At 33.0% G+C, this 57,671-nt stretch carries 46 protein-coding genes and 3 pseudogenes (2 of these 49 only partly in view); 17 read left to right on the plus strand and 32 right to left on the minus strand.

Translation table 11 applies throughout. The features are described 5' to 3' along the window. The 27 genes and pseudogenes from SJY24_RS02165 to SJY24_RS02295 form a co-directional block, all read right to left on the minus strand. Nucleotides 1–591: the 5' portion of a restriction endonuclease gene (locus tag SJY24_RS02165; RefSeq protein WP_377863589.1), read on the minus strand. It extends 72 nt beyond the left edge of the window; the window shows 591 of its 663 coding nt (coding positions 1–591); the start codon lies at nt 589–591; the stop codon falls past the left edge of the window. Further along, complete coding sequence (locus tag SJY24_RS02170) at nt 584–1,561, minus strand: DUF3991 domain-containing protein (protein ID WP_377863590.1); 978 nt, start codon at nt 1,559–1,561, stop codon at nt 584–586. Before SJY24_RS02170 ends, SJY24_RS02165 begins: the two co-directional genes overlap by 8 nt. Before the next feature lie 351 nt (nt 1,562–1,912). After that, a complete protein-coding gene (locus SJY24_RS02175) occupies nt 1,913–4,423 on the minus strand; it encodes an LPD25 domain-containing protein (protein ID WP_377863591.1) in 2,511 nt (836 codons plus the stop codon). Beyond that, nucleotides 4,416–4,691, minus strand: a complete 276-nt coding sequence (locus tag SJY24_RS02180) for a hypothetical protein (protein ID WP_016093911.1) — start codon at nt 4,689–4,691, stop codon at nt 4,416–4,418. The genes SJY24_RS02175 and SJY24_RS02180 overlap by 8 nt, the downstream gene beginning before the upstream one ends. Before the next feature lie 42 nt (nt 4,692–4,733). Next, complete coding sequence (locus tag SJY24_RS02185) at nt 4,734–5,165, minus strand: hypothetical protein (RefSeq protein ID WP_377863592.1); 432 nt, start codon at nt 5,163–5,165, stop codon at nt 4,734–4,736. Beyond that, nucleotides 5,166–6,359 carry a MobP2 family relaxase gene (gene mobP2 / locus SJY24_RS02190; protein ID WP_377863593.1) on the minus strand — a complete coding sequence of 398 codons (1,194 nt, stop codon included), beginning with the start codon at nt 6,357–6,359 and terminating at the stop codon, nt 5,166–5,168. It lies immediately after the preceding gene. Continuing rightward, nucleotides 6,352–6,612: a hypothetical protein gene (locus tag SJY24_RS02195; protein WP_377863594.1), complete on the minus strand. Its 261-nt coding sequence runs from the start codon at nt 6,610–6,612 to the stop codon at nt 6,352–6,354. The genes mobP2 and SJY24_RS02195 overlap by 8 nt, the downstream gene beginning before the upstream one ends. Nucleotides 6,613–6,872: 260 nt before the next feature. Next, nucleotides 6,873–7,769: a hypothetical protein gene (locus SJY24_RS02200; protein ID WP_377863595.1), complete on the minus strand. Its 897-nt coding sequence runs from the start codon at nt 7,767–7,769 to the stop codon at nt 6,873–6,875. Between the two features lie 22 nt (nt 7,770–7,791). After that, on the minus strand, nt 7,792–8,370 hold the full coding sequence (locus SJY24_RS02205) for a MerR family transcriptional regulator (protein WP_377863596.1): 579 nt from the start codon (nt 8,368–8,370) through the stop codon (nt 7,792–7,794). A gap of 27 nt (nt 8,371–8,397) precedes the next feature. After that, a complete protein-coding gene (locus SJY24_RS02210; protein WP_377863597.1) occupies nt 8,398–9,525 on the minus strand; it encodes a bifunctional lytic transglycosylase/C40 family peptidase in 1,128 nt (375 codons plus the stop codon). Between the two features lie 4 nt (nt 9,526–9,529). After that, on the minus strand, nt 9,530–11,467 hold the full coding sequence (locus SJY24_RS02215) for a VirB4 family type IV secretion system protein (RefSeq protein ID WP_377863598.1): 1,938 nt from the start codon (nt 11,465–11,467) through the stop codon (nt 9,530–9,532). A gap of 15 nt (nt 11,468–11,482) precedes the next feature. Further along, nucleotides 11,483–12,292: a hypothetical protein gene (locus SJY24_RS02220; RefSeq protein WP_377863599.1), complete on the minus strand. Its 810-nt coding sequence runs from the start codon at nt 12,290–12,292 to the stop codon at nt 11,483–11,485. Nucleotides 12,293–12,306: 14 nt separating this feature from the next. Next, the gene (locus tag SJY24_RS02225) at nt 12,307–12,594 is read right to left on the minus strand and encodes a DUF5592 family protein (RefSeq protein ID WP_002130425.1); all 288 of its coding nucleotides are present in this window, start codon (nt 12,592–12,594) and stop codon (nt 12,307–12,309) included. Between the two features lie 47 nt (nt 12,595–12,641). Further along, the gene (locus tag SJY24_RS02230) at nt 12,642–15,278 is read right to left on the minus strand and encodes a pLS20_p028 family conjugation system transmembrane protein (RefSeq protein WP_377863600.1); all 2,637 of its coding nucleotides are present in this window, start codon (nt 15,276–15,278) and stop codon (nt 12,642–12,644) included. A 23-nt stretch (nt 15,279–15,301) separates the two neighbouring features. Beyond that, nucleotides 15,302–15,511, minus strand: coding sequence for a hypothetical protein (locus tag SJY24_RS02235; protein WP_377863601.1), 210 nt, complete (start codon nt 15,509–15,511; stop codon nt 15,302–15,304). 57 nt (nt 15,512–15,568) lie between these two features. Next, nucleotides 15,569–18,151: a VirD4-like conjugal transfer protein, CD1115 family gene (locus SJY24_RS02240; protein ID WP_377863636.1), complete on the minus strand. Its 2,583-nt coding sequence runs from the start codon at nt 18,149–18,151 to the stop codon at nt 15,569–15,571. 18 nt (nt 18,152–18,169) lie between these two features. Continuing rightward, the gene (locus tag SJY24_RS02245; RefSeq protein WP_377863602.1) at nt 18,170–19,507 is read right to left on the minus strand and encodes a hypothetical protein; all 1,338 of its coding nucleotides are present in this window, start codon (nt 19,505–19,507) and stop codon (nt 18,170–18,172) included. A gap of 15 nt (nt 19,508–19,522) precedes the next feature. Then, on the minus strand, nt 19,523–20,608 hold the full coding sequence (locus tag SJY24_RS02250) for a hypothetical protein (protein ID WP_377863603.1): 1,086 nt from the start codon (nt 20,606–20,608) through the stop codon (nt 19,523–19,525). A 73-nt stretch (nt 20,609–20,681) separates the two neighbouring features. After that, nucleotides 20,682–21,164 carry a hypothetical protein gene (locus SJY24_RS02255; RefSeq protein ID WP_377863604.1) on the minus strand — a complete coding sequence of 161 codons (483 nt, stop codon included), beginning with the start codon at nt 21,162–21,164 and terminating at the stop codon, nt 20,682–20,684. Between the two features lie 122 nt (nt 21,165–21,286). Then, the gene (locus tag SJY24_RS02260; protein ID WP_377863605.1) at nt 21,287–21,595 is read right to left on the minus strand and encodes a hypothetical protein; all 309 of its coding nucleotides are present in this window, start codon (nt 21,593–21,595) and stop codon (nt 21,287–21,289) included. A 31-nt stretch (nt 21,596–21,626) separates the two neighbouring features. Continuing rightward, nucleotides 21,627–21,851, minus strand: coding sequence for a hypothetical protein (locus SJY24_RS02265; protein WP_377863606.1), 225 nt, complete (start codon nt 21,849–21,851; stop codon nt 21,627–21,629). Nucleotides 21,852–21,880: 29 nt separating this feature from the next. After that, entirely contained in the window at nt 21,881–22,324 is a 444-nt protein-coding gene (locus SJY24_RS02270) for a hypothetical protein (protein ID WP_377863607.1), read from the minus strand. A gap of 554 nt (nt 22,325–22,878) precedes the next feature. Next, nucleotides 22,879–23,127 (minus strand): hypothetical protein, encoded by a 249-nt coding sequence (locus SJY24_RS02275; RefSeq protein WP_098605879.1) that lies wholly within the window; start codon nt 23,125–23,127, stop codon nt 22,879–22,881. Nucleotides 23,128–23,230: 103 nt separating this feature from the next. Next, nucleotides 23,231–23,806 (minus strand): TraM recognition domain-containing protein, encoded by a 576-nt coding sequence (locus tag SJY24_RS02280; RefSeq protein WP_377863608.1) that lies wholly within the window; start codon nt 23,804–23,806, stop codon nt 23,231–23,233. 40 nt (nt 23,807–23,846) lie between these two features. Continuing rightward, nucleotides 23,847–24,305: pseudogene (locus SJY24_RS02285) on the minus strand (TRAG family protein). A gap of 106 nt (nt 24,306–24,411) precedes the next feature. Beyond that, nucleotides 24,412–24,758 (minus strand): annotated as a pseudogene (locus tag SJY24_RS02290) (MSCRAMM family protein); the annotation flags it as partial. 244 nt (nt 24,759–25,002) lie between these two features. After that, complete coding sequence (locus SJY24_RS02295) at nt 25,003–25,212, minus strand: helix-turn-helix transcriptional regulator (RefSeq protein ID WP_090978805.1); 210 nt, start codon at nt 25,210–25,212, stop codon at nt 25,003–25,005. Nucleotides 25,213–25,358: 146 nt separating this feature from the next. On the opposite strand from SJY24_RS02295, the gene SJY24_RS02300 reads away from it, so the two are divergent. Next, nucleotides 25,359–25,751, plus strand: coding sequence for a helix-turn-helix transcriptional regulator (locus tag SJY24_RS02300; RefSeq protein WP_090978803.1), 393 nt, complete (start codon nt 25,359–25,361; stop codon nt 25,749–25,751). Nucleotides 25,752–26,002: 251 nt separating this feature from the next. Here the strand turns inward: SJY24_RS02300 and SJY24_RS02305 are convergent, their stop codons facing one another. Continuing rightward, nucleotides 26,003–26,149 carry a hypothetical protein gene (locus SJY24_RS02305; RefSeq protein ID WP_179862568.1) on the minus strand — a complete coding sequence of 49 codons (147 nt, stop codon included), beginning with the start codon at nt 26,147–26,149 and terminating at the stop codon, nt 26,003–26,005. Then, nucleotides 26,142–27,272 (minus strand): AimR family lysis-lysogeny pheromone receptor, encoded by a 1,131-nt coding sequence (locus SJY24_RS02310; RefSeq protein WP_377863637.1) that lies wholly within the window; start codon nt 27,270–27,272, stop codon nt 26,142–26,144. Before SJY24_RS02310 ends, SJY24_RS02305 begins: the two co-directional genes overlap by 8 nt. 666 nt (nt 27,273–27,938) lie before the next feature. Here SJY24_RS02310 and SJY24_RS02315 point away from each other — a divergent pair. From SJY24_RS02315 to SJY24_RS02335, 5 genes and pseudogenes are all read left to right on the plus strand, one after another. After that, nucleotides 27,939–28,907, plus strand: a complete 969-nt coding sequence (locus SJY24_RS02315; protein ID WP_377863609.1) for a Replicase RepFR55 — start codon at nt 27,939–27,941, stop codon at nt 28,905–28,907. A gap of 1,653 nt (nt 28,908–30,560) precedes the next feature. Further along, entirely contained in the window at nt 30,561–31,115 is a 555-nt protein-coding gene (locus tag SJY24_RS02320; RefSeq protein ID WP_377863610.1) for a MerR family transcriptional regulator, read from the plus strand. 304 nt (nt 31,116–31,419) lie between these two features. Then, nucleotides 31,420–32,525, plus strand: a pseudogene (gene tnpB, locus SJY24_RS02325) (IS200/IS605 family element RNA-guided endonuclease TnpB). A 4,916-nt stretch (nt 32,526–37,441) separates the two neighbouring features. Continuing rightward, nucleotides 37,442–38,629 (plus strand): ParM/StbA family protein, encoded by a 1,188-nt coding sequence (locus SJY24_RS02330; RefSeq protein WP_000157615.1) that lies wholly within the window; start codon nt 37,442–37,444, stop codon nt 38,627–38,629. A 1-nt stretch (nt 38,630) separates the two neighbouring features. Beyond that, on the plus strand, nt 38,631–39,068 hold the full coding sequence (locus SJY24_RS02335) for a hypothetical protein (protein WP_377863611.1): 438 nt from the start codon (nt 38,631–38,633) through the stop codon (nt 39,066–39,068). A gap of 70 nt (nt 39,069–39,138) precedes the next feature. On the opposite strand, the gene SJY24_RS02340 is transcribed toward SJY24_RS02335, so the two are convergent. Continuing rightward, nucleotides 39,139–40,806, minus strand: a complete 1,668-nt coding sequence (locus tag SJY24_RS02340) for a helix-turn-helix domain-containing protein (protein ID WP_377863613.1) — start codon at nt 40,804–40,806, stop codon at nt 39,139–39,141. Nucleotides 40,807–41,908: 1,102 nt separating this feature from the next. On the opposite strand from SJY24_RS02340, the gene SJY24_RS02345 reads away from it, so the two are divergent. From SJY24_RS02345 to SJY24_RS02365, 5 genes are all read left to right on the plus strand, one after another. Then, nucleotides 41,909–43,600 (plus strand): hypothetical protein, encoded by a 1,692-nt coding sequence (locus SJY24_RS02345; RefSeq protein ID WP_377863614.1) that lies wholly within the window; start codon nt 41,909–41,911, stop codon nt 43,598–43,600. Nucleotides 43,601–44,719: 1,119 nt separating this feature from the next. Continuing rightward, nucleotides 44,720–45,028 (plus strand): hypothetical protein, encoded by a 309-nt coding sequence (locus SJY24_RS02350; protein ID WP_377863615.1) that lies wholly within the window; start codon nt 44,720–44,722, stop codon nt 45,026–45,028. A 251-nt stretch (nt 45,029–45,279) separates the two neighbouring features. Further along, the gene (adhE, locus tag SJY24_RS02355; RefSeq protein WP_377863638.1) at nt 45,280–47,877 is read left to right on the plus strand and encodes a bifunctional acetaldehyde-CoA/alcohol dehydrogenase; all 2,598 of its coding nucleotides are present in this window, start codon (nt 45,280–45,282) and stop codon (nt 47,875–47,877) included. A gap of 180 nt (nt 47,878–48,057) precedes the next feature. Continuing rightward, entirely contained in the window at nt 48,058–48,219 is a 162-nt protein-coding gene (locus SJY24_RS02360) for an aspartyl-phosphate phosphatase Spo0E family protein (RefSeq protein ID WP_377863616.1), read from the plus strand. 220 nt (nt 48,220–48,439) lie between these two features. Then, nucleotides 48,440–49,558 carry a TIGR04053 family radical SAM/SPASM domain-containing protein gene (locus tag SJY24_RS02365; protein WP_377863617.1) on the plus strand — a complete coding sequence of 373 codons (1,119 nt, stop codon included), beginning with the start codon at nt 48,440–48,442 and terminating at the stop codon, nt 49,556–49,558. Between the two features lie 159 nt (nt 49,559–49,717). Here SJY24_RS02365 and nrdG read toward each other — a convergent pair whose 3' ends face one another. Both nrdG and SJY24_RS02375 read right to left on the minus strand, forming a co-directional pair. Further along, the gene (gene nrdG, locus SJY24_RS02370) at nt 49,718–50,167 is read right to left on the minus strand and encodes an anaerobic ribonucleoside-triphosphate reductase activating protein (protein WP_377863618.1); all 450 of its coding nucleotides are present in this window, start codon (nt 50,165–50,167) and stop codon (nt 49,718–49,720) included. Beyond that, on the minus strand, nt 50,164–52,029 hold the full coding sequence (locus SJY24_RS02375; protein WP_377863619.1) for an anaerobic ribonucleoside triphosphate reductase: 1,866 nt from the start codon (nt 52,027–52,029) through the stop codon (nt 50,164–50,166). Before SJY24_RS02375 ends, nrdG begins: the two co-directional genes overlap by 4 nt. Before the next feature lie 518 nt (nt 52,030–52,547). Between SJY24_RS02375 and SJY24_RS02380 the strand changes: the two genes are divergently transcribed. The 6 genes from SJY24_RS02380 to SJY24_RS02405 form a co-directional block, all read left to right on the plus strand. Further along, nucleotides 52,548–53,273 (plus strand): YwiC-like family protein, encoded by a 726-nt coding sequence (locus tag SJY24_RS02380; RefSeq protein ID WP_377863620.1) that lies wholly within the window; start codon nt 52,548–52,550, stop codon nt 53,271–53,273. A gap of 123 nt (nt 53,274–53,396) precedes the next feature. Further along, a complete protein-coding gene (locus SJY24_RS02385; protein WP_377863622.1) occupies nt 53,397–54,104 on the plus strand; it encodes a class I SAM-dependent methyltransferase in 708 nt (235 codons plus the stop codon). Nucleotides 54,105–54,250: 146 nt separating this feature from the next. Then, nucleotides 54,251–55,486, plus strand: coding sequence for an FprA family A-type flavoprotein (locus SJY24_RS02390; protein WP_078204122.1), 1,236 nt, complete (start codon nt 54,251–54,253; stop codon nt 55,484–55,486). Nucleotides 55,487–55,507: 21 nt separating this feature from the next. Beyond that, nucleotides 55,508–56,722 (plus strand): NAD(P)/FAD-dependent oxidoreductase, encoded by a 1,215-nt coding sequence (locus SJY24_RS02395; RefSeq protein ID WP_377863623.1) that lies wholly within the window; start codon nt 55,508–55,510, stop codon nt 56,720–56,722. 25 nt (nt 56,723–56,747) lie between these two features. After that, nucleotides 56,748–56,912, plus strand: a complete 165-nt coding sequence (gene rd, locus SJY24_RS02400; protein ID WP_078204124.1) for a rubredoxin — start codon at nt 56,748–56,750, stop codon at nt 56,910–56,912. A 351-nt stretch (nt 56,913–57,263) separates the two neighbouring features. Further along, nucleotides 57,264–57,671 carry the 5' portion of a Crp/Fnr family transcriptional regulator gene (locus SJY24_RS02405; protein WP_377863625.1) on the plus strand. Its footprint extends 306 nt past the window's final position, so the window shows 408 of its 714 coding nt (coding positions 1–408); the start codon lies at nt 57,264–57,266; its stop codon lies off the right edge, out of view.

Consider the following 57,671-nt stretch of genomic DNA (forward strand, 5'->3'; position numbering starts at 1 on the left):
ATTTGAATTACGAATCACTAAATCATGTTTACATGTTGGACATTTCCGTTCTGCAGGTGTTACCCCTTGATACACATCTTCAGCCGAATATTCGGGATTGAATTTATTAATCAATTTCTGAAGGTCTACACGATCTATTAGTTTTACATTGCAAGCTTCCGCCAATTCTTTCGCCTGCCTTGTATACACACTGTTCGTTACAACCCAGCCCTCATGTGCCTTGTAATAGGCTTGTGCTGCATATATCTCCTGTACGGCACTAATACCAACTCTATTTTTCATCCCGTAGCGTTTCGCCTGGATTACAATACGATTCTTCCCCTTCAATACCAGATCCGCCCCGAAATCATTTGACTGCTTTGTGACTGTTGGAGAATAACCCAACTCTCGAAAGAGAGCTTTTAGGTATACTTCGAATTGATGTCCGTCCATTTTGTCTATAAAGCGAATACTGGACTTCGCCATTCGCTTCAGCATTCTACGCTCCTGGATCTTCCGGTACACAAATTTACAAATATGAAAAAGTACGTAAAGGATAAAACTATAAATCAAAATCTGTAGTATGTTTGGCATAGATGGTAGATTAGACACTTCTTTCCACCTCTTTGATTAATTTTATTTTCTTTGGTTGAGCTGTTTCTTTTGGCTGTTGTTCACTCACTTGTTTCTTCCGGACATCGTTCCAATCTTTTTCATTCGTTGGAATATCCTCTTTAAGATCTACAAAGCATTTCATCGTCTGAATGAAGTCTTTCCCAGCCTTATCATTATCAACTGCCATAATGACCTCTTTAATATCGTGCCCTTCTTTTTTCGCATCCATTAAAGATTGAATCACTGTTTTTGACTTCAATCCATGCATAGAAACCAGGCGAGAGTTTTGGATATTATTTTGTTTAATACTCCAATGAGATAACATGTCGATTGGATCTTCATAAAAATAAATTTTATCCGGTTTACCTACATCAACCGTAAAACCGGCATTGATTTTTTCATAATTCGGGACAATTTGCTTAAAGCTTCCTCTTTTATTCTCCATTTTCACTGTACCTTGACGGTTCATACCAATGACTTGCCCTTTGCCTCCTTCTTCCCTCCATTTAAACACCACATTATTTTTCTTATCCTGGGCGATGAGATCCTTTTTAATTAGCCAATTCACCAGGCGAGAATCTATTTTCCGTTCATGAACTAGATATTCTTTTATCTCTGTTTGCTTATTTACTTCCAGGTGTTTTGGGTAACTAAATGGCTGCTGCTCTTTTTTGCGTTCTTCTTCAGCTTTTGAACGATCCAACTCTTTGTAATCCCCCTTTTGAATGTCCATCACAGCTTGAGGGAATGTCATGTCATAGTACATCATGGCAAAGCTAATCGCTCCATACCCTTTTTCCCCTCGACTATTCCAGGCGTACTGATTCCCTTTAATGATGAGACTGTCATGTTCCGTATGACGATAATAGTTTCCTTCTTTCTTAAACGTTTCTCCTTTTGCTTCCAGATATGAAATCAAGTCAACTTTTCTTGCTTTCATCGTATCCTCCGTACTGACATGTGCCATTACGGAATCCCCCCTTCACTCTATAAAATGAAATAAAAAAGAGGACTATTCCGTTTCATAGTCCTTTCCTATTAATCTGCAATTTCAGTTTTGTGGTCCCGTTTCTTGATTCTCAGCTTTCCCAAGATTCTTTGACCAAATAACAACAACATGTTCAAAAAGACAGCTACAAGGAACATACAGCCCGAAAACAGCCATACATTCATGACATTCACCCCTTTCGTTCTACAAACAAGAAAGAGGGCTTTTACTTTTACCCTCTTTCATTTTTAGATATAAAAAAATCACTCTCCGTTATCTCAATTGAGTAACAAAAAATGAATTAATCTGGTTCTCCGGTTATAAAATTTTTCATCGTTCCATTTCCATTGTTTCTCTTTTTCTACTTGATTTCTTTGTAGCCTTCGACTGTTCTACATTACCTGAGGCAATAGGCTCTGGCTCTTCGTTTTTTTCTTTGCTATGAGTTTGTTTCCCGTTTAACGGCTGATATTTCTTATCCATATCCATTTGACTTGAAGTTGTGGACTGATTCACCGTAATTCCCTCTTTCCCAAGCTTCTCATCCACCTGGCTTTCTAATTTCACAACGTGTTCCTGGCTTACTAACTCATTATCAATCGAGACATACTTTGTTGTATAATATCGCTCTTCAGCCTTTACACGAGTGACAATGCTATCAATATCATCTGGTGTTTCTTCATGCTGTGAACGTCTGTATGCTTCGAATTTCCGACTTAAATCTTTATCTAAGGAAGTTAGTTCCTTTTCTTCTGAAGGCTGAATTTTCTGATCCAGAGAAGCAATAGGTGCATATCCTTCCTTTTTCATTTCTTTATACAATTCCACTTCTTTTTCATTAAATGAGTGATCTTTTTGTTCCTCCGCTTTATCAACTAAGAGTCCATATCGTTCATCTTTTACGATTTCATCTAGACTCATATTTGCATCCTTTTCATGAATAATAAATGACAAATTTCCTCTTCCATCAAAGATAGAACTTTGAACCTTTTCATATAAATCTGGTTTCAAAATGTTATCTAAATAGACATTTTCTCGTTTCCCGTTCTTTTCCATGAGGGAAACGTATAAATCATCCCGATTTGTTTTATCTTGATTCCATACAGACAAATAATTTATATCTTTCGTAACGGCATCCATCATGTGGATTCTTGCCAGTTCTTCATCTTGCATACCATTTGCTAATATTTCAATTGTAACTAAGTGGTTTGGTGTCTCTTTCGATTTTTCTACTGTATTTTGTTGTGCTTTTTCCATCGGTATTTCTTTGTTATTTCTATGATTCACTACCTCATCTCGTAACGCTTGTTTTACTTCATCCGATAAATACCTTTTCTCGTTTAATACTTGTTCATACGGTGTCTTGTAGTCCCCATCCCCCATATCCAAACGATCCATACTCACAAGCTCCATTCTCCCAAAATCTCTATCTACTTCTTTTGGAATGGCAATATGATAACGAGTTTTATCATATGGTACATATTCATCTCTTTCTCTTGCTTCCTCTTTTGCTTTTTCAATATTTGTAATGACTTCAGCCATTTTTTCATTGGCCTCTCCAAATGGAATCAACTGACTACCCTTAAAATTTTCGTTTTCGCTCCACTGAACTAACATAGTTGGACGAGTAATTTCATCTTTATTTAGTGCTGCATACTTTTCTTGATTCGCTTCGTTAAATGCATCAATAAATTCTTTATCACTCAACTTTTCTGCGCCTTCTACGGGCTCAAACGATCGGTTTTTATCCGCTTGTTCCCTTAACTCTGCAACAGAAACAAGCTCTTGTGTCGTGTTACTTAAACTCATAAATTCGACCAATAAAATATTTTTTTCGTCCTGTTTTTCATTTCTATTTGCCACACTTTCCACCTCTTTCTCATTTATTTGTTCTTTTTCCTTTTCTAGTGTGTTTTCAATTGTTTCAACAAATTCAATCGACGTTTCATGTACTTCTTTCAATAGCTTCGTTTTATCTTTCATCTCTTTTCCTTGTGTCCAGCTCGCTAAATACCCTAAAGAATATTCGCTTGTATCAATCCCGAAATAAGAAGAAACGGCATAAGCTGTCATTTCTGCTTGGAACTCTTTTTCTGGTGCTGTGTAGTTCAAATATGTCTCTGCTGTATGAAGTTTGGCATGTGCCAATTCATGAAGAAGGGTTTTTACATTTTGCAATTCACTGTTTCGTGGATTCAAGGCAACTTCTTTTGTTAGGGTATAACTCACACCTTTTGCGACACCCAGCTCTGCTTTTGGTTCAATAATTTTCACACCGTTCTTTTCCGCAACGGCTTCCATTCCTCTATACAAACTCTTGTAATCTTTCACACTACCTTCTAACCAGCGATTCGGAAAAATACGAGGGAGGTCTTCTGCTTTTACGTTTGTTTGAGACGCATCAAACACATGGCCGACAGCAAAATATAAGCGACCTGGTTTCACTTCTACGCTTTTAGACTCAATTTGTTTTTTCTCTTCCTCATTTGCTTTAGTTACTGTTTTCCAAGTGCCTTCTTTGTCTTTAAATTTTGCTATAGTTCGGTTTGGAACAAGGATCTGGATTCCTTTCTCACCCTTCTTAACCGCAAACCCTTTTTCTTCCCAAAAAGAAAAGGAACCAACTGCCTTGGCTCCTTCAAATTGACTCTGTATTAATGAAATATTAGATGGTGAATACTGATAAATTTTTGCCATAAACGATAAATAATCTTTTAAATCTCCCGGTGTACGAAAATAGCCTTCTATGCTTTTTTCCATCTTTTTTGTTAAAGCTTGCACCGCTTCTTTCTTTTCTTCCGGTGATTTTGTTTGATACTTTTTCTTATAATTTTTACTCATGATCTTCTCCTACTCTTTCACTTGCTCTTTGCAATTCCTCCATTTCTTCTTCATTCCATCTCTCAGCTGTATCAAAGAAAAGCTCATGAGTTTTTACATTAACCGGAACTAACATATTTTCTTGATTCATGACATGGATTGCCAGTTCTCTCACTTGTTCTCTTGTAATTTTAATTGTTAGTTCTTCCTCTTTTACAAGTAATACAATTTCATCTTCTCCAATTTCTTTAATGACTCCTAATGCGATATCTTCACGAAATAATAACATCTAAATAACCTCCTGTTTTTTTATAAAAAGAAACAATGTAGCTTACGTTACATTGTTCTTTGATGCCTCATGATCTATGCGTTTTTGTCTCGCATGACTAATTCGTTCCGCTACGACTTCTTTTGCTATCTTCACACTTCCCATCTCTTGTTTATCAGTTGTAATAAGGCTATCTACGCCCTCTAAAAAGAAATAACCATTTAATAACTCAATTAAAATTTGCGTATTTCTATCCGTACTATTGGCACCAAGACGAATTTTTGTTAGCTCACTTTTTAACACATCGTGTAAGTTATTCGATACCACTTCCGTTATATAATTTAATGACCATTCTGTATTTTTGGCTGCTTCATGTTCCTTGCAAATTCTTCCCATTGCTTCCCCTGTATATCGAATTCCGTGTTCCTCCATGTAATCCTTTAAATAATCCTCTGTCTCTTGATCCATCGTTACCTGTCTTCTAATTGTACTCATTTAATAACCCCTCTCATTTTGGTATGCACTTTCTTTTTGCAAACGCTCATAATACTTTTGGTTCTTCCAGCTTTCATATTCACTTTTAAAAGCACGTTCCACTTTCCTCATAGAATACTGAATAGATACATTCTGTTGAAATTTTTGAAACGACTTTGATTTTTTCGTGTGATGGATTCTCTTTTGTTCTTTATCATATGCCTTCATTTCTTGTAAAAAGGCGTTCCCCATTCTTTTATATAGGTCATTGATTTTATTCGTTTTATAATTTTCATATTGCTTCTTATCATACTTTCCTTCCCCATATGCTTCTTTAAAAACTTGCACTTCTTTATCTAACTTTTTTAGAAATTGATCGTAATCTTTTTTATGATGATGTTGAATATATCGACTGCTTAATTCATCAATTTCAGGCTTTAATGGTTGAATCGTATTGTAGCTATATTGCCACTGTCTTTTATCACTTGGTAACTGTTTATAGATTTGTAAAAACAACGGTTTCAGATGTTGATTACGCCAATCAAAAACGGAATCCTCTTTTTTCTTTCCCACCATATTGTTTCGAATCAGATCATTAATTTGTTTTTGTTCCTGCTTATGATCTAATAGATTATTTACGACTTTCCCCTTCATTGCATCCAATGTTTTGGGTTTTCTTTTGCCACGTTCTCTCGTTGGAAAAGGTTCAACAGTTGCTACATGAATATGAATATTATCCGTATTAAAGTGAATGGCTGCCGACCAGATAGAGCTTTTTTCCAACCCCTCCTTTTTTTGCATTTCCTTCATCGCAAGCCGTGTTACATCCATTAACTTTTTTTCATCCAATGTTTTTGTTTTCTCATCATAAATTCCTTGTTTCTCTAGCCAGGGATTATGAAAAGAAATGACATCTTGCCACATGATACTTCCATTCTCATGGGCGGTTTTAAACATTTCCTTTAAGGACTTTTTTTCACTTTCTGTTAAGCGATTTGCGTGTTCCGTAAATAGTGCCGATGTCTTTTCTGAATTCCCCATATAGTCTTGATACGTTTCGAACATTTTCGGATTCAGCTTCACTTCACTTTTCGCTTCCTCCCGATCTACATAATCAATATAGTTCTGAAATGCATCCGAACTTGGCAACACAAATTTCGTTTTTAAAACAACACCTGGTGTGACGGAAGACTGAACAGGAACGGCATTATTCATTTTCAACATCCTGCATCATCATTTGAATAAACTCATTCATTTTTTCCATTGCGCTATAACAATCACTCATCATATGGATGTTCTTTTCAATAAGATTTTCTAATTCCATTTCCCTTTTATTTTGTTGATGAAAAAATGCGAGCATTTCAATTTGAGCTTTCAAAAATTTTTGCCGAGATAATCCTTTCCTCTTTGCAATTTCATCTATTTTCTTTACGGCAATTGGATCTACTTCTCTTATTCTAATTTCCACTTTTCCCTCTCCTTTCTGCAATTTTGGGTAGAGATCAAAAAATAGTGAGAAGAGCATAAGGGGTTTTTGTTCCCACCTAAGGTGTGAAGCTAGGCGGAGCCTAGCGAAACGATGGGAACAAGAAAACCTCCAAGGTGAGTACTCACTGATGACACAAATCAAACTGATGAGTACTCACTGACGATACAAAAACAAACAGATGAGCACTCAGTGAGTACTCAAATTTCACTGGTGAGCACTCACTGACGACATTGCTTTTTTCACTTTTTATTAATTTCTTGTGCCTTTTCTTCTAATTTTTTGATCTTATCTCGTGCAATTTTTTGTTCCCCTTTAAACAATTCCACGTTCTTTTCTGATGATTTTATTTTAGATTCTAAGGATGCTATTTTCGATTGCGTTTCTGTTTTTTCTGCATCGGTTTGGTACTTCATTTCATCTTTTAGTTCTTTTACTTTTTCATAAACTGTCTTCGCATTTTCTTCTTCCAGTTTGATTGCTTTCCCATAATTTTTGATCTTTGTTTCAATATCTTTTTTGTCTCTTTCTATAAAATCTAGCTCATATATTTTTTTGTCTTCAGCTAACAATTCATCATTTGCTTTTGTTTTTCTTTGATCGGTAAAAATCGACTGAACAAGTTTATTCGGACTTTTTGTTGCTGCATTCTCTTCTTCATATTCGTTAACATCTTGCGTGAATTTACGAATATCCATTTGTTCTTTTTCACCGTTTTTATTGTAAATATCAAAGGCTAACGCTCCCCAATTCGGAGATAACTCTGTTACTTCCACCACATAATTTCCGTTCTCTTCATACAACACTTTGACAGGTAATTGAACACCAGACTTTGCTTTTTCTTGTGCTTTAAACGTAAATCCTGTTTCCTCATACCCTTCTATTCGAAAGCGAATTTGTATAAAGTTTTTGTGTGGATTGTATTCCCTTTGTTCTACAATCATTTTTCCCATCCCCGACAACTTGATTACTTTATTTGTTTCCGTATGGAATAGTTTTTCATCGTTCGGCATGTAAATTTTAGATGTCAAGAAAGCGAAAAAACCGATAAATAGAAAGCTGATAATTGCTAGGTAAATCCACGACTTATTTTTTCTTAGATTGATTCTTTCACTCTTCTTACTAATTGCACCTATCACACTCTCACCCCACCTTTTTTCGTTATAAAACTTTCATATTGAGTTCTTCTACACTCGTAACTCGCCATGTTTCCTTTTCTTTTTTTATGATGATTCGCAACACATTGTTTACTTTTTCTTCTCGATTTTGCGTTGAATCTGTCGTGACATTTATAAATTCAGCTAACACATTTACCTCCTCTTTATCTGGTTCATTTTTTTGTAAATAAAACTTCATTTCTATTGGTTTCGTTTTATACGTATCTCCTAATTCGTATTTATCAGTTGGATAAAATTGTTGTAAAAGTTCTTCACTCATAATGGATTTTGCTTTTTCTTTTCGCTCACTGTAGCCTTCTTTTTCTCGATGAAATGATAATTGAATAAACGTTTCGGCTGTCGATAAATACGCCCTTCTTTGTTGTTCTTGTGCGGAAGGAAGTACCTTATCCAGTCGGTTTTTTAAATCTTCATTTTGTTTTGTTAGTAATTCATTTGAAAGTTTTAATTGTTTTTCTTTGCCATCACTCATCGATTTTTTGCTCAAATAGATATTAAAATCTGTCACACCTATAACTAAAATGACAAACACAATAAACAAAGATTTTCGCTTATCTTTCATTCTTTTAGTCTCCTATTCTTTCAATTTTTAGAACCTTCTTACATGACCAGAAAAGACTTTTTGCCAATACGGATTATTTAAATCTTCAATGGAAACACCTTTATTTGTTTGGCATCCAATGAATGTGTTTTTATCAATTACAATGCCAACATGCCCGTCATGTTTATAGGTATCAAAGAAAATAACATCACCCGGTTTCATATCATTTGCTGATACTTTTGTACCGATTCTATTTAATGTTTCCGTACTTACCTCTCCTATTGGGCTGGTATACATTCCTACTTGTTCGAATGCCCAGCGTACAAAACTACTACAATCAAAAATCCCTCTTGCAATGTCATTTGTGTTACGTCCTCCACCAAATACATATGTAGAACGCCCTATCCATTGACGACCTACATCGGCAACTTTTGAACCGCTACTTCCTCCACTTCCTGGATTTCCTCCACCACCAGAAACGACAGAACCCGGTTGATAATATTTCAAAACCGCATCGACGTACAGGATATCGCCATAACACGCTTGATACGGTACGGCTTCTGGTCCAAGACAATGATACATACCCGTGTGGGCTACTTTTTTGTATTGCTCCTGTGAGAATTTTATCGCTAATTCCTTTGTATATTTACCACCATTTGAGTTAACAAAATCAAAAAATCCTGTTCCGAAGTTGTACGCTTGGAGGGCTGTTTTGATATGATCCATGTCACCAGGACTCGTTACACCAGCTCTTTCTATCGCATGTTTAAACTCCTGTACGCCAGCCCATATGCTGTAATCGGGATCAGTAATACAGTTTGGTGATTTACAATATTTCGTATTAAATGCACCCTCTGATGATTGCATCGGATCACTACCTCGACCTCCGCTTTCCTGCATCATTTGTGCAAGCATTAAAGCAACAAACGGTTCCACGCCAAACTCTTTCGCATGCTTCCGAATCGTAGGTTCCCATTTTAGAACTTCAGGCGAAACATTCATGACTTGCCCTTCACCTGTATACGTAATATCACCTGTGTCTGTTCCACTCTCTCCACCCATTGCCGCAATAAAAATACTTATTACTCCAAGTAGAAGAACAGAAAAAAGACCCATCACAATTAGTGCTAAAGTGATGAGCCATTTCTTTGGTATAATCTTTAAAACTAGATGCATGGTATTAAGCACCTCCCCCGAATAACATCAATTCTTCGTCCGTTACTTCTACATGGAAGTGAATGTTTTTTACAGCCCCAATACTTAAGATGACATCCCCTGTTGGCAAATGTGGAATCGCTGCAATCTCACTTTCACTTAATTGTCCTGCAAATACTTTTCGTAACATATCTAAACTGTTATTATCTTGCTGCATGATAAATTTGTACTGTGTAAGTTCAAATAGCTTTTTAATTTCATCAATCATTTCTTGTGAAGATCCTTCCGGTACAAAATCTCGAATCGTGTGACTTGCATATAAAAGCCCTGCAAAATATTTTCGATCTTCTCGGCTAAATTTAGTTAAAAATTGTAAAGCATGAGCGCTTTCTTTTTTCGTGTTTATTATATGATGCGCCTCGTCAATAATAATGAAATAACGAATTACATCTTCAAAAGCAAGTTGTTGTTTAGTATATGCCTCTAATTGTGGCGCACCATTGGATATCATTTCATCCCATATTAAATTAAAAACATTAAAAATTTGCGCCTGGAATACTTCCGGTTTAAAATTTGAAATGTTTCGTAAGGAAAACGATACAACTTGTTCTTTTTTAAAGTTTTCAATAGTGGAATGACCATCAAATAATTGTGCATATGCTTCTACTAAATTTACAAGATTTAATTCAATCAACTCTAGACGATGTTTTCTGCTTTCTCCTAAATTCTCATGGTGTTTTCTATTTTCTACATTCTCATATAATTCATCACGAACAAAAGATAAAAAGTTTGAGAAAATGGGATACTCATTTGGTTTTCTTGTTGTAATTTCATTTTTCGCTCCTTTTTCATCATTCCATAATCTCATTCGAATATATAATTTACGAAGCAAATTTTCATATTCTTTAATTTCATCATCTTTTGCTTCTGGCGCAATGAATCGATAAAAAATTGTTAGTTTAGATAGATGTTGAGTGAAACTAACTTCTTCAAGTTCTGCTGTCTTATATACTTGAAGTGGGTTAATTTGACCTTGCGAACCATCTAATGCAATTGTTTTCCCGTTCAGATCACGTACTGTTTCCTCGAATTCACCTACAATGTCAAAAATACGAATAAAATGACCTTTACTTGCATAGTCTACTGATTTCTTTTTTAGTAATGTTGATTTTCCAGCACCAGGCTTTCCAATCATTACACCGTTATAAAACTTTCTTTGTTCATCTTTATGAAAAATATCAAAAATAACATTTCCTTTTGTTTTCGTTGTCCCATAATACGTACCGTATGGATCGTTCAAATAAGAATAGTGAAATGGACACCCACCAGCCAAACTGACTGCTGGAATTTCTTTACCTTTTCTTCGGTTCACATAATTTTTTTGTGTATCAAAGCTCGTTACGAGTGCATCCCATTCATACTCTTGTTCATTTAAAAAGACAGCTCCTCGAAAGTTATAAGATTCTAATGTTTCCATGATTTCTTTTACTTGTTTTTCTAACTCATCTATTGTTCTAGCGGAAACATAGATACGGATATGAATACGTTTCATGACCTCACCTTGTTTCAAATCCGTATAGAGAGCTTCCAATTCTAAAAATTCATTTTTTGCATCAATCCGATCTATATTATCCTTTGCTGTATCATGCCGAACACTTTGTTCACTCATGGATTTATTAATAGATTCAACGACTTCTTTTCGATCATCACTCATTACATCTAATGTCGTAATCACATTCGGCATATTCATAATTTGCTCTAACCAAAAATCATTTACTTCTGTTGGATAATCAAAAACATGAATACAAGTACCTAATCCATCACCTGTTTGAACATAATTTTCTTTAAAACTGATTCCCCCTTGTGGCTGAACTTTAGCCAATAAATAAGGGTTGTAACCTTTCTTCTTTTTTAGTTCTTCTTGTTTTTCCTTTTTGGATTTTTTACTTTTGAACGCAAACATATTGTTTCCCCCTTACTACCATATATTTTTAGTTCCCAATTTTGCATTTTGGTTAAACAATTTAAACATAAGCTCTAGCTTTTTCTCTTCATCCACCTCTAATAGTTCGGTAGAGCGTTTGATATATCGCTTTGCTGCATCTACACGTTCTTTTACGATTAATTCCGTTTCTCCGTAAATAAATAAGAAGGCTTCCCGATTTGTTCTTCCCCATTCTAAAAACTGAAGTTCTTTTAACTTCTGATTTAAAATCCGTTCATACAAAGGACTAGTACATTCTTTAATTTTCTTCTCTATATATCGTTGCTGTTCGGTAGTTTGGCATGGGAAGTTTAAAAAAACGAGTTTAATGGACTGTTTGTAGGCTTGATAAAAATATGCATGTGAGAAAATAACAAATGCTTGTTCATCGCTATTCTTGGAGAACATATCGTCACCTTCAACTTGAAGAATTTCTAAAAACTCCTCATTTTTCAGCTCAAATATTCCATCCTCCGTCATATCTACGATCTGTATAATTTTCGCAATACTTTTCTTTACCTTTGGTGGTGCTTCTTTCTTTTTTCTAGATAAAAAACCTAAAAGTTTAGGATTTTTCTTTTTCGAAACATCTTTCTTTGGCTTTTCTTTCTTCTGTTTTTTTACTTTTTGTTCTACCTTTGGTTTTTCTTCTTTCTTTTTGTCGGGTACCACTTTCACAATTTCTTTTGGTTCAGAAAGTGATTCTTTTACATTTTTTTCGTTAAATTGAAATGCTTTTTTCTTCGGTCTTTCTAGTTGTTTTGGCTCTTCTTTCTCTACATCTTTTTCGCTGAATAACGCCATATGTGATCCCTCCCTTATTGATCGTTATCAATGGCACAATATGCGCCTTTTCTTCTTAGCAATGTAATAATCAATACTTCATACATTCGTTTTTGAGGATTCGTACTTGGTCGCCAAATCATGATAATTGCAATAGCTGCCATGAAAATAACAAATGGTAATTGAAAGGAATCATGTACAAAATTCCTAAGAATCATCGTTACAACTAATAAGCCAATTAATAAAAAGAAATCTATTAAATAAAGCACTTTATTAATCCGTAATTCTGTACTGATTTCCTTCGGAATCCGATAGCTTCTCATCGGGATTCCCTCCTTTTCGACAACAAAAAATAAGCGTACGATTACGCTTATTTTTTATCTGTATTATTTTTATTTTTGTTTACAATATCTCTCCAACTTTTACCCGTGTTTTGCCCCATCTGATAAAAACGCTTTGTATTCTGTACCGTTTCAGAATTATGAATGCGCTCTTGTACTCCTCTTACCTTTTGTTTCACGGATGATGTTGTATTTTTAACTTTATCAGTTGTATATTGTCCTAATGTCCGTGTTTCCTGACTTCTACTTGCTGCCACTTCTTTATCACTTTCATAAGGAATAATTGGGCTACTATGTGTCACCGTTACGATGTCGGCTGGTGCCGGGCTTCCTCCACTTGGTACTGATCTTGATGTTTCCATTGGTGCCGGGCTTCCTCCACTTGGTACTGGTCTTGATGCTTCTATTGGTGCCGGGCTTCCTCCACTTGGTACTGGTCTTGATGCTTCTATTGGTGCCGGGCTACTTCCACTTGGTACTGGTCTTGATGCTTCTACTGGTGCCGGGCTTCCTCCACTTGGTACTGGTCTTACTGTTCCTGGTGTTTGACTTCCTTCACTTGCTCCTTGTCTTACTGTTCCTGGTGTTTGACTTCCTTCACTTGTTCCTTGTCTTACTGCTCCTGGTGTTTGACTTCCTTCACTTGCTCCTTGTCTTACTGTTCCCGGTGTTTGACCTCCTTCATTTGTTCCTTGTCTTACTGTTCCTGGTGTTTGACTTCCTTCACTTGCTCCTTGTCTTACTGTTCCCGGTGTTTGACCTCCTTCATTTGTTCCTTGTCTTACTGTTCCTGGTGTTTGACCTCCTTCACTTACCCCTTGTTTTACTGTTCCTGGTGTTTGACTTCCCTCACTTGCTCCTTGTCTTACTGTTCCCGGTGTTTGACCTCCTTCATTTGTTCCTTGTCTTACTGTTCCTGGTGTTTGACCTCCTTCATTTGTTCCTTGTCTTACTGTTCCTGGTGTTTGACTTCCCTCACTTGCTCCTTGTCTTACTGTTCCTGGTGTTTGACCTCCTTCACTTACCCCTTGTTTTACTGTTCCCGGTGTTTGATTTCCGTCACTCGCTCCTTGTCTTACTCCTCCTGCTGTTTGATTTCCTTCACCCGCTCCATTTTCTTTTCCAGCTTCTTTCATTTCATCTTGAAGACTTGTTGTTCCCGATTCTTGCCCATTCGCTACCCCAGGGTTTTCGTTCCCTCCTTTTTTCATGTCTTCTTGAATAGATGGCGTACCACCATTCTTTTTATCTTCTTCCTTATTTAAGTTACCTTTTTCTTTTTCCTTATTTGCTAAATCATTTCCTTTTGCTTTCTTCTCACCAGCTTTTTTCATTTGATCTTGCAAGGACTCTTTATTTTCAGACTCACTCCCTTTTTTCAAACCACTTATAAGACCAGCCACGCCACCTGTTGCCATCGCTGCCGCACTTGCTGTTTTAGCTGCTGCAACACCAGTTCCTTCTGCTGCACCTTTCGCCCCTTTTCCAATCATATTCCCTAGACCCTTCATTGGTTTTGAATTTGCAAGAGCGCCAATTCCTTTACCCAGTGCGAAACCACCTGCTAACATGCCCCAACTGCTCTTTAATCCAATATCTATTCCAAATAGCCTTTCTACGACTGCCGGGCCATCTAAAACTGCCATACTAAATGCCGCTAATGCAATCAGATACGGCACACCATTTAATTTGTCATGGAGAAACGCCGTTCCCATTATATATAGCTTCAAAGATAGGAATATCATAATCGTTGCTATAAATATATTGAGGATATTGGATAACACGGCTTTTAACTTTTGACCATTCGCAACATCGGCTGGTGCTAATATGTTGGCTAACAAGTAGTTAAATGCCAATTCATAAAATAATCTAGCTAATTTAATACTCACCAATAACAACGTTGCGCCAGTTATTAGTAAAGTAAAGAATATGTTCCAAAAACTCCAATGCCAGCGATAATACTTTTCGGGAAAGAAATCAAACCAACCATCTTTCAATTCAGCTATAGATGCCACTCCCATTCCATCCATCACTCTTTTATACTTAAGAATATCTTGACCACCTTCAAATAATTCCTTATCCTTCGCAAATTCAAAATCTTTATCTATCTTTTCAGTAATATCAATTTGTCTAATACTTTTTTCCGGAATATTATTTTTCGGATTCATATCTTCTTTCTTTTTCCATCCGTTTTGGTCAATTACTGCAACATCCGTTATATTCTTCTTAATAATTTCATCACTTAAAGAACCCTTTTGTTCTGATTTTACAACTGCTATGGCATCATCGGTGAACTTATCAACCTTTGTCATACCAGTACTTAATAAACAAAGTACACTCAGTGTTACGAAAATATTGATGATAATTTGAGAACGGTTCATTTGTTTGTTCATAATGAACATGTAGCCAATATATAAAAACGATATGGCTAAAAGAACAACAAACAATGGATATAACATATCAACAAAATTTTGTATTTCCGGTGAATTAAAGAATCCTTTAATCCCCAATATGGCATCTGTCACACCTTCTAAAGCATCTACAACTAAAGATAAGCCTACAATTAGGAACCATCCTAGCCAACGCAATACATAATTCACGATGTCCCCTACTTGAAGATAATCCGAGAATGTTTCTAAAACCTTTAAAATCTCTTCATCTTTCACGATTTACCCTCCTCTCATGCTTGCTATTGCCCTAATAATTCTTTTGCTGTCCAATTCACCCTTTCATTTAGTCTGTCGATTCGAATAATTAATTTACCTTTTTGTTCTCGATCTACTGAAAGGAAAAGAACCGCATCTTCTAGACCAAGAATGACCTCATTTTCTTCTGTTACAAACGGCGAGTAACTATCTAAAATCATTTGCATTTTATCCGTTATTGTCGGTACGCACATTCCCTCTTCCTCCTTTAGTTTGGATTCAAAAAAGCACTCAATCATTTGAGTGCTTTTCTAACTCGTCACTTGTTCTTTTTCTTTTAAATCACGCAAGATTCGATTAATCTTGTTTTCGACTGCTTGATAAACACTTTTGTCGATGTGGTCATTGTGAGCTAACATTTGAAATTCACTGTAAAACCCACCCATTTCTTGATTTCCAACCTCATCTATTGATTTCCCTAACTGTGCTAAAAAGAACTTATCAACCAGTTTCAAAACCGCTAAATCAGATTCGAAAAATTCATTAACCGTTTTTTCCTTCCAATTTTCAATGGAAAGGGAATCAAACGGGCTATCTTCCTGCTGAAATGCCTCTTCCGGAATCTCTTCATCAATTTCCATCATTGTTGGTTCTTCTACTGGCTGCGGTGTCTCTATTTGAGAAAAAGCTTCTTGTTCTGGTACTTGTTCTGATTCGGATGTTTTTCTCTCAATTTGTTCTACTTTTCTCTGTCCTAGAAAATCTACAATAAGTGATTTTGGATTTACATCATCATGTAGAGAATCAATATCTATATCTAAAATAGATTTATCTGTATCGAACTCTACCCCTAAGTACTCCCATCTATATTTTAAAGCTGTTTCTCCCGTATTATAGATTGGTCGAGGTCTGATACGTTTTCGGTTATTATCCTGACGTTTTATAACACGAATAACGGCACTTTCTCCTTCTTTAAAATTCATAAGTTCATTTGCTGTTAACAATGGGCGTTGGTCTAGACCTTCCGTTTTATTTTTATCAGTAGAAAGACCTTTCCCACTTCGGGAAGGTAGGTTAATCGTCTGATTCCCTAGTTTTTTGGACACTTTTTCGGCGGTTTCTTGATCGTTCGTTAGAATGTAGATGGTATTCCCACAGTTTCCATCAATCGTATCTGCATCTTCACCATATTTATTTTTTAATTGTGCATATGCCTGGATTATAAGGTTAAAGCGAACATTTCTACCAAGACAAACCGTGATAATATTTGCCATTCCTTCAATACTCGGCATGTTACCAAACTCATCTAGGCAAAAAACCACTTCACGGTGACATTTCCCTCCACGAGCGAGGGATGCACCCTTTGCCAATATAAAATAAAGCTGCCTTACAAAAATAGAAGCAATGACATGGTTCGAAGAATCAAAGTCTGGTGTAATCATAAAAATAGCGACTGGCTTATCGAAATAATCCACTTTTGTTATTTTCATATCTTCATTTTCTTCAACTACTTTAAATTCTGTATGACCTGTTTTTTCATCTATTTTTGTAATAGTAATAGATGTATTCGTTTGAGGGTTTTCTTTTTCATTACATTGAATGGTATCTCCAACTTGCATTACTTGTTTGAAATCTAATGCAAAACGTCCTGTAATATCTGCCTTGATAGACTCCTTTGAGCCATCTGGAAATACAATGTCTACTCGTTTTCTAGGTGTCACTTTTCCTTTTATCATTTTTCCAAAACCGACACGTTTTAAATCCACACTATTTTTCGCTGTCATTTTAGCAATTTCATCAAATGTAAAAATTGAAAGTCCATTCATTGTTTGGGTAAAAATCCCGCCTCGTGTCGTTCCTTTTGAGAAGTTTGAGGTTGCATATTGCATCTTCGCAACGCTATCCGCTGGTAAGCCTTCAAAGTATAAATCTAATGCATTTTGTGGATCTGCTTCCGGATCTACGATTACCTCTTTTGAACCAAGTTCTGATAACATATTTGCAACTGCATACATTGTGATTTTTTCTTCTGTACCTTCCGCAATACATTTATCTGTAACGGCTAATATCATGGCGTTACACAAGCTCATAGCGCACTGTTGCCAAAAAGGATCTTTTACAGTTGGCTTGTAATACAAAGTGTGTGAGAGTGTCTTACATAATGCCTGTGCCGTTGAATAATCTCCATCTTTATAGGCATCTTTGACAAGCTGCAATAAGTTATAGCTCATAGAATCAAGTGGAGTTAACAGGTTCAAAACTTCAATGTGATAGCCTCGTTCTTCCAGCGTTTCTTTCGATGCGCTGAACAATTCTCCCTTTGGATCATTAAAAATTAGGGAGGGTTTATGTTCCGCTCTAGAATAGACATCAATTGTAGGAAATACATAGGTTTCCCCTTTACCAGAGCGTGTTGTACCAATAACTAAGTTGTTTACCGGGCTATCATCAATGAATACCTTATCACCTAGTCGGGAGATAACAACACCACCGCCACCTTTAAATGATTCCTCTCGATCTGGTACAGCTCGGTATTGCTTTTTCAACTCTTCAACTGTTGTAAAACGACTAGATCCTTTCTGATGATTATTTAAGTTTTTAAAAGAAGATTTCAGCTTATACACCGTTCTTGCTATAGTTCCAATTACTACAAGGAAAACAAGCAAGTAGTAAATTGGATGCTCTGCAATTGGCATCTGAAAAAGAAATCCTATCTCCATATGAAATGGTTTGGGGTGCAATAAATCACTAAATGTTGTTTCTATCAGCTCTAAAGATAAGTTGAGTAAAAAATTAGCGATTAAAAACATTCCAACAAACAAAAAAGTACTCAATGGAATGAGTACTTTTTTTTCAGCTAACTTATATTTAATTGAAATTTCTTCCTTGTACATGGGCAAGTAAATCCCCCTTTAAACTGTTACATCTGATTTTGACTCTTTTTTATTTAATTCTGTTGGCTTCTCTGGATCTGTTGGTTTTTCTGGATCTGTTGGTTTACCTGGATCTGTTGGTTTTTCTGGATCTGTTGGTTTCTCTGGATCTGTTGGTTTTTCTGGATCTGTTGGCTTCTCTGGATCTGTTGGTTTTTCTGGATCTGCTGGCTTCTCTGGATCTGTTGGCTTCTCTGGATCTGTTGGTTTTTCTGGATCTGTTGGTTTACCTGGATCTGTTGGCTTCTCTGGATCTGTTGGCTTCTCTGGATCTGTTGGCTTCTCTGGATCTGTTGGCTTCTCTGGATCTGTTGGCTTCTCTGGATCTGTTGGTTTTTCTGGATCTGTTGGTTTACCTGGATCTGTTGGTTTTTCTGGATCTGTTGGCTTCTCTGGATCTGTTGGCTTCTCTGGATCTGTTGGTTTTTCTGGATCTGTTGGTTTACCTGGATCTGTTGGTTTTTCTGGATCTGTTGGCTTCTCTGGATCTGTTGGTTTTTCTGGATCTGTTGGTTTCTCTGGATCTGTTGGTTTTTCTGGATCTGTTGGTTTTTCTGGATCTGTTGGTTTCTCTGGATCTGTTGGTTTTTCCGGTTCTGCTGGTTTACCTGGATCTGTTGGTTTCTCTGGATTTGTTGGTTTCTCTGGATTTGTTGGTTTTTCCGGCTCTGTCGGCTTCTCTGGACTTGTTGGTTTTTCCGGCTCTATTGGCGGCTTTGGTTTTTCTGTCCCTGTATTTTCCGTATTATCATTCTCACCCTCCGTTATAATTGATGGGGTCACAATTGCATCTGGTTTCTTCTCTGGTGGAAGAATATCTCCTATACTCGCTACTGAAGAATCAATATTTTGATCGCCAAATGCAAAGTGATCTCCATTCACGGTGACTTGTGGGTTATTATCTGTAATAGCTGCAATCACATTATCTTTTGCTGTATCTTGAATTGATTTATCTGTCGTTTCTTTATCAAAGAGTGCTAGAACACGAGAGGTGGTTTCATCTCCATTTTGAAGATTACTTACAATGGATTTTTCTTTAAAATTAATTTTCGATTTATCAAGCTCTTCGAGAACATAAGCAACTTCATTATCCTTACTTTGAATTGCATTCTCTGTAATTGCTTCGAAATCTTGTTTGTTCAGATTTTCTTTCTTTTCCTCCGGCTTATTCTTATCTACCTTTTTTGTAATAGCTGTTTTACTTTTTGATGATTCCTTACTTCCAAACCAACTGCAACCTGTCGTACTTAATATCAATGAACCACCAAGAAAAACAATTCCCATTTTTTTGTACAGATTCTCATAATTTAAAGGCATGTTATTCTCTCCCCCTTAGATGTTCTGTAGATCTTTATCAATTTTTTCAATCTTAGCTTTCTTTTCCTCTTCACTTATCGTAGATTGTTGAATATCTCGTTTCTCTAATTCTTTGATCTCTTTCATTACGTTTTTATTTCCTTGTGTTTTGGCAAAAGAATAACAATCTTCATATTTTTTTAGATGTACAAAAGCTTCAACAATGAGCTTTTCACGTCTACCATCCATATTGACTTTCCCCTTAAGTTTGATTACCTCCTCATATTTCTTATTAAGCGCTGCCTTTTCAAAGTCGATTACATCATTTTTGACATCAATTTCATTGATTTTATTCATGTTGTCTATCCCAATAAAATAAGCAACCACACTTTCTGCAAATTTAGGCTCATATTGTAATGCCTTATTTGCCTTTCCGTTTAATAAATAAGTAAATAAAACTGCCTTCTGACTATCTTTGTCTAATTCTGTGTAATTGACCTTATCGAAGTATTTAACGGCTTCTCCATACTGTTGAATGGCTGCCTGTTGTAATCCTTTTACTACATATTGTTCAGAACCAGCATTTGCACTCGAAACTGGTTCGGAAGAGAATAACTTAAAGGCAAATATGGCACCAGCTCCAATTAACACTACGCTTCCTATGACACTCGCAATAATCTTGAATCCTTTTCTATTTCCCTTTCCAGGCTTTACTTGTGGCTCTATTTCATCCGATGGACGATAAGAGGGTTCTTCCGTTCTTTCTGGTAATTCTTCTTGATATTCATATTCTTCATGAAAAGGAGAATCATTGATTTCTCTTTCTAACGTTTCTAACAGTTCCTTCTTTTGTTCCTCTTGTTCCGGATCTAATTGCATCACATTCATTTTTTTAGAAATGTGATCAAAAATATGATCTGCATATCTCGAACCCAGTGATAATGTACCGTTATAAATTTCATTAGAATGACCATCTAACAAATTGAAATCAATATGTTCTTGACGCCCTGCCTCTCTATAAACTCGTTCTAATCGCTTCGTTAAGATATAAGCTTCATGAAACGAATATTGCTTACCCGACTCAATTTCTGTTCCATTACTACTCTTAAAAATGACAAACATGGCTTCTCCTTTCTCACATTTACTTTAAAGTCTGCGTACACTTTCTAAATTTTTCGAAACTAAAAATCCTGTTTTATTTCAAATCCTCATACGATGAATAAAATTTACCTTCTTCAGCAAGATCAAAATGTATTCCAATAGGTGGAGAAAGTCTTTCTGTCCATTGATACCCTTCTTCAATGTAACCTTGCAACTCATTCACTTCTAAAAATTTTCGTTTTCCTTCTACTGCATATAATTTTCCCTCTGGATAACCGAACTTACGGTATTCCCATAGTATCGAGTGTGAATCAGATTTTCTATCAGGGAATAACTTAAAGGCTATAACACTCGTTTCCAAAGAACCTGATTCATATTCTTGAAGATAGAAGGGAAGGTATACACCGATCTTTTTCAGAACTTCCTTTCCTTGGATTTCACGTATATAAAAGCTATCCCAATCATCTTTTTGCTTCTCTTTCCAATTACTATATAACTCTTCAGGAACTCCAAATTCTTTACATTTATTTTCTACAAATTTGTAATATGCATTGTTATAATCTCGAATTGTTTCCATTCTTTTATTCCTCCTTTACATGCATGTAAATAATAATCCTGTTCAAATTTTAATAAAAAAAGGCAACAAAAAAAGCCATACCCTTTGCATAGCTTCCTCATTGCCTTATTTATATTTGTTCACTATTTCATCCAAAGAAACGGGAATAAAATTTGACCAAATTTAACATTAGTATTTACGCTTTCCGCTAAGTATTGGCATCCCATTACAATAACGAGTCCGACTGCCCCACCAATAAACCACCAAATACATTTATGTCTGCCTCGTTCACCACCCCATATTAATAGGTAAGCGCCAAAACAAAAAACGATTGCTGTACTAACCAATGCCCCTCTTTGCATCCATGTAACAAATGAATTCCCTGTATTAATTAGACCATCCATCGCATCACCTAACACTAACATTTGAGATAATGTTTCCAACATTGACATACACATTCACTCCCTTTTCATTTTTAAATGCTTATACGTTACTAAGCTGACTTAATTCATTCGCCTTGTTGTCTTCTTTTACTTCTTTTGATGTTGCCTTATAAGCTTGTAAAGCTTTCATAACAAGGTCTTGATTTTCTTCAATATATTTCTGATGATGTAAATGAAGCCAATGGTTATAATCCTGACCATTGGCTCTTAGTAAGTTTGCTACCATATCTTTTTCTTTTTTTAACTCCCTTTGTGAAATGGTCACTATATCACCACCTTTCAATGATTATGTGATTACTTCTGATATTGTTCTTTGCAATTTTTAACAAAATAGGTAACTTCTTTTTCAAAATCAGATGGTTTAATTTCTTCAAATTTTATTGCTTTCTTCAACTCTCCTTTTTCATAGTAAGCAAGGGTATCACGTTTTTGTGACAAGCCGAAGTCATGCTGATTACTTGTTCTTGGAACATCCTCTCTACCCCCAAATAATTCTCTAGCCAGTATATCGTTTTGCTTTGCTAATTTTTCGACTTTAAAAAGTATATCTTCTCTTGTTTTCTTATCATTATTCAATAGTATAAAACCTGTGCCATCCTCACTCATGAACTTCTTCATTTCTAACGGACTAAGTTCCATTACTTCCCCTTTTCCCGAACTAAAGACAAATGTTGAACCAATACCAATTGCAATTAACAGTCCAACAACAGCGGAAATGATCCACCCTTTTCGACTCATGTATGTTCCTCCCTATGTCATATTCTTATAAGCGATTTTGAAGTGTGATGAGACACATTTAAACTTCAACATCTGCCTTTATTTTATAACATTTATAGGAAAGTGGGATAGAAAATGGAAATATCATTTATGGCTGGAATGACGAACCCTGTATTGGCATGCGTATAGAGACTAATCCCGACCTAGCTTCTATATGCCCAATACCGCACTACGTATTTTGGCGTGAACGTAGAACCTTATGTATCTACTGCCGTGATGTTCCTCGCTTCTTCAGAATGTCAAAATGGGATATTCCTCACGAGTACTGACACAAACAGGTCTTTGATACAATGCATTCCCCAGTGGTCACAGATGAGTTTTACGATCTTACTCACCCAACGATAATCGTATACCTAACCCCTCTAGTGACCTTTTGAGGGGAGGCACGCATATATATTGTATATTTCACCTTTCTACATCATTACTGAAAGGAAGAGGTACACAATATACATCTAAATTGCCAAAGAGCAAATTACTTTGTGCTATGTTCTCAGCACACTTCAAAATCGCTTTTTTTATTTACACTTTTGTTTGACAGCTACTAATTCCGTATGTTTATTTTTTCGTTTAGCAATTAAGTTTTGATGTTCATCTCTAACCGAGCGCACTTGATAATAGATTTGAGCCACTTTTTCAATGCTTCCTGTGCTATTTTCAATTGCGATGGTGCCTTTCAGTTCGTATGTTTTTCCATCAAAAGTTTTGACACTATGAGCTTGTGATGCCGCAATATCATAAAATGTGAGTCTTTTTTCTTTTCCCATATGAACGCCTCCTATTTTTGATAAAGAAGGGAGAAAAGCGCTTCTCCCTTGTCTAGTTTTCTAGCCATCTAGATAGGATGAAATAGTGAACGAGTGCTTTAGATCATGCTAGGATTGTTGTGTTATACGAGGTTATGATGCGTTGTGCTGCCTCTTTTCCGTATATGTGCTGTAATGCGGATTGAGATTCAACTACGATTGAATGCTGAATGTGGTATGTTGCGCTTTCTTTTAAAAACTGCTCCATATGAGGGATTGGGTACAAATCATATTGATGAAATACCAGGTGAATCGGTCTTATATTCTTGCATTCTGTTAGATATTGAAGAAAATTTGATAATGCTTCTCCTCTCTCTTGATACGTACTTGTTTCCGTTTCGATACTGATATACACAACTGATTTTTGTTTTAAGTCAATCTCAAGAGTTTCATAACCAGTTAGTAAATCATGTTTGATGATGTGATATCCTTGTTTTCGTTTTTCATGATGTGTATCTTCATAAAAGATGCCTTTCGGATCAAAAATGAATATAAAATCATCGGTTGTTTCCTTCACACCTTCAATGACCGATTTATAAGCTCCAAAACGAGCTTTTATGACACCTGCAACCTTTTCCCCTTCATTCAGTTCTTTCAACGCTCTAATCACCTTTGTATACTTCTTAGCTACGCCTAACATGTACTGCACTCCTTCCTATTTCATTTTCCTCTTCTGACTACTACTGAAACCAAAAATACTCTTTTTGTTCCCCTTGCTTTTCACGTTGATGTTTTTCAAGAATGTATAGCAAGGTGTTAGTTATCGCATCCCTTGTTTCTTTTGAATAAAGACCTAGTTCATGGAAGATATGATAAGCTGGATGCTCATTCTCAAGCGAATTTACTACCTCTATCAAGTTCGCTTCACTCCCATACGTTTTTTCCATGAACTCAATAACTTTTTCCATGTCTAGGTAATATAGTTTTTTATGCCGTTGATCCAGATATAAAAAGCTTCCTGACAATTATTTTGTAGCGGATTCTATCCAATAATCACGTTGCTTTAATGGTTTAATTACAGTTTGAGCAATTGAAATTGCTTGCATCAATTCTTCTGAAAACCAAGCACTCTTGCACCGCATAACGTTTTCCCTAAGTTTCCCTAAATTCCCCATTTTATCGAAATAGAATTCAGACATCTCATATCATCTCCCACTCAGCTTCTTATATCTTACTCTCTAGCAAGAACCACTATTTAAATGGAAATTGAGAGTATACATGCATTCCGACATCCAATAGCAAAACCTAACGGATTTTTATGTATTGATTTTCGGCCTTACCGCCTGTTGTCGGAAGATACGTTTCGATTTTATTTGGTATTTGTTCTAGTGGTGGTTTCATAACAATCTGTTGTGGTTTCTCTAGTTGCGAAATGAAAGGTTTTCCGGTATCTGTGGTTGTGGCACTTCTGGTTGCCCTAAGCTGTTGTGTTGTCACTGGAGTATGTGGTGGGGTGATTTCTTCTGATCCTTCACCGTTTGCTTAATAATTTGACCATCTTCTTTAATTTCAAATGAGAACATTTCTTCATTCAGTAAATATCCTTCTTGTGCGAATGTTTCTTTATACGTGTATTTTCCATATGGAAGTTTATTGTTGCCGGAAATAGGAGGTTTAATGCTACAAGGAGCGCACTCATTGTAATGAGTAGCATACGACACGAAAGTTTCAACATGACTAACAGCTTCCTCATATGATATGCAGTTTTTAGAGAACTAAAAAACTAAATTTTCAGATTCATCAACTTAAAAAAAGTATTTATGTTATCACTTTTCTGTATTTTTCATTTACAATATAGATGTATAATTATTGTTTAGTTAGTAAATGAAATTTGTTTCATTCTAATCTTGCACGATAGTACGTAGCAAAAAACAATTTTTCAATTGGCTCATTGAAAATATCAGCAAGAACTTTTGCCCTATTTTCAATAACTCCTTTTGTACCAGTTTCAATGTGATACAGAGTTTTCAAAGGTATTTTAGAAGCATCCGACAGCTCTTGAATTGATAACCCTTTTGATTCTCTAATATTGCGTATAACAGTCAATTCCCCACCCCCTTAATCACATTCTATTCTCCTTAAAGTAGAATGTCAATTCTTTTGGGATACTTTTATATCCCTAAGGTGAATTAATTTCACTTTAAGGATAAATAAGAATCCCTAATGTGAATATAATGAATGGAGTGAAATAGATGATACAGAATTATTTCGGAGAAAATGTTAGAATTCTAAGAACGCTTAAAGGATTAAATATGAAGGAACTTGGTGATGTTTTAGGAGTCGCTAGTAGTACTATTTCCAATTGGGAAAATAACAGGAAAGAGCCAAGTTTTGAAATGCTCCAAAAGATCTCTATATATTTTAATGTAAGTACTGATCGACTCCTAAATCATAAAATTGGTGATAGTGAAGCTCTTACAACAGAAGATCGAAAATTAGTTGTTGAACGTTTAGCACAAGATTTGTATGAAAGCTATAAAAATATTCCTGATAAAGATAAACCATTATTAGAAAATGAGTTAATTGAGTATGCAAAATACTTAACGCATAGAATTGAGACTAAAAATAAATTAAAACATAGCTGAAATACATTATCCTTCTTGGAAATTTCCAATTAACAATAATAATTCACGATAAGTTTCTAAAATATTATTATCCTGGTTAATCATTTCATTAAACCACTCTTGATTAAGATTCATTTTGTAACCCTCCTCCCATATTTCACATGAATTTTATGTGTTAGTGGCACGAAATTTGTACGCTTTATAATAATGAGCCATCATTATAAAGTACGAAAGACGCTACTTTTTAGTAGCGTCTTTCTTGCTTAAACGGCTTAACCACCTCCGGGATCGACCATCCTTTGCATAACATATTTATTTGTATCTTGCGCTTTTGCATATTGTGAATCTGGTGTTTCTAATTGAAAAAACGATGTCAATAGCATCACGGTATATAACGTAACCGCTAAAAATTTATTCACTTGACTTCACCTCTTCTTTTAATAGCTCCTTCTTGACGTATTGCGAATAAAAAATATTACCTGTCAATTCGAAAGATTCTAACGATTCTTTTAATCCTATTATATCATTATTTACTTTTGAAAACGAATACTGCTGGAATGCCGTAAATTTTTTACCATCTTTTCTCAAATCTTCATATAGTTTATTTCCTTTTTCCCAATCACCATGCATGCATTCAAAAAAAGCCTTCTCAGATGAATGAATAAGATCAAATCTTATCTCATCTAAATTAATACCATTTTCTATATACAAATGCGCTAGTGTAGTATGAAACGCTAAATACTTTTGTGTTTTTTGTGGAACTTGAATACTTTCACAAAGAGAAATGGCTTTCTTAATATACTTCTCAGCTGTAGATGGACATTCAAACGTGAAACTTTCTCCTAAACAGCACCAAGCTGTAGCCTTGATAATAGAAATATCCAATTCAGAATCTAAAATTTCATAACATGTATTGCGACATCTATCTAAGGCATTTCTCATTAAATATATATAAGCCAGTCGCTCTTTATATTTCATTTCCAAGCATCTCTTAACGTACTCTTGTTTCACTTCTTTTAAAATGACATCTGTACGATCAGCATAAGGAATAACCGCATTATAATTTTGCTTATCATACATAGCTTCCATATATAAAATATTTAAGGCTGCTTGACACACTGTATCTGAAGAGAAATCTTTGGTATACATCTCATCTAGAAGTTGCTGACCTCTTGCTATGTTTTGATTTCTTTTATTCTGTATTTTATAAACCGCTATGTACTTCTTTAATCCCTTTGTATCCGCATGCTTTTCTATAATATCTGCTATTACTTCGTATTCTCCCATTGCTTGGCAATAGCATAATGCTTTTTGTACATTTAATGGTGTTTTACAAAGAAGAATATATTCATGAATGATTTTTCTTTTCTCTTCCGAACTATTACAAATGGCCTGAATTAACTTTAAAAAAATCTCAAATTTAAACTCTTCTGTTTTACATTGAAGTCCGTTATCAATTGTTGTTTTACTTGTTCCAATTTCCTTTGCTAGTTGTCTACTACTTATTTTCTTTTCAGCTTTAATTTTTGACAATTTTTCCATTAAATTCTCCAATGTAAAGCCCCCTTCCAAGCACAAGACACATCACCCAATATAAATTATTAAATAGATGTTTTAATCCATAGTGTAGTATTTATATATATTCTTGGAGGTTAATAATTAACTTTAATAATCGGGTAATCAAAACTTGTTATTATATTACTTAATGTTTTTCTCATAAATTGTATAATTAGAAATATTTTAACACGAAGGTCTTATCGTTATGTGTAAATTGACCATTATAAAAATTTTATATTTATTTATCAGAAAATTCAAAAATAAGGATGAAGACATTAAAATTCAGATGTGTTTGAATGAATACATTTAAATGTTTTTTACAGATGGGATAAAAAAGGCCACTCGAGGGGATTGATATTATTTTAATGACAATATAAGATATATAGAAAGATTGTATTTTAAAGAAGAAATAATTTTAAAAAATATTTACACATAAAAAAAAACCCACTATACACAGTTTTAAATTGGTCTCTAGTTTGGCGACATGAACCAATTTAAAACTCCTAGAATAGTAAGGGTCTTATTTAACATTTTTTAATATTCACTTATAAAAGTAATTATAACATAAAGTGAATTTAATGTGAATAAGAACCTCTATTTTTCCATGTTTTTTCTGTATGTGTTTAGTGGGAAAAATAGGAGGTTTTTTCAGTGTTGTTGCGAAACTTTTTGCTTAGTCGAGCAAAAGCGGAACTAAGTCCCCACATCCATCACTTATCCAAAACTCCTGGAGCTATCAATCAAGCAATCAAGAAAATAACTTCTTATATTGATAGTGTTGTCCTAGAGTGTGAAGGTGCTACCACTAAAGATTATCTTACCAAAAGGAAATACGAAGCTTTAGAGACTGTTTTATCTTATTTAGTACAAGAAGGCTATAGTCAAGTTAGACAAGAACACATTAGCAAAAAATCTGGGATTTCAAAACCTATTATTAATTACATTTTTAATTGGCTGCAAGATTTAGGAGTATGTCAACAAATAAAGGTAAGACGGCACGGAAAGATTGCCCCCTCTGTTTACATCTTAACAATACATAATAATTATTTAAAAATCGTTGAATATTTCAAGATAAAATGGGCTGTAGCAATTGATGTTTGTGCTACTTTTACTAGATTTTTAAAGAACAAAATTAGTAAAAAGTCTGATGTGACAGATCCTGATTTTTTGCAAAAAAACAATTTTAAACCTTCACCTTCCTTAGATTTTTTCGGTATTGAAGAGCAATCAAAACCTGCTGTTAATCATGAGGAACAAGGAAAAAATAATAGATTACAAGACTTAAATGATTATTTGAGTGAAGATCAGAAAAAAGCGTATTACTACATTTTGAGTCAAGAGCTAACATACCTATCTGAAAATGATGCATACACAATTGCTTTAAGATTGCCACCGGATATTGATCGCTACATACGATGGGATTTTGAAGAATGTGTGCAATGGTTCCAGTTTAATAAAGCTGAAAACAGTAATCCTGCACATTTCATAAAAATGCTTAATCAAAAATCTAAACAAAATCAAGATCGTAGAAAACGTAATGCACAAAATACAAGCTCACTCTTAGATACAAATAATAGTCATACATTTGTTTTTTATAATTTTTTAGAAGAGCACAATTAAAATCAAAAAAATCTAATTACAAATAGCCTTGCTGAAAAAAACATATACAGCAAGGCTATTTGTAATGACTTCCTATAGTTCTCTATAGCCTTATTAATCTTCAATAAAATAACTTCAAAAATCATATCCATTTTCTATGGATTATAATTATTTTTCTTTTAATTCAACTAAAAAAATTACACCTTATGAATATAATATATTCAATTATTTACTAAACTATTTACTTAGAAATTTACTAAGTATAAATCTCTAATACCTTGATACACTAAACATCACGAGCCAAAAATCAATTCTAATGTTTATATTTATTTTAATTTCTAAAACAAGATTTATTAATTATAGTACTTTGCACCTTTTTGTAACTTTTTAGGGAAGCTTAGTATACCTTCTAAAGGATTCCCTAATTTTTTATTTAATTTGGCATAACTTACTTCTTAAACAATTGGTTAAACTGTGATTCTACCAGTTGAGTGGAAGCAATAGCCAGTTGTTATTCATCAATCTTGTTCAATAGTATTTGATTAATTTGTTCTAATTTGTCTATGTGCTTTAAAAGTTAAAAGCTTCGTATTCATGGATTTCCACTCTTTAAAATGTATAATAACTTGTCTCATACATTGTCTTAACAACTGATTTCATTATACAAGTTTCTTCGTCCCCTCTTCTACTACTGTACAATCTACATTTTGTTCCAACATCTGTTCTATTAATTTTAACGAATCTTGAAATTTTTCATGGTAATCATTATTTGATAGAGTAAAATTAATGAGACGAAATTTCATTTTAATATATTTATAGTTTTCACTTTTTTTAAACAGGATTTATTTACTGTAAGTATCAACTAAATAACATTAAATTTTTCCTTATACTTTTTCTTTCAATTTATTTTAATTACAATTACCCTTCTCAAATTAATAAACATCTAGATTTATTACCCCTTTCCCTCTCCCTATATACATCTACATCTCATATCAAATTATTAGCGTATATTATTCAGAAATCTGGTCCATACTAATACAAATGAAACCCAAAATTATGTTTTTTTAACAATAACTATTTAATATTTAAACAACACATTTTAACTCCGAATAATCCTCATTACTTTTCACTTACAAAAATAACCCCGTTTGAGATTCAAAACCAAACAAATAATATCAGTACCTTTTTAAAATCCAAGTAATACATACTATGCAAACTTCAATACAACAATAAACGCTACTTTAACGCATAGCGTTCACATATAAATGAAGTTTTCTCTTTGCTTTTTAGACATTTGTAATTAACAAATAGTACTTAATTGCTAATTCTATTAATGAAAGCTTTGATTCTATTGCAAATATCTAGTAAAATTCTTATATCAGCAACAAACTTCTAATATTAATAGTTAGTTTTAAAATAATTTCCTACTTACATTAATGTTGTATAAATACTTGTTCACTTCCAACAATAAACGCTATTAGAACGAATAGCGTTTATTATTGAAAAAACATTAACGCTAGATGTATAGACTGACTTAATATATAAGTATGTATAAAAACAAACTGATATGAGTACAAATGATTAGATGGCTGCCTATAAAACTTTTACTCTTAAAGGAAAGATCTTTTCAAGAACGAATCAATATCTAACACACAAATAATGGAGGTGTGAAGTTTGGAATATGGATATTTTGCACAAGAAGTAGCAAAAAAACTAGATATAAACACCAATACACTTCGCAGATGGTCAATTGAACTAGAAAAAATGGAATATATATTTGAAAGAAATGAGCGTAATCAACGAATTTACTATGAGAATGATATAGATATCTTAAAGCAAATGAAAGAATACTTAAATCAAAACTGGAAACTAGAAGAAGCTGCATCAAGAAGCATGGAAAACACTGAAGAGAACGCTCAGAAAACGGATAGCGTTCATGAGGAAAATGAAGTTCAAGTAACGCTCAGAAAACGTTCAGAAACAGATATTTTGATGATTCAAGAAAAATTTTCTTACATGTTTGAGCAACAAGATAAAATTGTACAGCAGAACCAAGATATCATTAAACTATTATTACAGGAACGCTCAGAAAAAGAAGACAAGGATTTACAGATTCAGTTATTACAAGAAAAACTGGATAAAGCAATTGAACTATTGAATGAAGACCGCCAAGAACAGCAAGATAACACCAAAAAAACGTTCATTCAACGTTTTTTTAATCGGAATTAAATCAGATATACGTTTTTTATCCAATACATATCTAATTGAGTAAAAAAAAGCGGTAGCTACCGCTTTTTTTTACTCATCCTCACAACATAAATACGTACTTTTGTAAAAAAAATTTTATAATATGTTTTTTATTTCTTGTTTAATTTTGAGAATGTACTTTTTTATCGTTTTCTGACAGAATACTGCTTCCTCAAGCGTGTGAAGTGGACTAACTCAACGGTAGGTGGGAGATGAATGTCAGTAGGCGTAAGCCTACATTTTTTTGTATACTGTAGATATCCTATAACAAAGTGGGGTGCAACCGATGTTAGTAAATAAAGCATATAAATTTCGAATCTATCCGAATAAAAAACAAGAAATAGTAATTGCTAAAACGATTGGTTGCAGTCGTTTTGTATTTAGCCATTTTCTCGCTCGGTGGAATGATACTTATAAAAAAGCAGGAAAAGGGTTAACCTATCCTTCTTGCTCTGCCGAGCTTACTCAATTAAAGAAGCAACAGGATACGATCTGGCTAAAAGAAGTAGATAGTATCGCTCTTCAATCCACATTAAAAAACCTCGCAGATGCTTTTTCACGTTTTTTCAAGAAACAGAATGATATGCCACGATTCAAGTCTAAAAAGAATAAAGTTCAATCCTACATAACCAACCAAGCAAACAAACGGAAATATTACAATTACAGGCAATAAAATAAAATTGCCTTATTCGCTTTGCCAAAAGTCGTGAAGTAGAAGGTCGTATTCTACATGCGACGATTCGACGTAACCCAAGTGGTAAATACTTTGTATCTATCCTCGTCGAAACAGGAGTACAAAAAATGCCTAAAACGAAATCCACTTGTGGAATTGACGTTGGACTAAAAGGTTTTGCCATTCTTTCTGATGGTACTACATACAAGAACCCTACATTCTTCCGTATATTAGAAGAAAAGTTAGCGAAAGCACAGCGTATTCTTTCTAGAAGAACAAAAGGTTCTTCTAATTGGCATAAACAACGTGTGAAAGTTGCACGAATCCATGAACATGTTGCAAATGCAAGAGCTGATTACTTACATAAACTTTCTGCTGAAATCATCAAAAAGCACGATGTCATTGGTAAAGAATACGTACGATTCAGTGGCATGCTCAAAAATACTTGCAAAAACTCTTGGTCACAATTTCAAACACTGTTGGAATATAAAGCAAAGTGGTATGGCAAACAATTAGTTGTATTATCTAAAACATTTGCTTCTCGTCAATTATGTTCCAATTGTAACTACAAAAACAAAGATGCTAAAAATCTAACCATTCTTGAGTGGGATTGTCCTTATTGTGGCACACATTATGATAGAAATCGTAACACAGTGCTCAACCATAGAAATGAATCAATTCCTCTCTTAACCTTAGGAACTATGGGGATAGAATACTGAATTAAAAAGCGTTAGGCTTCTGTACTTAAGGATCCCTCACTTCAAACGGTCCGCGAAGATGTTAAGTGCTGAGTGGTTCAACATATTTTGGTTAAATGAATTCCAAGATGACCACAGTTACATATCTTATTGGACCTTTCTTATGGATTCCAAAAACACTCTATATTGCTAATATCAACATGTTAATCCTATTTTCTAAAATTACTTAAGTGTATTCTTTGCCGATTTTTAGGGAGGATTGACTAATCCTCTAATTCCTCAACTACATAATAAACCCCCTATAGGAAACCACATGCTTTTTCTAGTATTCTTTAATTCATTTTGTCAGATTAGATTTTTTATATACATTGCCATTAATTGCTGCATTCATTATTACTAAATCCTATGCGTTCACCATTTACAAAACGTTAAATTAACGTTTTGTAAGCGCTCATTTCGTTTTTTCTTATTGTATTAAACTACTTGCCATCTAATATCCTTACAGATCGTTTCGGATTCAAGACACTAAACACAGAAAATCTTCTATTCTCTACTTTGTTAGGCCGCTATCACATAGTTCCTTGGCCTTTTAGACGAATCACATCGCTCTTATAATTTAAATCTTTGCTACTAAGATATTTGCCACATGAAGAACACGCCCATTAATGTCTATGTTTCCGTAATCATACTTCGAACATCGTCAGCTAACATCAACTACTTTTTTTCATACCACTTCGCTTTAAATACTTCATGACATATAGCATTGTGAAGCTCTATGCTTCATTTAGTCAGGATCGTTATTATAACGTTCATTAGTTATTACAACATAGAAACCTACAACTTTATTATCGAGCTACTAATTGATACACTTGTTATCATTTTTATATATTACTTTAGCATAAATTGCGTCATTTAAAACAACTCAGAGTATTGATATTAAAGGGATAGACGCTGAAATAACGGGTAGCGTTCACATTAAAAATCACTAAAATAACACTCGATAACATTTAAGTTGAAGACAATTTCAGCACAACCACAACTACATATTTTTTTGTCCTTTCTTATGGATTCAAAAGATACTCCATATATCTCCAGCCTACTTTAATATATTTGTCAGATTGTATTTGTTATATGAAGTGTAGCATTCAATTAAGATAAATCTTAAGATCTGTAATAATAAAAAAGCATTATACAATCGCAGCATTCATTATTACTAATTTATAAGTCTTATGAACACTGTTTAATAAAACATATCTATCCTAAAATCACATAATACGTTTAGATGTAAATATATCTTAACGTATTATATTAATGAAGGGAATTTCTTGTAAACGCTATGCGCTCACATTTCGCAAAGCGTTAAATTAACGTTTCTCAAGCGCTCATCTGTTTTATTTCTTCCTATCGTATTAAACATCTTGCGCCTTAAACAGTCTGTAAGAATGTTTAAGGCGCAAGATCCACTAAGTAAACTTCTTAGTTTGTTAGGTGACTATTTTCGTAATTTCTATGCTTTATAAATGAACCACTTCGTTTTTATGATTCAAACTTGTGCTAATACCTTTGTAATAATGTGTGTTATAAGAAGGACACTCTCATTAACATCTATAACACGGCAAAACTTTGGGCATTTTTTAAAATATGCCCTTGGAAGATTATTCTTTGCTTCTAGCAAGTTGTTTCCTGTTTAAAGAATTTAATACGATATAATTTTACTTCATTTAGTTGGAATTGTTGTTATAATATTCAGTACTAATTATAGAACACCTTATATATTTTAGATTGCTTTTATCATTTAAATGGAACACAACATCATTTAAATACTTATTTTATTAATTGATACGCCTGTTATGAGTAACGCACTTTAAACAACTCCTAACGTTGTAGTTAAAGGGTTAGTCGGTAAAATAACGGATAGCGTTCACGTGAAAATTATCACTAAAATAACACTTCGATAACGTTTGAATTGTAAAAGAATCCTGATTCCTTAAAATATCCACTTAACCTTTATAGATTAAAGTTAAGTTTAATAATTTTAATTTGTAACGTCTTCGATTTGGTGACATCATTTAAAAACATAGTTGCTTAAAAGTAGTATTCTCAAAATTATTACAAAGTACTTCTTCCTCAAAAATATGAAGGTGGGCGATGCATACAGATTGTCTTGTTACCATATACTTGTACAGATTACTTTTTTATTAGAATGTTGGTTGCAGAAAACTCATTGCAATTGTAAAACATTCAACGTTCTATCGTCCCACACTTGACGAAATTAAGAAATCCAAGATAAAGCCGTAATCTAATAAATTAAATGGGTCGCAACATTGTTAAGTGGGCGTAGTTCAATATTAATAGTATTCTCATATTAAATACATCCTATACAAAAAAATAGTTAGTAGTGTTAAAAATATATTTTGATAGCAACATGACCGTTTTTATAACGTTCATGAAACCCGCAATGTATGATAGTGATTTTCATTCCATTCATAAATCCCTATTACACAATCTTTCTATTTCTTTATAATTATATTGTAAAGCTAAGAAATAAATTGATTTGTTTTTTAAGTTAATCCTAGATTAATATATCTATTATGATATATACCATAAAAATAAGAAATTTATTCGCAAAACCTTTAAAATGAGTGATTATAAGCACTGGATCTGATACAACTATAACTTTCTCCACATTCCATTTTGCTTTAGTTCCAACATTCTTGAAAATTGTATCTAAGATACTTAAAAATTAATGCCTTCTTTATGCTACATATGCTAGTTCGAAGAATCCTTCGTTCTTCTAAAAAGAATACACCTTGCTTTTGCTAGCTAATTTCTAATGTCCGAGCAAATTTAGTTTTTTTATAAATAGAAAAATTCTTTAATTCCTAATCACATATCATTTACAACAGAAGTACCAGCTTTTATTAATTCTTTTATATACCGTCTAACAGTTGTACTAAATCATGACCTTCGCAAACTACGTTCTACTATAGATATTTTTGTTTGATCACCTATTATAACGATATTTCCATTCGTTTGTTTCTTGTGGAAGATTTTATTTTGTTTGGACTAGAGTCATTCATTTCAAAAAAACATATGCCTACGTCTACCGTACTCCTCTCCGAACTAAGGTTGATACTCCAGATCTTCATATGTTTAAGAAAAGAATCTCCTATTAAATTGTAATCATATTATCTCTTAGCCAAGGCTTCTGCTCTACCAATCAAAAACATCGAATTAATTACTATATACATATGCCACTAAAAATTGATTCAAGAACGCCCCAACACCAAATAACAACGCCTAAATAACACTTCTAAAACGTTTATAAATAAGACTTTTGCATTTACTTCAACTTAAGAAACTTAAATATGTACTCCGAGAAGAATATACGATGATATAAAATTTTTGTTAAAGAATTTGGTATCTTACCATACAAATTTAGAGTTAATTTCAAAATTAAAATAAGAGCAATACAGGTTATTCATTGTCTATTTAAATATCTTACTTTTAAACTTTAAACCAGCATTCCTGCGATTAGTATAATTGATTCTCCGTGAACGCATAGCGTTCACGGAGAATCAATTACTACCTTCCTACTAAAAAACAGTACAAGTACGCAAGGCGAACAACACCCTAAATATATACCCAATCCAAAATCTTATTATATTAGTACTTCAGAAAGAAGTTTTACTTTTTTAAGTATGTTACCAATGGATTCCCTAAAAACAACTTTTAGGCATAGCTTTATATTGCTACTATGATCTAAGCAAGTATATAGAAACTACTTTGATATCTATCTCATTATTTATATAGAAATATTTAAATTGAAATTCTTTACAACATATACCAAACTACTTTTCTATATCGAACTCGAAAATAAAATTTATAGGTTTTATCATTTCGCAAACTATTTTTTCTTTAAAATTAACTTTAAACACTGCTATTACAATGTTTAACGCTTTAAAAACGCATAGTGTTCATCTGCTAAGTTCGCCACATAAACACCATAATAACGTTTGTTTAGCAAATATATGCATCTGTAATTAATCCTGTTGAATTTTAATATTCAAATCAAATTTCATAGATTCTCTATTCTTTTAAAGGAGTGCTACAGATGCAAATAGAAAATATACAACAAAAATACATACTCAAGGTATTTTTTATTCTATATATTACACTTGATATGTAGATGGTTAATTGGCATACTACTTTTTTCGTATTTTTTGTTATAGCTATCATTAAAATAGCCAAAAACATACTTATATAATAAGGATCCCCATTTAAAACCGTCTTTCAATGCGTTATTACACCCAAAAACATCTAATCTTCCAATCTCATTTCCTTTATTAGCCATTTGTTTATAAATAACATTAGGATTGTTGATTTGAAGGGATTTAACGCATTAAAAACGCCTAGCGTTCACACAATGTCAAACACCGAAATAACACTTTTATAACGTTTATTTGGCTAACCACTCTTACTATTTAAGTATGTATAAGTCATATTCGCAATTAATCTGGTTTGCATTCTAATTTTCTTTCTCTAGCTTAAAATGTATACCTCATTCCACTAGATATTCTTTAGATTCCCGAAATATATCATCAATAGTCTATCCATAAATTACAGAAATAACTTGATATTTCAAAAGATATCTTCGACAAACGTATTCCTTCCGCCATCAACATATTTTATATACCCCAAATATATTTAAAATATATCTAAAATAAATCTTTAATATATAAAATATCAAGACCGCCAAAAAACACCTCTAACACTTCGGCTTAATATCCATTTTATATCTAAATTATATTTATTTTATATTTTAATTATATTTTATCTTCGCGAATCTTATAAAATCCTTGTCGCTAGAGGTTTTATAGGTTATAATATATTTATTAGATATAAATTAGAAATAAAATTCCTAGAGGTGATGTATAATGGCAAGTTTAAAAGGTAAAACTCTTCATATAGACATAGAAGGTGATATTGGGAACGATTCGTTTAAAGGTTACATCAATGGTGAATACATAAAAATGAAAAATGTATATCAAAGTGTTTACTCAATGCCTAATGTTACTGAGACAAACATCCAAAAAAACGTAGTTAATTTAGTAGATAATATGTTCGTGAATATTGCTAGTAAATCAATTCGAAGATCCGGAATGTATTTCATTGGTAATCGAGCGATGTTAACAGGGAAAAATCCTAAAAACATGAACATTAAAGTAGGTCAAAAATACAATGATGATTTGCCTCTAATTAATATGCTAGGATTAATTGCAAACAAATCAGTTCAACTTGAATGGGAACGCACAGAAGAACTACCACAATCAATCAATGTGACTGTCGACCTTATTTCAGCTATCCCAGCAAGCCAATGGACACCCGTAAACGCTAAACATTTAGAACAACGATTTACTAATTCAAATCATGTTGTAGTGGTTTATGTAGGAGAAGAGCAGGTAACGGTTAGCTTAACATTTAATAGTGCAAACATTACACAAGAGGGTGTTCCTCCGTTATTTGCAATTCTTGAAGGGGAAGAGGAGATGTTTACTGATTTCACTAAACTATATGCAAAAAAACTTGAAATCAAAAAAATTGACGGCTCTTTCTTTAAAAACAAAAAGATTTTACATTCTGATATTGGGGACGGAACAACTGAGTATATATACACAGTGGGCGTAAATCCAGTAATTGATGCTTGTAGCGGTGAAAGACGCGGTGTCGGTCATGCTACAGAAGAAGCTGTAAAATTATTAAATCAAGAACGTGGTACAAACATTAAACGCCAACAATTCTCTCAAATTCTTCAAGATATAGATCATAAATACCATGAAGAAGCAACAACACACTTTAATATTACAAAAGTGGAACAAGCAGAACTAATCCTAGAAGATACAGATGAAAAATATGTAAACAATACAGCCAGTGAGGCTGAAGTTTTATGTGTGTATGGTGGGGGAAGTATTACTTTTAAAGATGAATTATATAATCAATTATTAGAGTATTGTGAGCGAGTTGGAATGTACTTATTGTGGATTCCGGAGAAATACGCTGTAGATATGAATGCTAAGGGGATGCAAATTATCAAGAAAATTCTTTCTCGAAAAAAGGTGAAATAGTATGTCCGACAAAAAAAGAGAGTCCTTCTTCTGGAACCTCAAGAAGATTGAGAATGAAGAATTCTTTAAATGGTTCGAGTCACAAAGCAATATAGCCGATTCTTTATATAAACTTGTATGCTATTTTATTGATAAACACGGATTACAAGACGTGGCTGACTATAAGATACAGCAACAAATGCAAAAAGAAATTTTACTTCAAGATAAAGACTTTTTAAATGATGTTAAGCGTATACTATTAAATAATTCAAATCTTACTATTCAAAAAGAAAACCAAGCAATTGAAGAAGAGGCAGCAAATCAAAATAAAATAGTCTCATCTCTTGAAAAAAATTCTACTTCTAAAAATACACATATAGAAAATGAATCAACAACTGAAAAAGCGGTACTAAAAGATGAATATGAAGACCTGGATACAGCCAATTTATTTGGTAACTAGCGTTATGAATCCATGGTAAAAAAGAGTCCCTATTTTAGGGACTCTTTTTTACCATGGATTCAAGCTTTTTCTACATCTTATCAATAATAATTTGTCTTTTATACCACTGATTTAATTTATCTTTAGCCGTGCCTGAAAGGCGTTTTGTTTTCTTATTATAGAACCTAGAAAGGGTAGGTTGTGATATACCTATTTCTTTTGAAAGTTCTCGCATTGTAATATTTTTATTCATATGGAAGAATGATATTTTTTCTCTAATTGAATTTTCATACTCATCAACATCTAAATTGTTATTTTCTATTTTCACAGGAGACTCTTCTTGTATGATATCTACTGTTTTTTTCTTCACTATTTTTTCTATTGAATTCATTAATTCTTTCGGCGGTAAAATTATTATACCTAACTGAGCATAATAGTTCTTAAACCAATTCTTCTTTGTTAACATTTCCTCTTTTAAATCTTCACTGTACTCCCAATGTGATATTACCTTTTCCTTCTCTAAATCAATAAGAACATTTTCTAACTGTTCACGAATACGATTTGGCTTTTGATTTTGATTTACACCCATGACTGCCAGTAATCCCTTATCTCCTCCTATAGAGTAAGGCCTTTTTAAACTAGAGAACATTTGACGAATTCTCCATTGCCAAGTTAAATAACGAATCAATCTCTTATGATATTTATGTCTATAACTATTATATTCCAACGCTTTTTTTGATAACAGTGCCGTTGTACTACTAGAACCATATAAATAACTTGATAGGAAGCTCCCTGGCTTAATCCTGCAAGATTCTATCCCCATATATTCGTTAGTGTTATTATCTCTCCAGAGTACCACAGAATCTAATACAAAAAGCCTCTTAATAACTTCTCGCTTTACTTCATAATGTTTACCTGCTTCAGCTCGATCATTTAATACAACTACCTCATTATCATCATTTAAATAGATAAAAATACTTGCTAAGGCAGCAATACGTTTAGCAACCTTTATTTTATCTTCTGCTCGATAATATTCTGTGTTATTTGCCTTTGCTTTAGGTATGCTACACATTTCTAATACCTGATTATATGAAAAGTCTATGAATTCATCAGGGGACTTTGCCTCATTTAACCATTGGATAGTAATTGCATCTAGACAATCAGCAGTTAAATCATCCATATTACTCATTACACCATCAACCAATGTATTCCAACGAGCGGCTTCTTCAATATTTATTAATCTTAAATCTTCATCTTTATGTGAAGAAAGTTGTGCAACTCCACTACTATCTTTCGTTTCAATTGGATAAGATTTCAACTTTGTATTTTCATCTTCTTCAAATTGATTCTTTGCTATACCATCTCTTAATTTATAATAAACCGCAGAATTATTTACTTCATAATAATTCTCTTGCTCTAAACCTGTATTAGATTCCTTTAGTTGCTGCAAGGTTTCATTGTTAGCTCTTGAAAACTCTTGCTCCACAAATAATCCTATCGCCACATCAATTTCAATTTGGTAAGTTTCTATGTTAGTGAATATTTCCAAAGAGGAGATTCCCTTTTTTTGCTGCTGTTCAAGCCACTGTACAAGCATTGAAAATGATGGGGAAAAATAGTCCGAAGTTACAATCCTACTAGTATCTTCTTTAACTTCTAAGTAATAAGCATTCCATTTATACCACAATTGTTCATTATGTTTATAGATAGGTGCTGATATTACTAATGCATCTTTAAACAATTGTAGAACATTATCCATATACATCCTTCTCCTTATTTAATTTACAATTGAGAATGATTTAAACTTAAATCTATATAGCCTTATGATGTTCCTATTCATGAAAATAAAAAAGAATACAGTAAGTTCTATCCAACCATCCCTTAGTGATAATCTAGCACGTATGCTTATAACCACCTCTTTTACTGATTATACAAGACTGTATCCATTTGGAAAAGGTAAGACGTTATAAGAAACCTAATATTTTTCAAGGGATTAGCTGAAACATGAAATTCTTTTGCGATATCATGTCCCTTTTGACTAAACATGAAAAAGCTAGGTTATTCATGTTTTAACAGTTTCGTTCTATATATGGTAAAACTCATTAAATTTTGCATACAAAGTGAAAATTCATAGCGATATCATGTCCCTTTTGACTAAAACATGAAAAAAATCCGGCCTTAAATGTTTCATGAAATTAAACTATATATTTTTTCGTAATCCTTTCTATCCTTGATACAAAAGGGTTTCTTCTATATTCAAGGTATGAAACAAGAAAATTTATAGCGGTATCATGTCCCTTTCTTGTTCCATAAATCCACTTAAATCCCTTATATACCATACATTTATACAACATCTTCTCAAATTTCAGGGAATTATAGAACATGAAAATTCATAGCGGTATCATGTCCCTTTATATCTGAAAAGATGAAACACTCCTAGCGGTATCACGTTCCTTTTATTAGCAGCAAATTTCATATAATTTCCTTTAATATCAATGTTTATTAACGATTTTCATTTAAATTCTAATAAATAGAAATACGAAAATTCACAGCCCTATCATGTCCCTTATAATTTTGTGAAAATAAGCTTCCAATCCCATTAGAACAACGTTTATTAGCAGTTTACAGCTCATTTTCTTGTTTATTCAGAACATGAAAATCCATAGTGATATCATGTCCATAAAAAAAATAGAACAAAACTTGAAACCCCTTGATATGAAAGGGATTAACGTACATTTCATTTTTTCATGTTTGCTCTTAAAGGGGCCCATTTCATCAAATTTTGATTTGCTATAATTAAAATCGGTATATTTTATATTGTACGGATATGTATATTTTAATTTGTATAGGAGGTGAAAAAGATGAGCAAATCATTTGTTATTCGTAATCAACGTAGTCTAAATGGACAATCTACTAATGCAGTTATAGTAACATTAAAATCTTGGCAAGCACTTGTTGATGCATTGGAAGGAAAATACTATAGCTATAAAGATACATACCTTGAAGATATTATTAATCAAATGTCGTATGAAGAACGTATTGCGGATATCGATGGATTTGTTGCACAAGCACAGCCATCTTTTTCACGTCATACTATTTCAAAGACAATGGGAAGAAAACATAAATTGTACGGTATTACAAATGCAGATCTTGAAGTATTCCTTTACCTACATAAAAAATGCTATACGAATGGTATTATTCCAAACGTAACAGTACATATGCTTTGGGAAGACTATAAGCAATACAAAGAAGAATTGGCATGTATACAGCATTCTCAATTCTATATTGCATTAAAAAAATTAAGCCTACATAACATTATTACGATTGAAAATGAATTAGATAGTCGATACACAATTAAAATAACTCATTTTATGAATGAAGAAACAGAAAAAGCAAATCCTTATGTTTACATTAGTCCTGTAGTCTTTACAAAGGCTTTCTTTGAACTTTCAGTAGCATCTAAGAAGCTATTCTTAGATATTGCTATGCAACAGCATAGAGAAACTACATTAAAACGTTCTTTAGACAAACAGGATGAAAGGGGTAATAAGACTCACTTTGGTGGGATGTACCGCTTTTTACATAAGAAGTATCCACATCAAATTCGTGCAGTTATGAAAGAACTAACCACTGTATTGTCTTGTACAGGGACTCCACTATTCAAAATCTGTAAACTACAAAAAGGGGTTCAAAACAAGAAAAAATACACGACTTTATTTTTATCTATTCATTCAGACTTCTTATGTGGAAAAGAATCAGGAGAACTACAGTATCGTGATCCTTTTACTCCAAAAGTTACGTATGCCCGTAAAGCTCGATTTATTGAATCTACACTACAAGAAATGCATATTGGGGAATTTACACGAGACATGAATAAATTTATTCATGTTCTTAAAAATACCTGTCATCGACAAATTCGTAGTGTAATACATAGTTTGCGTGACATGATTGATCGCACTGAAAAATATCCAAGTAAGTTAGTATATACGCTGAAAAAATTACTAAATCAAACATCACAGTATCATATTCTTGATACCGCAGCTAAAGAAGGGATTTATCCTCTTATTACACAGCACATCCCAGCAAAACAAAAGGAACAAGCTCTATTTGATTTCGGATTGCATTTCTCTATGTACTCTCGCCGAAGTATCAAGAAGCTGTTCCGTAAAACATTTGAGTTATTAAAGTACAAATTTGCCGTACCTGTTACAGAGGAATCTTACCATCGTAATTATCTAAGATATCAAGAAGAAACATTATTTAGAAAATACGCTTATGAACAAGGTGCAAATTTAAATGCTTATATGGCTTTAGAGATAGAAATGCGTGAACTTCTAAAAATAAAAGGACATAAAGAACGCTTTATTCCTAGTGATGTACGTGAATTGTTCATTGAAAAGATAGATAAATTGCCAAAAGAAAAGCTACGGGTAATTGAAGTACCTGGTAGCATAAATTTAATTACCTTTATACGTGCCTTGGAACAGCTGATACGTGCTGGAATTCAAGTAACATCAACTGAACAGGTATTAGAAGTAATGGAAGAAATGTAATCATTTTCAGCTCTCTATATTTGAAAAAAATCAAAGTAGAGGGCTATTCGTGTTGGCTCTATCATTCACAGTCTTTCTATTAGATACATTTATATACTTTTCTAAAAGATTCTATCGAAAATAGAATCTTTTTTTATGCACTTCTATACAATAAATGTTATTCATCATTCTTAATTTCCACAATAGTAACTTGAAAATACATCCAATTCCTATACAAATAGAGCATTTACTCTACATAAAATCATAAGAAAAATTATATTTTGAGTGGATATGTTTATAAAAAGTATCAATTGTGAATAAAAGTATCATACTATTGTTGCTATATAAGGATTCTATAAATAAATCTACTAAAATTCATCAAGTTTTATGTGATTAAATATGAATAACTGAATTAAGTGGATTAAATAATGATCAATGTGTATAGATTGTGTACAGCTGACTACAAATTGGGGATAAATATCGAGAATATCTTCTTATTTATAAATGAATAAATATACTTATTTCTGAATTATTTTTCTTCATTTTTTATGTAGGAATGGTAGTATTATTTTATGATTTTATGTAGAAAGGATAGTACAACAAAGTCTATTTTTACACTCCCATTACATACCATTTATGATTTTTTACAGTAGGGAATGTTAAAAACATTGTCATAGCAAGCTTTATTCTATATTTTATGAACCTATATAAGTTTTATCTTTATATTTTTAATATATATAAGATATATATTTATATAAGATTTTAAGATACGGAGAAATATTTCAGATAGGATGGGGACAACAAATATATTTTTAAATAAAAAAATTATTTGTATTATATATACTATTATTTTAAAAATTTATTAATAAAAAGTTTTAACTACTATACACATTGAATAATAATAGATAAATTACATATAAGTGTTAGATATCTTCTTTAGTAGCGTTACCACAACAAAGAGATTTACGTACTATAACAACTTAATATCCCTTTACAATGAGATGAATTGCTGTTGCCTTAGGGATTTAATAGTTATAAACTTATAGGCAAAGTCGAGATCATAGCTATAAGTTTGTAAAAATAGATTATATATTTATTATACTTTATTTAATTTTTTATACATGAATAGGAGTGATACTTATGCAATTAAAAAATGTAACACCTATGGGATTAAATGATGAGGTGTTCAAAACAATTATTAATAAAACTGAAAATACATTTTCAACATTTTTCTTTATTAACCCATCAGGTAGTGTTGTTATACCAAAATATTTGAACAAGGATATATGTATGTATGCGGTTTTTGGTGAAACAATGGTTATAATTGATAATGAAATCGAGATATTAAGACATCAACAAATATTGTATTTTAATGCTGAGGTATACATTGAATTGAGAAATAATACAACTGAGAATGTAATTGTATATATTGATTGTGTAAATAAGTAATTATTGATTAGAATTATTATAAATATTTGTGAAATACTTCACAAAAAATACACAAAAAAAATTAGTCATTTCATGTATAGTAGGAGTAGTTGAAAATTTCACATTATTATTTGTGAAACACTTCACATGATTTGAGCTTTTACTTAATATGCAAGACAATAACAATAAGTTCCAACATTTTAAATCTATTTTTATAGTGATCTGGAGGCTTTAATATGACAAACAAGACAGATGAAAAAGAAGTACAAGCAATGGTCAACGTAGGAATTAAAGATGAAAAAGAAGTACAAGAAGTTGTTAATACTTTAGTTGAAAATGGAAAAGAAGCACTAAAAGCGCTAGAATCTTATACGCAAGAGCAAGTAGATCATATTGTTCATGAAATGGCACTATCTGGATTAGATCAACATATGCCATTAGCAAAAATGGCGGTTGAGGAAACTGGTCGAGGTGTGTATGAGGATAAATGTACAAAAAATATATTTGCGACTGAATATATTTGGCATAGCATAAAAAAAGATAAGACTGTAGGAATTATCCATGAAGATCCACATGAAGAAGTTATTGAAATTGCCGAACCCGTGGGTGTAGTTGCTGGTGTGACACCAGTAACGAATCCTACTTCAACTACTATGTTTAAAGCAATTATTGCAATGAAAACAAGAAACCCAATTATATTTGCTTTTCATCCATCTGCTCAGAAATGCTCTGTTGCAGCGGCTAAAATTTTAAGAGATGCTGCAATTAAGGCAGGGGCACCGGAGAATTGCATTCAATGGATCGAAAAACCTTCTGTTGAGGCAACAAAAAGATTAATGAACCATGAGGGGGTTGCACTTGTTCTTGCAACAGGAGGTGCTGGTATGGTGAAATCAGCATATTCTACAGGGAAACCGGCCTTAGGAGTAGGACCTGGGAATGTACCTTGTTATTTAGAGAAGTCAGCACATGTAAAACGAGCTGTAAATGATTTAATTTTATCAAAAACATTTGATAATGGTATGATTTGTGCTTCTGAGCAAGCAATCATTGTAGATAAAGAAATCTATAATGGTGTAAAAAAAGAAATGCAAGACAACAATTGTTATTTTGTTACAGAAGAAGAGAGAATAAAATTAGAGAAGCTTGTTATTAATGAAAATACATGTGCGGTAAATAGTGATATCGTTGGGAAATCAGCACACTATATTGCATCATTAGTAGGGATTAAGGTACCAGAGGATACAAAAATACTTGTAGCTGAAATTAAGGGAGTGGGTGCAGAATATCCACTATCACGTGAAAAATTGAGTCCAGTATTAGCTTGTATTAAAGCAAGTTCACGTGAGGAAGGATTTAAATACTGTGAGGAAATGTTAAATCTGGGTGGTTTAGGGCATTCAGCGGTTATCCATTCCACAAATAAAGAAGTACAAAAACAATTTGGATTAAGAATGAAAGCTTGTCGTCTTATTGTAAACTCACCGTCATCTCAAGGTGGAATTGGTGATATTTATAACGCATTTATTCCATCTTTAACATTAGGGTGTGGATCATACGGTAAGAATTCTGTTTCTCAAAACGTAACAGCTACACATTTAATAAATATAAAGCGTTTGGCAAGTAGAAAAAATAACATGCAATGGTTCAAATTACCGCCTAAGGTTTTTTTTGAAAAACATGCGACACAGTATTTAGCTAAGATGCCAAACATTTCACGAGCATTCATTGTAACGGATCCAGGAATGGTAGAACTAGGATATGTGGATACAGTTACACATTACTTACAACAACATTTAAATGATGTAAAAGTAGGTGTTTTCTCAGAGGTAGAACCAGATCCATCAGATGAAACAGTTTTCAAGGGTGCTGAGATGATGAGAAGTTTCAAACCTGATGTAATTATTGCATTGGGCGGAGGTTCAGCAATGGATGCAGCAAAAGGAATGTGGCTATTTTATGAATACCCAGAAACAAAATTCTTTGGAATCAAACAAAAGTTTTTAGATATTAGAAAACGTACATGTAAATTTCCAACACTAGGGCAAAAAGCACAATTTGTTGCGATTCCAACAACATCAGGAACGGGGTCAGAAGTGACACCATTCGCGGTTATTACAGATAAAAAAAATAATATAAAATATCCACTTGCTGATTATGAATTAACACCAGATGTAGCGATTATTGATCCACAGTTTGTAATGACAGTGCCACCTCATGTAACAGCAGACACTGGAATGGATGTGTTAACACATGCGGTTGAAGCATACGTGTCTATTATGGCAAATGACTATACAGATGGATTGGCCTTAAAAGCTATTGATCTAGTATTTAAATATTTACCGAGAGCATATAAAAATGGAAATGATGAAGAAGCACGTGAGAAAATGCATAATGCTTCTGCAATTGCAGGTATGGCTTTTGCAAATGCATTTCTTGGTATTAATCATAGTTTGGCGCATAAGCTTGGACCAGAATTTCACATTCCACATGGACGCGCTAACGCAATCTTAATGCCGCATGTAATTCGATATAATGCTATTAAGCCGAGAAAACATGCATTGTTCCCAAAATATGAGCATTTTGTGGCAGATGAACGTTATGCACATATTGCAAGAACATTGGGGCTGCCAGCAAGTACTGTAGAAGAAGGTGTGGAATCTCTTGTACAAGCAATTATCAGCCTTGGAAAAGAATTGAATATTAATATGAGCATTGCAGGACAAGGGGTAAAACAAGAAGCATTTGAAAATGTTGTGGATGTCTTATCGGAAAGAGCATTTGAAGATCAATGTACACCAGCAAATCCGAAACTCCCATTAATTTCAGAATTAAAAGAAGTATATAAACAAGCATATAAAGGTGTGTAATAAGTTAAGTAGATATAACTTTTTTAGTTCATAGATTTTGTATTTGATATTTGTAAATTTATTGTATATGGGTGTTAAGGGGAAATAAATCTTATAAACAGCTGTGTTCTAAATAGAACATCTAACAAAAATGCTGCCTAGATGACCTGTATGTAGGTAAGAAGGGAGTGTACAAAAACTATGTCTAATTGTAAGAAGTTAGATCAAGTAATTGAAAAAAAAGGTGAATTAATATCGCTTGTTAAGCAGTATGGATCCACCCATGAAAAGGTGCTTTGTTATAGTAGAGAATTAGATTTATTACTATATGATTTGATGAAATCTAATAGAAATAATAAATAAATAAAATTTATATAAAAAAGAAATTAAATAAAATTATTTTAGATATATTTTAAATAAAAAAGCGCTCTCCTATTTATAGGGGAGCGCTTTTTTATCTCAATTTCATCTATTTTGGTGAGGGATTTTTTATTTTCAAGCACCTTATGCGTGATAAATCTCACAACATAAATGCTCATATAATTTTACACTATAGTATGTAAGTTGATGGGAGGTTTTCTTTTTGAAAAATCATGATTATAATAAAAACCCATTTATTGTAATATGGGAGTTAACAAGAGCATGTGAATTAAAATGTCTTCATTGTCGTGCTGAAGCTCAGCATTATCGTGACCCTTTTGAGTTAACATTAGAAGAAGGAAAAAAACTAATTGATGATATATATGAAATGAATAATCCAATGCTGGTTTTTACTGGTGGGGATCCATTAATGCGTTCAGATATATATGATATTGCGGAATACGCGGTGAAGAAAGGTATTCGGGTATCTATGACGCCCAGTGCCACTCCCAAGGTTACTAAAGAAGCGATTAAAAAAGCAAAAGAGGTTGGGGTTGCTAGATGGGCATTTAGTATAGATGGACCAACAGCTGAAGTACACGATCATTTTAGAGGAGGAGAAGGGTCATTTAAATTAACAATGGATGCGATTCATTATTTAAACGAATTAAAACTCCCTATTCAAATTAATACAGTTGTTTCAAATTATAATTTGAGTGTACTTAAAGATATGGCAATTTTAGTAGAAGAATTAGGTTGTGTGTTGTGGAGTGTATTTTTCTTAGTTCCAACAGGACGTGGTAAGGAGAAAGATATGATTTCACCAATTCAACATGAAAGAGTGTTCCGCTGGCTATATCAGCTGAGCAGAACAGTTTCTTTTGATATTAAAACCACAGCTGCTCAGCACTATAGACGCGTTGTTCTTCAACAAAAAATGAAGGGAATTAAAAAAATAGATCAAATTATTCAATATAGGGATGTACTGATGAAAGGGATGACGGGCGGAATTAATGGATTTGGACGCGCCCCAAAAGGAGTGAATGATGGAAATGGAGTTGTATTTATTTCTCATATTGGAGATGTATATCCAAGCGGGCTATTGCCGATTAAAACCGGGAATATTAGATCAACACCGATAGCTGAAATTTATCGAAACTCCCCTGTTTTTCAAAACCTTCGTAATCCGGACAAGTATAAAGGAAAGTGCGGTGTTTGTGAGTTTCGATATGTTTGTGGGGGATCCCGTTCTAGGGCATTTGCGATGACGGGGGATTACATGGAAAGCGAACCTTTTTGTGTATATGTTCCAAAAGCATTGCAAAAAAAGTGTAAGAATTGAGCATGAACACTTTTTTTATACCCTGTTCGTATGAAATTTTTTTATTGCATATATTAATAAAAAATGAGCAGAAAGTATCTGCTCATAAATATTTGATTAGTGATGACTAACAATCGAAAAAGAGTAAGAAATTTATATTTAATTAAAGCTATATTGTAATTATCTTAGTCGTATAATACGTTGATTTGAACTTCCACGAAAAGGAAGTGTCAAATCTCTTTTTTTGATTTCAAATCTTCCATCAACTAAAACATCTCCATAATGTAACAACTCAATCATATCATTGTTTTGTGAATTTTGTATCTCTTCTAGTGTATAACCAGTGTAAATCCAGAGATTTTTGTTTAAACTTTTCACAGCTTTTGCAACTTCTTTGACCTCGATGGCTTGAAAAAATGGATCACCACCTGAAAATGTTACATCAGTTAGAGGATTTTTGGAAATTTCTTTTATAATTTCTTTCACACTCATCTCGGTACCATTATAAAGATTCCATGATTTGGGGTTATGGCAACCTAAACAATGATGCGGGCAACCGGCAAAAAACACAACTGTCCGTAGCCCTTCACCATCTACTACACTATCATGAATAATATTCATTACCCTCATTTATGTTTCACACGATCTGCTTCTTCACTACGCTTTGCATTGTTCCATTTTGACATGTCCCCCACAAGATATCCAGTAATACGACGAATTCTTTCAATATGATGATCTTCTATATTTCCACAGCTAGGGCACTCATTTTCAATAACCCCATTATAGTTACAACATTTACAACGATCCACCGGATGATTAATTGAACCATATCCTACTTCATACTTTGCCATTGCTTGAACAATTTGTTTTAAAGCCATTTGATTATGTGCTGCCGCCCCATCTAGTTCAATATACGTAATATGACCGCCGTTGCAAAGAGCATGAAATGGTCCCTCTAAGCGGATTTTATTAATTGCTTGAATAGGATAATAAACTGGAATATGAAATGAATTTGTATAGTAATCATGATCGGTTACACCTGTAATAGTTCCAAATTCAGCGCGATCTTTTTTGATAAACTTCCCTGATAGCCCTTCAGCGGGAGTTGCAATTAAGGTGAAATTCAAGCGATGCTCTTCTGTTGCTTGATCCATCTTTTTTCTCATAAATGTAACAATTTCTTTTCCAAGTCGCCATGAATCTTTATCTCCCCCATGGTGTTTTCCTGTTAAGGCAACCAAGCATTCCGCAAGTCCAATAAAACCAAGGCTCAATGTTCCTTGCTTTAAAATCTCAGTAACTGAATCTTCTGGTTGTAGTTTTTCACCATTGCGCCAAATCCCTTGTGAATATAGGAATTGAAAATCTCTGGCTTTTTTTGTACATTGATACGAATATCTGTCTAGCAATTGACGAATGCCAAGGTTGATATAATGGTTTAATGAATTAAAAAATTCCTCTTTTGAATTATTTATTAAAGCTAATTTTACTAAATTAATAGATGTAAATGATAAATTTCCTCTTCCAATTGCTGTTTCATCACCATGAATATTAGACATCACACGGGTACGACATCCCATATAACATACTTCACTTTCAGGGTTCCCATTATAATACGCTGCGTTAAATGGCGCATCTAAAAATGAAAAGTTAGGAAACAATCGTTTTGCTGTTGTTTCTAACGCAAGTTCAAATAAATCATAATTTGGATCTTTTTCTTCAAAATTCACGCCTTTTTTTAACTTAAAGATTTGAATAGGGAAAATAGGCGTTTCGCTTTTTCCTAATCCCGCTTGTGTCGCCCGTAGTAATTGCTTAATTAATAGCCTTCCTTCTTTTGATGTGTCCGTACCGTAGTTAATTGAAATAAATGGAACTTGCCCACCACCACGGCTATGCATGCTATTGGAATTATGAATAAATGCTTCACATGCTTGATATGTATCGTTTTCTGTTTCTTTCCATGCAAACACCTCGATTTGTTCCTTTGTTAACGGGTAGTCACTTAGCTTTTTCTTATTCTTTTCAAATGTTTTCCTCACATAGGGGGCTAAATCTATATCAAACATGGCAAGAGATTGCCCTCCATGCTGCATATTTTGATTGGCTTGAAGAATAATAGACGAGAGTGCTAATGCACTTTTAATATCTTGTGGTTGTCTCATATGACCATGCCCAGTGTGGAAACCATTTTTAAGCAATTGTGCTAAAGGGATTTGTGAACACGTGGTCGTTCCTGTTGCATAAAAATCTAAATCATGTGGATATAAAATGTTTTGATCAATTGCTTCTTTTACTTGTTTAGAAAGCAAATGTTCCCTTACATAAAGTTTTGCGCTCTCTGATGCAAATGTTCCCATCATTCCCATTGGGGATCGACCATCAACATTTGCGTTTTCTTGCATTAAATCTTGATCATTACTCTGTACAATTCTATGAAAAGTTGTCCATAAGGTATTTTTTTGTTTTTTTACTTTGTTTGAGGGGTTCATTAAACTCACTCCAATTCCACATATAGTGTTTATCATTGATAAATAATACTACATATAGTTTTGTTGTGCAATGCTACTAATATAAGATGTATATAATCCTTTCTTTTTAAAAGAGACTGAATCTATACATTTTTCGTGGTAGCTTGCCTATTAAAAAATGTATAGATATAGATTTTCTTATTTTAGGCTACAAATAGTAGGGGTACTAATAGATATAAAAAAACGCACTGAAGAAAGTTTCAATTTATAAAATAAAAGGTATAAAAATAGAATGCAGTGATTTCACTCACAGTAATTTTTTAAAACATAGATTATCTTATAAGAGAAGAGTGAGTATGAGAAATTCATTTTATTTTACTATTCGGGACGGGTATGCCCTGGATTGGTGGAGTATGATTACCAGTGGGGGATTCTCTCACTGGTAAAGGTATTTATCTATAAATGTAATGCTATATATGCTACTGATTATCATTCTTAAGTAAAATTTTGATAAAAAATTAAATATGAGGTGTGGAAGAATGAAGTTAATTATTCCAAGGCAGCATGGGGCCTGGGCTATGCTGCCCATTCCATTTTTTTTAGGCATTTTAACTGGTAAATGGACTTGGTATCATATACCTCTTTTTTTAGCGTGGTTTTTTGTGTATTTAGCTACGTACCCCTTATTAATGTATGTAAAACAGCCGCGAAAGAAATATTATTTATATTATTTTCTTCTTTATTTTGGCGAGGCTTGTATATGTACGGCTATTGCTCTTAGTTATGAATGGCGTATAGTGTACTTTTCTATTATTATGCTCCCGGTTTTTTGTATAAACATTTATTTTTCTAGCAAAAAAAATGAACGAGCTTTATTAAATGATGTATGTGCAATTATTTTGTTTTGTATAGGGGGAATTATTAGTTATTACTTTACAATGAAAACAGTCGATAAAAATATATTGATAATAGCGACTATATCATTTTTATATTTTATAGGGAGTACGTTTTATGTAAAAACAATGATTCGTGAAAAAAAGAATCCAACGTATCGCATTGTGTCATGGTGGTACCATTTATTACTTGTGATTGTTACGTTTATTTTATCACCATCGATTACCATTATTTTTATCCCAAGTTTGCTACGGTCTATAGTACTTTATGGAAGAAATATTTCAATTTTAAAAGTTGGGATTTTAGAGAGTATAAATGCTATTTACGTTTTTATTACAACAATAATAGTATTTAAATATTTTATCTCGTAAAGGCTAATAAAGTAGCATATTGTTTCTGGTATAGAAATATATTGATATATTTAGAATTAATTCAAATAAATTATTACATTAATATTTGCCCCAATACTGAATGTAGAAAGGATTGTATAGATAATGACTTTTTACGAAAAATTAATGCCGTATTATGATGAAATATTTCCGGAAAATGAAAAACAATTGAATTTTATTGCTTCTTATTTACAAGAGGGAGACTCCGTAATTGATGTAGGTGCGGCAACAGGGAATGTGGCTAATGCATTAGTTGAAAAAGGAATGATTGTCACTGCAATGGAGCCAGAGAAGAAAATGGCTGATAAAATTTCTGAGAAAGCTATACCACATAAGGGGAAGCTGTATGTAAATACACTTAGAATGCAGCAAATAGACGAGGTATCTGGGATATTTGATGGTATTTATTGTATTGGAAATACGTTGGTTCATTTAGACAACGTACAGGAAATTATTGATTTTATTCAAAGTTCTTTTAAAAAACTTAAGAAAAATGGAAAGTTAATAATTCAAATTGTAAACTATGAAAAAGTATTAAATCAAAAACAGTTCATATTTCCAGTAATTAAGAAAAAACATTTCTCATTCAAACGAGATTATGCAATAGAGAGAAAAAAAGTGCTATTTACTGTAACATTAAATACAGGTGGTGAAGAATTCTCAAATAGTATAGAGTTATATCCAATTACAAAAAAACAATTACTTCCGATATTAATAGATTGTGGTTTCGATTCAGTAGAAACTTACGCTAATTTTGATAAAAAAATATATTCACTTGATGGTCCGGCTCTAGTAATTGTAGCAACAAAATAAATTTAAAAAACACCTGAGTAGAACGCTGTTACTCAGGTGTTTTTTTATTAATTTTTTTAAAATGTGATTCTAGTCCTCTTTTAATTATAAAAAGGTTTATATAATTCAGTTGTAAATCAGATCTGATTGAGGAGGAATCGAGTTATATGAGCAAAGAAATTAAGTTAACTAAAGATATATATTGGATAGGGAAAGTTGATAATAGAGAAGTTCCATTCCATCGTTTGATCTTAGCAAAAGGAACAACTTATAACGCGTATTTGCTAAAAACAGAAAAGCCAACAGTGATTGATACAGTTGATATAGAGTTTGGAAGAGAATTTGTAGAATCTTTAAGTAAACTAATTGATCCACAAGAAATTCAGTATATCGTAGTGAATCATACAGAACCCGACCATTCAGGGGGATTGGCAGCATTAGCATCAAGAGCTACTAATGCAACGATTGTATGTACAGAAATTGCAGTACCAGAAATACAAGAGATGTATAAGCTGCATAATCGAAAGTTTTTAATAGTAAAAGACGGTGATACATTAGATATTGGTGGAAAAACATTGAAATTTAAAGAAACGCCATATCTTCATACGGAAGAAACAATGATTACCTACTGTGTAGAGGATAAAATTTTATTTCCTTGTGATATTTTTAGTACTCATATAGCAAATGACGAGATTTTCAGTGATAAAGCGAATGTAGATATTACAGAAGACTTTATTGGCTATTATAATGCCATTATCCATCCACATAGAAGATATGTAAGAACATTAATAGAAGCTCTAAAAGATTTAGATATACAAATGATTGCACCATCTCATGGCTACATTTTACGTCAAGATATACAGAAGTATATTAATTTATATGCAAATATGAGTAGGGATACAAATCAAGATAAGAAAGTAACAATTGTGTATACAACAATTAAAAATAATACAAAAAAAGTAGCAAATATTATTAAAGAAACTTTAGAAGCAGATAATATTCATGTAACAGTATTTAACGCTGATAAATCAAAAAAATTAGAAGTTTTAAAGAGTATTCAAGAAGCAGATGCAGTCTTCATAGGATCTTCAACTAGATATGCAGATATGATTGGTAATTTAGAAGAAATTTTAAAAGAAATGACAGAAATGAACTTAGAAGGGAAAATTGCAGCTTCATTCGGTTCATATGGTTGGAGTGGAGAGGCAATTGAGGTGATACAAGATTACCTCAATGAAACAAACATGAATGTACAAAGCACATCAAAAGTTATCAAATCTACAGGTATGACTCATGTTGAATTTCCTATTCGGATTAGATTCTCTCCAAAAGATGAGGGAAAAGTAAAGAAAATCCAACATGCAACAACATTTGTTACAGATTTATTATTGAGTTCTATTTAATAGAGAAATGGAGGTGAAAACATGGAAAAGAATTTTATTATTATTGGGAGTGGTGTAGCCGCTGTAAATGCTGCTAAAACTATAAGAGAGTATGATAAAGAGTCAAATATATTCATTTTTGGTGAAGAGCCATCACTACCTTACAGAAGAATTAAATTATCAAAGGATTTGTATTCAGATTTACACAGTGAAAAAGTGTTAATTAAAAAGCAAAAGTGGTATCAAGATAATCACATATCAGTTTTTACAAATACAAAGGTGGTAAAAATTGATACCAATGAGCAATTTATTATTACATTAAATAAAGAAGAATTTTCTTATCATAAACTATTAATTTGTACAGGAGCAAATAATAGAAGATTAAAGATAAATGGAACTAATAAAAAAAATATTTTTACTATTAGGGACATGCAAGAGGCAGATAAGCTTAAAGAATATTTAGAAGACAAAGAGAGTATTGTGACCATTGGTGGTGGTGTACAAGGGATAGAAACAGCTTGGTCTATTCTGAAAGCTGGTAAAAAGGTATCCATTGTAGAAGTGGCTCCTTTATTAATGAGAAGACAATTAGACACAAAATCTTCGCTTCTCTTAAAACAAAAAATTGAAAGTGAAGGAGTGAAGGTGTATTTAAATGCTTCTATTGATTCTATTCTCGGGGAAGAAACAGTAACTGGCATAAAGATGAACGGAAATAATCAAATCAATTGTGATAGCATTGTCTACTCAATAGGCATTACTCCTAACACCAAACTTGTACATGATACTGCTATTAAATTAAATAGAGGTATTGTTGTGGATGAGAAGATGAGAACAAATATAGAATCCGTATATGCTGCGGGAGATGTTGCAGAAGTGAATGATGAGATTGAAGGTTTATGGGGGACTGCCTTGGAACAAGGAAGAGTAGCTGGTAGTAACATGGTATCCAAAACTGCTATTTATAAAAAAGAAATTCCAACTACTATTTTTAACGCATTCAATGTATCTTTATTTTCAATTGGATTTGTTAATGAGGAGCAGTGTGATGCAACAATTGTTGAAGAAGACGATAAGGAGAAGTATACAAGGTTATTTATTAAGGATAATAAAATAGTGGGTGTAATTTCATTAGAAGGAGTTACTGCATCTATTCCTTACAAAACTGCGATTGAAAAGCAAGTATCATTAGAAGGAATAGATTTATTAAATACAAATATAAGTGAAATAATGAGCAAGTTAAAGGAGAAAATATAATGCTGTATAAAAAGGAGAGGACATCATGAAAAAATACATTTGTGTACCATGTGGATATATTTATAACCCGGAGGTAGGAGATCCAGATGAGGATATAGAACCAGGAACAAGTTTCGAGGATTTACCAGAGGATTGGGTTTGTCCTGTTTGCGGAGAAGATAAAAATCATTTTGCACCAATAGATGAATAATAAAAAAAAACAATGAGAATACTGCGCAGTATTCTCATTGTTTTTTTTTTATTATTGAATGTGATTCTGGTCACAGAGATATTCTTAAAAAAATCTATAATAATTGTGTAACATATAGTTATACCGATTCAGCCATTCTCGGTACCCTCGATAGGGCCCTGACGCCACCCTTTCTCCTCAGGGCCCTATTTTCTATGACATATTCAAAATATATTTATATAGATATTGTATTACTATTTTTTTAAAAATATAGTTGTGATTTGGGTCACTGATATATTTAATAAAAAGGTCTATAATAACCATACGTACCAGTATATTTTTTATTCTATATTTAAAGTTAGGTGAGAAAATATGACCGATCATTATAATCATAAAAAATCAAAGGAGCTTTGCCCAAGAAAAGTACTAATTTTCAAGACACTTTCCGAAGAGGAAATTAGTAATATAGCTTCAATGACAAAACATAGGAAGTTTAAGAAAGGCCAGCCATTAATTCTTGAGGGAGATAAATCAGATACATTATTTATTATTAATAGTGGACAGGTAAAGTTATCTACATTAACTCTTCAAGGGAAAGAGCAAATATTGCATATTTTAACAAGTGGTGAATCCTTTTGTGAATTAAATATATTTAATTATGATGAAAAGAGTAATTTTAGTGCATATGCTATAGAAGATACTCATATCTGTATGCTAAAAAAAGAAAATATGGATTATATAATGGAACGGAATCCAAGTATTGCATTGAAGTTATTAAAA

Origin of the sequence: Bacillus sp. R86525 (assembly GCF_042466195.1) — a bacterium.
Lineage (GTDB): Bacteria > Bacillota > Bacilli > Bacillales > Bacillaceae_G > Bacillus_A > Bacillus_A nitratireducens.

Bases quoted from the DNA above. Each gene is read 5' to 3' on its own strand.
- SJY24_RS02170 (WP_377863590.1), bottom strand. From the start codon at position 1,561: ATGGCACATGTCAGTACGGAGGATACGATGAAAGCAAGAAAAGTTGAC.
- SJY24_RS02175 (WP_377863591.1), bottom strand. From the start codon at position 4,423: ATGAGTAAAAATTATAAGAAAAAGTATCAAACAAAATCACCGGAAGAA.
- SJY24_RS02180 (WP_016093911.1), bottom strand. From the start codon at position 4,691: ATGTTATTATTTCGTGAAGATATCGCATTAGGAGTCATTAAAGAAATT.
- SJY24_RS02185 (WP_377863592.1), bottom strand. From the start codon at position 5,165: ATGAGTACAATTAGAAGACAGGTAACGATGGATCAAGAGACAGAGGAT.
- mobP2 (WP_377863593.1), bottom strand. From the start codon at position 6,359: ATGAATAATGCCGTTCCTGTTCAGTCTTCCGTCACACCAGGTGTTGTT.
- SJY24_RS02205 (WP_377863596.1), bottom strand. From the start codon at position 8,370: ATGAAAGATAAGCGAAAATCTTTGTTTATTGTGTTTGTCATTTTAGTT.
- SJY24_RS02210 (WP_377863597.1), bottom strand. From the start codon at position 9,525: ATGCATCTAGTTTTAAAGATTATACCAAAGAAATGGCTCATCACTTTA.
- SJY24_RS02215 (WP_377863598.1), bottom strand. From the start codon at position 11,467: ATGTTTGCGTTCAAAAGTAAAAAATCCAAAAAGGAAAAACAAGAAGAA.
- SJY24_RS02220 (WP_377863599.1), bottom strand. From the start codon at position 12,292: ATGGCGTTATTCAGCGAAAAAGATGTAGAGAAAGAAGAGCCAAAACAA.
- SJY24_RS02225 (WP_002130425.1), bottom strand. From the start codon at position 12,594: ATGAGAAGCTATCGGATTCCGAAGGAAATCAGTACAGAATTACGGATT.
- SJY24_RS02235 (WP_377863601.1), bottom strand. From the start codon at position 15,511: ATGTGCGTACCGACAATAACGGATAAAATGCAAATGATTTTAGATAGT.
- SJY24_RS02240 (WP_377863636.1), bottom strand. From the start codon at position 18,151: ATGTACAAGGAAGAAATTTCAATTAAATATAAGTTAGCTGAAAAAAAA.
- SJY24_RS02245 (WP_377863602.1), bottom strand. From the start codon at position 19,507: ATGCCTTTAAATTATGAGAATCTGTACAAAAAAATGGGAATTGTTTTT.
- SJY24_RS02250 (WP_377863603.1), bottom strand. From the start codon at position 20,608: ATGTTTGTCATTTTTAAGAGTAGTAATGGAACAGAAATTGAGTCGGGT.
- SJY24_RS02255 (WP_377863604.1), bottom strand. From the start codon at position 21,164: ATGGAAACAATTCGAGATTATAACAATGCATATTACAAATTTGTAGAA.
- SJY24_RS02260 (WP_377863605.1), bottom strand. From the start codon at position 21,595: ATGTCAATGTTGGAAACATTATCTCAAATGTTAGTGTTAGGTGATGCG.
- SJY24_RS02270 (WP_377863607.1), bottom strand. From the start codon at position 22,324: ATGAGTCGAAAAGGGTGGATCATTTCCGCTGTTGTTGGACTGTTAATT.
- SJY24_RS02275 (WP_098605879.1), bottom strand. From the start codon at position 23,127: ATGGGAAAAGAAAAAAGACTCACATTTTATGATATTGCGGCATCACAA.
- SJY24_RS02280 (WP_377863608.1), bottom strand. From the start codon at position 23,806: ATGTTAGGCGTAGCTAAGAAGTATACAAAGGTGATTAGAGCGTTGAAA.
- SJY24_RS02300 (WP_090978803.1), top strand. From the start codon at position 25,359: ATGATACAGAATTATTTCGGAGAAAATGTTAGAATTCTAAGAACGCTT.
- SJY24_RS02310 (WP_377863637.1), bottom strand. From the start codon at position 27,272: ATGGAAAAATTGTCAAAAATTAAAGCTGAAAAGAAAATAAGTAGTAGA.
- SJY24_RS02330 (WP_000157615.1), top strand. From the start codon at position 37,442: ATGGCAAGTTTAAAAGGTAAAACTCTTCATATAGACATAGAAGGTGAT.
- SJY24_RS02335 (WP_377863611.1), top strand. From the start codon at position 38,631: ATGTCCGACAAAAAAAGAGAGTCCTTCTTCTGGAACCTCAAGAAGATT.
- SJY24_RS02340 (WP_377863613.1), bottom strand. From the start codon at position 40,806: ATGGATAATGTTCTACAATTGTTTAAAGATGCATTAGTAATATCAGCA.
- SJY24_RS02345 (WP_377863614.1), top strand. From the start codon at position 41,909: ATGAGCAAATCATTTGTTATTCGTAATCAACGTAGTCTAAATGGACAA.
- SJY24_RS02350 (WP_377863615.1), top strand. From the start codon at position 44,720: ATGCAATTAAAAAATGTAACACCTATGGGATTAAATGATGAGGTGTTC.
- adhE (WP_377863638.1), top strand. From the start codon at position 45,280: ATGGTCAACGTAGGAATTAAAGATGAAAAAGAAGTACAAGAAGTTGTT.
- SJY24_RS02360 (WP_377863616.1), top strand. From the start codon at position 48,058: ATGTCTAATTGTAAGAAGTTAGATCAAGTAATTGAAAAAAAAGGTGAA.
- nrdG (WP_377863618.1), bottom strand. From the start codon at position 50,167: ATGAGGGTAATGAATATTATTCATGATAGTGTAGTAGATGGTGAAGGG.
- SJY24_RS02375 (WP_377863619.1), bottom strand. From the start codon at position 52,029: ATGAACCCCTCAAACAAAGTAAAAAAACAAAAAAATACCTTATGGACA.
- SJY24_RS02380 (WP_377863620.1), top strand. From the start codon at position 52,548: ATGAAGTTAATTATTCCAAGGCAGCATGGGGCCTGGGCTATGCTGCCC.
- SJY24_RS02385 (WP_377863622.1), top strand. From the start codon at position 53,397: ATGACTTTTTACGAAAAATTAATGCCGTATTATGATGAAATATTTCCG.
- SJY24_RS02390 (WP_078204122.1), top strand. From the start codon at position 54,251: ATGAGCAAAGAAATTAAGTTAACTAAAGATATATATTGGATAGGGAAA.
- SJY24_RS02395 (WP_377863623.1), top strand. From the start codon at position 55,508: ATGGAAAAGAATTTTATTATTATTGGGAGTGGTGTAGCCGCTGTAAAT.
- rd (WP_078204124.1), top strand. From the start codon at position 56,748: ATGAAAAAATACATTTGTGTACCATGTGGATATATTTATAACCCGGAG.